Genomic DNA, 45,253 nt, shown 5'->3' with positions numbered 1-45,253 from the left:
GGGGTACGGCTCGACAGCTGACGGAATTCGCGGATATCGTCGAGCGACACGGCCGGCCGCCCGGTCTTGTTGCCGTCCGCGTCGATCTCCTCGATGCCGGCCAGGTGGATCAGCGCGTATAGCAGCATCGACGCATGGCCGACCGACAGCACGAAGCGGTCCCGATTGGGCCAGTCGGGCCTGGCGGGGTCGTAGCGCAGGAACCGGGTCCAGATCGTGTGCCCGACGGGTGCCAGCGCCATCGGCGTGCCGGGATGCCCCGAATTGGCCTTTTGCACCGCGTCCATCGCGAGCGTGCGGATCGTGTCGATCGCGAGGCGTTCGGGGGACCCGTCCCCCTGATAAGCGTCGGCGCGATACGCGTCGACGCCGTGCCGCTCGGTGGTGCTCACGTCGGTCATCTCTGCCTCATGTGGTTCGGGGGTCGAACGCGGGGCGCGCGTTAGGGTTGCCCCTTAATCCGGATCGGCAGGTCGTTCCAGCTTCGTCACGACCCCGTCCGTCGCCAGATAGGCCGCATCGACTTCCGACAGGAACAGCCCGTGGCCGAGCACGCCCGGGATCGCCTGGAGCCACGCCGCCGTCCCTTGCGGGTCGGACAGATCATGAAAGGCGCAATCGACGACCAGCATCTGCTGATCGGTCCGGTAGGGCTCGCCTCCAGCCATCCGCAGCAGCGGGTCCGACCGTTCCGTGAGCATCCGCGCCACGAAACCATGGGCGAAGGGCAACACCTCGACCGGCACCCGCGCCGCGCCGATCGCGCCCACGCGCTTGGCCCCGTCGGCGATCACCACCATCCGGTCGCTGGCGGCGGCCACGCACTTCTCGCGCAGCATCGCCCCGCCCGCGCCCTTCACCACCAGCAGCCGGTCGTCGATCTCGTCGGCGCCGTCGATCGTCAGGTCGACCCGGGCGACCCCCGCGAAATCGTGGACGCGGATGCCCAGCTCGCGCGCCAGCGTTGCCGACGCCTCGCTCGTCGCGACCGCGTCGATGGCGAGACCGCCCGCGACTATCCGTCCCAGCGCCCGAATCATGTGCGCGGCGGTGGAGCCGGTGCCCAGCCCGACCATCATCCCCGCGCGGACCTCCAGGACGGCGGCCTCGGCGGCCGCGCGTTTGTCCCCGTCGGCGCTCATGCGGCGAGCTCCGCCGCTTCGAGCGCACGACCATAGGAGGCGGCGTTCCCCGACCAGTTCTGCGTGATCCGCCCGTCGGCGCGCTTGTACCAGCTATGGCAGGCGGGGTCGGCCCATACCGTTTGCGCCAGCGCCGCCTGCTGCTCGGCGTCCTGCCGCGCCTGCGCCGCCGCCGATATCTCGACTGTGCCCGCCCGCTCGACCGCGCGCACCGCGAAGTCGACCTGCCGCTCCATCATATAGGTGATCGAATTGTGCCCCAGATTCGTCCCCGGCCCGTAAATGACGAACATGTCGGGGAAGCCGTGGACGAGCATCCCCAGATAGGCGCTCGGCGCCGCCGCCCAGGCGTCGCGGAGCGACAGCCCGTCGCAGCCCAGCACCTCGAACGACCAGTTCCAGTCGGTCGTCGCGAACCCCGTCGCGAACACCAGCGCGTCGAGCGGGTGGAACCCCGCTTCCGTCTCCACGCCGTCCGCCGTCACCCGCAGGATCGCCGCATCGTCGAGCGCGACGTTCTCGCGCATCAGCGCCGGATAGAAATCGTCGGCGAACAACACCCGCTTGCACCCGATCGGATAGTCGGGCGTCAGCCGCGCCCGCAGCGCGGCGTCGGGCACCTGCGCGGCCAGATGGTCGAGCGCGATCCGCGTGAAGGCCGCGCGACCCTCGGGCGTCCATTCGAACACCTGCCAGAAATAATGGTCCGCATTCTCGAAGATCATCTCGCGCTGCATCGCGCCCAGCTTCACCGCCATTTCGGGGCGAGTGAACATCAGTGCCAATTCCTCCGGCGTGACCGCCTTGTCGTCGCGCGGCGCGATCCAGTTGGGCGAGCGCTGGAACACGGTCAGATGGTCCGCCACCTTGGCTAGTTCCGGCACGAGCTGCACCGCGCTCGCCGCCGTACCGATCACGCCGACGCGTCTGCCAGTGAGGTCGATCCCCTCGGGCCAGCGCGCCGAGTGGAACGCGTCGCCGGCGAAGGCGTCCAGACCCGGCAGGTCGGGCACCGACGGACGGCTCAACTGCCCCACCGCGGGCACGAACAGGTCAAAGCGCTCGGCGGCACCCTTGGTCGTCTCGACGATCCAGCCGTTCCCGTCCCACGCCGCGCGCGTGACGCCCTCGTCCAGCCTCAGGCCCTCGCCCAGCCCGAACCGCTCAACCAGCCCCTCGGCATAGGCCAGGATCTCCGGCTGGCGCGCGTAATGATGCTGCCAATGCGGATTGGGCGCGAAGGACAGCTGGTACAGGATCGCGGGCACGTCGCACGCGCAGCCGGGATAGCGGTTGTGGCGCCACACGCCCCCGACCCCGTCCGCCGCCTCGAAGACGCGCACCTCGTGTCCCGCCTCGCGGAACCGGATCGCCGCCGCCAGCCCGCCCAGCCCCGCGCCGACGATGCAGACGGTCCTGCCCGTCATCAGCGCTGCATCTGCTTCATCATCTCCATGGGCATCATATTATGGTTGAGGTGCGACATGATCCAGATCGACCCCACCAGCACCAGCCCCACGATCAGAACCCCGAACGCCAGCGCGAGGACATTGTTGGTGTTGTCCGGCCCGGTCGTGATGTGGAGGAAGAACACCAGATGCACCCCCATCTGCCCGATCGCCAGCGCCACCAGGAAGACCGGAACGCCCGGCACGTAGATCACGTCCGTCTGCACCGCCCAGAAGGACGCCGCCGTCAGCGCGGCGGCGGCGATCAGCCCGACCACATAGCCGCGAATACCGCTGGCGACGTCGAAGCCGTCGGCCTCGCTCTCGTCGCCCGGCGCATTGTCGGTGTCGCTATGCTCCGTCCGCTCGCGCTCGCTCATAGGATCACCCCGAACAGATAGACCACGGTGAACAGCGCCACCCAGATGATGTCCAGCGCGTGCCAGAACAGCGCCCAGCACAGGATGCGCCGCTCGATGTCGTCGCGAAAGCCCTTGGCGAGCACCTGCGCCATCATCGTCAGCAGCCAGAGCAGCCCGGCCAGCACATGGACGCCGTGCAATCCGACCAGCGCAAAGAAGCTCGACAGGAACGCGCTGCGGTCGGGGCCGTATCCCTCGCCGATCAGATGGGCGAACTCGTACAATTCCATCGCCAGGAACCCGGCGCCGAGCAGGCCCGTCGCCGCCATCATGAGCTGGAACCAGAAGACGTCGCGCTTCGCCACCGCCAGCGTCGCCATGCCGCAGGTGAAGGAGGACAGGAGCAGCAGCGCCGTCTCGCCCAGCACGAAGGGCAGCTCGAAGATGTCGCGCCCGCGCGGTCCCCCGGCCAGCTCGCCCGCCAGCACCGCATAGGCGGCGAAGAACGCCGCGAACATGACGAAGTCGGACAGCAGGAAGATCCAGAAGCCATAGCCGACGATGATGCGCTTGGGCGCCGGCCCGCGCTCGCCGATCGGGCGCTCGTCCCCATGGCCCAGCCGGTGCGGGTCGCCATGCCCGGCACGGTGCCCACCCTGGGCGGTGGTCGCGCTCATGCCGGCACCTCGCGCGGCAGGCCGAGCAGCTTGGCCTTGGCGGCGCGGCGCTCGTCGTCGAGCCGCTCCACCTCGTCGGCGGGCACCTCGAACTCGTGATGGTCGCGCCAAGCGAACAGGGTGAAGGTCGCCCAAGCGCCGAGCACGCCCAGGACCACCAGCCACCAGATGTGCCACACCGCCGCGAAGCCCAGCACGGTCGTGAAGAAGGCGGTGATGAAGCCGGTCGGCGAGTTGCGCGGCATCTCGATCGGTTCATAACGCTCGGGGCGTTCGCTCAAGCGCTTCTCCTCGATCGCCTTGCCCTTCAGCGACCAATAGGCTTCCTCGTCCGACACGTCGGGCAGCACCGCGAAATTGTAGAGCGGCGGGGGCGAGGTAGTCATCCATTCCAGCGTCCGCCCGTCCCACGGATCGCCGGTCTCGTCGCGCCGCTGGTCGCGCGTCCTGATCGACACCCAGAGCTGGACGATCTGGCACAAGATGCCCAGCGCGATGATCGCGGAGCCGACGCTGGCGACGATCAGCCAGGGCGTCCACGCCTCTACATAATGCGCGTTCATCCGCCGCTGCATCCCCATCAGCCCCAGCACGTAGAGCGGCATGAAGGCGACGTAGAAGCCGACGATCCAGCACCAGAAGGCGCGTTTGCCCCAGACCTCGTCCAGCGTGAAGCCGAACGCCTTGGGGAACCAATAGGTATAGCCCGCGAACAGCCCGAACAGCACCGCCGGAATGACGATGTTGTGGAAATGGGCGACCAGGAACAGCGAGTTGTGGAGCACGAAATCGACCGGCGGGATGGCGAGCAGCACGCCCGACGCGCCGCCGATCACGAAGGTGACGATGAACCCGATCGAATAGAGCATGGGCGTGGTGAAGCGGATGCGTCCGCGGAACATGGTGAACAGCCAGTTGAACACCTTCACGCCCGTCGGCACCGCGATGATCATCGTCGTCACCCCGAAGAAGCCGTTCACGTCCGCGCCCGCCCCCATGGTGAAGAAATGGTGCAGCCAGACGGTGAAGCTCAGCAGGCAGATGACCATGGTCGCGACGATCATCGACCGATAGCCGAATAGCGGCTTGGACGAGAAGGTCGACACCACTTCGGAGAACACGCCGAACACCGGCAGCACCAGGATGTAGACCTCGGGATGCCCCCAGGCCCAGACCAGGTTGACGAACATCATGGCGTTGCCGCCCGCGTCGTTGGTGAAGAAATGGAAGTCGAGATAGCGGTCGAGGAGCAACATCCCCATCGTCGCGGTCAGGATCGGAAAGGCGGCGACGATCAGCAGATTGGCCGCCAGCGACGTCCAGCAGAACATCGGCATCCGCGTCAGCCCCATGCCGGGCGCGCGCATCTTGAGGATGGTGGTGACCAGGTTCACCCCCGACAGCAGCGTCCCCACCCCCGCGATCTGGAGCGCCCATAGGTAGTAATCGACACCCACGCCCGGCGAGAAGCGCAGCTCCGACAGCGGTGGATAGACGACCCAGCCCGTCTTCGCGAACTCGCCCACGACCAGGCTGATGTTGACGAGCAGCGCGCCCGACGCGGTCAGCCAGAAGCTGACATTGTTGAGCGTCGGGAACGCCACGTCGCGCACGCCCAGCTGGAGCGGGATCGCGAAGTTCATCAGCCCCGTCAGGAACGGCATCGCCACGAAGAAGATCATGATCACGCCATGCGCGGTGAACACCTGATCGTAATGCTCGGGCGGCAGGTAACCGCCGTTATTGTACATCAGGTCCTGGTGCGTGCGCATCAGGATCGCGTCGGAAAAGCCGCGCAGCAGCATGACCAGTGCGAAGATGCAGTACATGATGCCGATACGCTTATGGTCGACCGAGGTGATCCACTCGCGCCACAGATAAGGAAACCAGCCCTTGCGCCAGACATAGAACAAGGTGGCGAACAGGACGCCGCCGACCGCGGCACCCGCGAGCAGCGGGATCGGCTCCTCCCACGGGATCGAGTTGAGGCCGAGCTTGCCCGTCACCGGATTCCACTCGTTGGGCGGCTTGCTCACTCCGTGTCCTCCCGGCCGCTGCGTTGTTCTTCGCTCGCCCTGACGCCCGATTGCTTCAACGCCGCTTCGTACAGCCCCGGCGCGACCGCGCGGTAGGTATAGGGCTTGGACGTGGCCGCCTGCCGCTCGATCTTCAGATAGCCCGGCGCGTCGAGCACCGGTCCCGCCCGCCTGGTCCGCGCCACCCACGCCGCGAACTCCGCGGGGGTCACCGCGTCGGCGAAGAACGCCATCTCCGAAAATCCTTCGCCGCTATAATGCGCCGACAGGCCGCGGTAGCGCCCCGGCTTGTCGGCCTGGAGGTTCAGCTTTCCGTCCATCCCCGCCATCGCGTACATCTGGCTGCCGAGCCGGGGCACCATGAAGCTGTTCATGACGGTGCCCGACGTGATGCGGAAGGAAATGGGCGTGCCCGCCGGGATGACCAGGCGATTGACGCTCGCCAGCCCCTGTTCGGGATAGATGAACAGCCATTTCCAGTCGAGCGAGATCACCTGCACCGGCAGCGCGCGAACGGGGGAGCGCAGCGGGCGCGACGGTTCGAGTTCGTGGCTGCCGATCCAGGCGATCCCGCCCAGGAAGATGATGACCAGTGCCGGGATCGACCAGACCAGCAGTTCCAGCCGCCCGGAATAGGACCAGTCTGGCGTGTACTGGCCGCGCGGCCGTTTCGCGCTGTAGCGCCAGGCGAAGTACAAGGTCAGCACGATGATCGGCACGATGATCGCCAGCATGATGACGACCGCGTTGAAGAACATCGCGCGCTCGCCCGCCGCGACCGGCCCGGCGGGATCGAGCAGCCCCATCTCGCCGCATCCGGCGAGCGCCGCGACCGGCGCGCAGACGCCGGCGCGCGCCCATACTCCCCCTCGGATCAGTCCGGGCATTCGCGACCTCCCTGCGGTTGCGCTCGTCTAGCGGTGGGCGCAGCCGCGATCAAAGCCTTTCCGAATGGAATTGATCAAAGCGTGCCAAAGATCACGAACAGGCGATAAAATCGGCAATGCATGTTGACCCGTAAGAAAAGTCAACTACTTAGCGATCGATTAGACCATCAGGAGCATTTCATGTCCGAAGATATCGCCGATACCAATGCGCTCGAACTCGCAACCGAACTCACGATCGCTTGGCTCGGCAATCCCAATACCCGCATCTCCGCCGACGAGGTGCCCTCGTTCCTGCGCCGGATGCATGAAACCGTGTCCGAACTCACCGCCGGTGCGGCCGATGCGCCCGCGCCCGAGCCGCAGGCCGAATACACGCCCGCCGTCAGCGCCCGCAAGTCGCTCGCATCGCGCGAGCACATCATTTCGATGATCGACGGCAAGCCTTACAAGACGTTGCGTCGCCATCTCGCGACCAATGGCCTGACGCCGGAACAATATCGCGAGCGCTTCGGCCTCAAGCCCGACTATCCGATGGTCGCCGAAGCCTATTCGGAATCGCGCCGCGCCATGGCGAAGCAGATCGGCCTGGGCCGCAAGTCGACGCGCACCCCGACCGAAGACGCGCCCGCTGCCGCCAGCGATGCGGCCCCCGCCCCGCGCGGCCGCCGCAAGGCCGCCCCGGCCGAGTGACCGACCCCGAGGCGCCGTTCCCGGGACGGCGCCTCAGCTTCCGAACGCGCCCTTGCGGTACAGTAAGGTGATCGCGACGCGCCGGTTGCGCGGGTCGCCGGGCACGTCGCGGATGATCGGCTCGCGGTCGGCGACGCCCTCGATCCGCTCGAACCGCGCTTCCGGGATGCCGCCCAGCGCCAGCCGGCGGCGCGTCGCCTCCGCCCGTCCCGACGACAGCGTCCAGTTGTTCATCGCCCGCGGATCGCCGAACGGCACGCTGTCGGTATGGCCGCGGATCATCACCGGGTTGCCGGTGCCGCGGATCGCGGCGGCGATGGTGCCGATCAGCTCCGACGCCCGTCCCTCCAGCGCGGTCGTGCCCAGGTCGAACATCGAATAATCGGCGTCGTCGATCAGGTCGATCCGCATCCCCTGCTGCGTCATGACGAAGCGGATGTTCTTGGCGAGCTTGGCCATCGTCCCGCTCTCGCGGATCCGCGCCTCGACCTGTTTGCGCATCGCCTCGAAATTGCGCTGATCCTCGGCCGCGACCTTGGGATTGCGGAGCGATCCCTTGTCGCCGGTGCCCGATTTCGGGCCGCCGCCATTGGGGACGGGCTGGATCATCGCCTGCATGAAGGACTGGCCCGCTTTGGGGCCCAGCGTGTTCTGGCTCACCAGCGACTCGCCGCCCGCCGGGCCGGTGCCCCCCATGCCCTTCGATGCGGAGCTGACGAGGGTCGGCGCGAAATAGTCGGCGATGCCCTTGCGCGACTTCTCGTCGGTGGCGCCGAGCAGCCACATGAGCAGGAAGAACGCCATCATCGCGGTCACGAAATCGGCATAGGCGACCTTCCACGCGCCGCCATGATGGCCGCCATGGCCTTCGATATAGACCTTCTTGTAGATGATCCTGGGCGGCTGGTTCGAGCCGTGCGGCGCGCGCGCGGCCATCAGCGCGCGACCTCGATCGGTTCATGCGAAGCCGCCAAGGCGCGAAGGGAAGAAAGTCGGATCGCGCGGCGGCGCGGAGACACGGAGAAGAGGGCCTGCCGCGAGGCGGCCTTCATCGCCCCGACCGCCGAACGGTCGAAGCCGCTGACGCGGCGGGCATCGCCCAGCGCGCATCTCCTCCTCCGCGTCTCCGCGCCGCCGCGCGGACCCACCTTCTTCGCGCCTTCGCGCCTTCGCGTGAACACAATCACCGTCCCCTAAGCCCGTCAAACACCTCGGCGAAACCCGGCTGGTTCTTGTGCTTGATGCCCGAGCGCGCCGCCTCGATCACCAGCGGCTGCGGATGGCCGTGGAGCGAGGCGATGATGATCTGCTTGACCACGCCGTAAATGGCCGCGTCGGCGTCGATCACCTGCTTCAGTCGCGACGCCAGCGGCGACACGATGCCGTAAGCCAGGAGCACGCCCAGAAAGGTGCCGACCAGCGCCGACCCGATCATCCCGCCCAGCACGGCCGGCGGCTGGTCGATCGACCCCATGGTCTTCACCACGCCCAGCACGGCGGCGACGATGCCCAAGGCCGGGAGCGCGTCCGCCAGACTCGACAAGGTGGTGTGCGGTCCCTCGACCTCGTGGTGATGGGTCTTGATGGCGTTGTCCATCACGTCCTCGACCGCATGGACGTCGAGCGTGCCCGACGACACCACCACCAGCCGCAGCGTGTCGGCGATCAGGTTCACCAGGGTATGGTCGGCCTGGAGGCGGGGATATTCGGCGAACACGGCGGAGGATTTCGGATCCTCGACATGCGGTTCTAGCGCGATCGGACCCTCGGTGCGCAGCATCTTCATCAGCTTCGACACCAGGAAGATGACGTCCAGAAAGTCCTGCTTCTTCCAACGCGGGCCCTTGAACACCTTGCCCAGGCCGCCGCCCATGGCCTTCAGCTCGGCGCCCGAATTGCCGATGATGAGCGCGCCCGCCGCCGCCCCGCCGATGATGAGCATCTCGTGCGGGAGCGCGTGGAGCACGGGGCCCAGCGCGCCGCCGGTGATGGCGAATCCGCCGAACACCATGGCGATGAGGACGACGAGGCCGATTGCCGGAAACATGGTGCGGAACTTCCCCCAAACGCTTGTCGCTATTGGTAAGCGCGATTGGTGGAGAAGCCGTTACCGGGCGGCCCGATCCTGCCGGCGCGGACGGCCGTCAGCGCAGATAGTTGAACAGCGACAGGCTGGTCATCTTGGTGAAGCTCGCCTGCGTCGCCTGGAGCACGGTCAGCGTCTTCTGCAGCTCGGTGATCGCCGCGGTCACGTCCGTGTCCTCCAGCGCGGAGCGAAGCTCCTCGCGGTCCGTGTTGGTCTCGACGAGCACCGCCTGGCCGAGCTCGATCCGCGCCGCGCGCGCGCCCACCGACGTGCGGACCAGGTTCACCTGGTCGTCGGCGGCGTTCAGCTCGTCCAGCGCGTCCGACGCGACGCCCGCGCCGCCCGTGCCGGACTGGAGCGCGGTGGCGAGCGTGGACAGGACGGCGAGGATGTTGGTCCCCCCGAATTCGAACACGCGCGACGCGCTCTCGGTCGCCTGCACCGTCTGGCCGTCGCCGACGGGGATGTCGGACACCTTGGTCGCGACGAACGAGAAACTGCCATCGGGCGCGCGCTGCACGGCCTTGGTGCCGTCGGCGCTGCCGAACAGCGGCTCGCCCCGTATATCCTTGCTGTTGCCCAATTCCACGAGCTGGTCGACGATCGCGGCCAGTTCGGTGCCGATCACCGCGCGACTTTCGGGCGTGAGCGTGCCGTTACCCGCCTGGGTGGTCAGTACGATCGCGCGCTGGATCTGCAAGGTGATCGCGTCGAGCGTCGAGTCGGTCTGCTTCAGCAGCGCGCCGGCGACGGTCATGTTGCGGCCATAGACCCCGGCATCGGCGTCGCGGCGCTTGAATTCGGCGAGCTGCTGCGACGCGACCGCGTCGTCGGAGGGCGCCTTGAGCTTCTTGCCCGTCGCGATCTGCGTCTGCAGCTCGGTCGCGCGCGCGTTCAGCCCGCTCATCCGCTTGGACAGGCCGTCATAGAAGAGCGTGGTCGGAACCTGCATGGTGGCTTACCTGATCTCGAGGATCGAATTGAAGGTCTCGCGCGCGACCTGGATCACGCGGCTCGACGCCTGATAGGCCTGCTGGAACCGCAGCAGGTCGACCGCCTCGTTGTCCAGGTCGACGCCCGACAGGCTGGCGCGCGCCGTCACCGCGCCGTCGCGGATCGCGCCCTGCGCGTCGGCGATCGCCAGGCGCTGACGCAGCGCGGTCGCATTGTCGGTGACGAGCGCGGTCGCCGAAGCTTCGGCGCCCGTCGCGGTGCGGAGCGCCTCGAACCTGTTCAGGTTGGTGCCGTCGCGCGGTCCCCCGCCGACGCCGGCCGCGGCGATGCCGCTGGGATCGGTCATCGCGACGCCGAGTTCGGTCGGCGATCCGTTCGCGGCGAAGATCGGGCGGCCGGCGACGCCGTTCACGTCCTGGCCCGCCGCCTGGACGCCGTTCACGTCGGTGGCGAAGCGCGTGGCGACCGCGTCCAGCTGACGGCGCGTGTCGTTGATGCGTTGCGCGGCGTCGACGATGCCCGCCAATGCCCCGCCCTGGGGATCGACCACCCCGCCCTCGCCGCCAAAGGACAGCGTCAGCGCCACCGCCCCGCCCGCGCGTGCATAGCTGAGCTGGCCCGACCGCGCCGCGTCGACCATCACCGGGCCGTTCCGCCCGCCCAGCCGCACGGTCGCGCGGCCATAGGCGTCGAAATTCGCCTTCAGGTCGATCAGCGCGCTCATCTGTTCGAGCACCTGATCGCGCTGATCGGACAGCTGCGCCGCGGCGGCGGTGTCGCGCTGCGTGCGCCCCAGCCCCAGATTTATCTTGGCGAGCGTGCCCGCGAGCTGGGTCAGGTCGCGCGCCGACTGATTGGCGTTGGTGTCGAGATCGGCCGCGACCTGGTCGACCGCGCGGCCCGTGGCGGTGAACGCCGCCGCCGCCGACTCGGCCGCACCCAGCATCCCGGCGCGCAGCGCGCTCGACGCGGGTTCTGCGCCCAGCGCGCGGCTGGACGCGAAGAAACCCGTCAACCGCTCGGACAGCCGGTCGCCGGTCAGCGCGTCCTCGATGCCGTCGAGCCATTTGGCGCCAACCTCGGTGCGCGAGACGTCGGACGCGGCCGCGCGCACCGCCTCGCCGGCATAGACGTCGCTCGACCGGACGATCCCGGCCGCGCTGACGCCCAGACCGTTGGTCATCCCGCCCGATGCGAGCCCGCCGGTGACCTGCACCTCGCGCAGCGCGACCTGGCGGCGCGAATAGCCTTCGACCCCGGTATTGGCGATGTTCTCCGACACCGTCGTCAGCGCGGTCTGATAGGCGCGGACGCCCGATGCGCCGATGGACAGGAGGTCGCTCATTCCACCTTAATGGGGGACGATCCGTTAAGATCGGGTTGCGACCGGCTGAGAAATGCCGTCATCGCCTTGCCGATGCCGATCGGCGCGTGCTCGGCCATACTTTCCGCGATCCGCTGGTCCTGCATGTCGCGAAACGTGTCCAGCGCCTTGGACTCGAACAAGGTGTCGGCGAGCGACGCCTTGCGCATCGCCCCCAGCATCATCCCCGTGAACACCGATTCGAACTTGTCGCCCGCCTTTTTCAGATTGTCGGCCGAAGCGAGCCGCGTCGTGTCGCTCGAGATGCCGGTGATCGCGGTCATAGGATGATCAACTCCGCCTTGAGCGCGCCCGCCTGTTTCAGTGCTTCGAGGATCGCGACCAGATCGGCCGGGCTCGCGCCGATCGCGTTCACCGCCTTCACCACATCGGCCAGCTTGGGACCGGGGTTCAGCAGGAACATCGGCTTCTTCTCCTCCTCGACGCTGACGCTCGATCGCTGCTCGACCGCGGTCTCGCCGTTGCTCAGCGCCTCGGGCTGGACGACGCGCTGGGCCTCGTCGATGCGCACCGTCAGCTTGCCGTGACTGACCGCCGCCGGGCCGACGCGCACCGCCGAATTGATGACCACCGTGCCCGTGCGCGCATTGACGATGACCTTGGCCGAGGGTTCGGCCGCGACCACGTCGAGATTCTCGATCCGCGCCATCAGCGTGGCGCGGTTATGCGCGCCGCCGGCGGCGCGCACCTGCACCGACACCGCGTCGATCGCCTGCGCCGCGCCGGCGCCGAGCACTTGGTTGATCGCGCCCGCGACATTCTGCGCCGTCGTGAAGTCGGCGCGCTGGAGATTGAAGGTCAGCCCGGCCGACTGGTCGAACCCCGTCGCCACCGCGCGCTCCACGGTCGCGCCCTCGGGAATGCGGCCGCTGGAGGGAATGTTGACGACGATCTTGGACCCGTCCGCGCCCTCGGCGCCCAGTCCGCCGACCGCCAGATTGCCCTGCGCCATCGCATAGACCTGGTTGTCCGCGCCCAGGAGCGGCGTCAGGATCAGGCTGCCGCCGCGAAGCGACTTGGCCTTGCCCATCGACGCGACGGTGATGTCCAGCTTCTGCCCCGGCTTGGCGAAGGGCGGCAGCTCGGCGGTGATCATCACCACGGCGGCGTTCTTCATTCCCGGATTGACGCCGGGCGGCAGCTGCAAGCCGAAGCGCGACGCGACGGCTTTCAGCGACTGCACCGTATATTCCAGATTGTCGTCGCCCGTGCCGGGCAGCCCGACGACGACGCCGTAGCCGGTGAGCTGGTTCGAGCGGATGCCCTGGAACGCGCCCAGATCCTTGATCCGGTCCGCCTGCGCGGGCGCGGCGATCGTGAGGGTGGCGAAAAGGGTGAGGAAGAAGCGAAGCATGACGATCCTCAAAAGGGGCTCACGACCTGGAAGAAACGGCTCAGCCAGCCCTGGCGTCCGGCGCGCGCGACATCGCCCTTGCCGGTATAGCTGATCCGCGCATCGGCGACGCGGGTGGAGGCGACGCGGTTGTTCGCGTCCACGTCCGCCATCCGCACCACGCCCTTGATCCGCACGAACTCGTCGCCGCGGTTCAGGGTGACGCGCTTCTCGCCGCGCACCAGCATGGTGCCGTTGGGATAGACCTCGGCGACCGTCACCGAAACCTCCCCCGACAGCGAATTGGCCTGGTTGGTCTGCCCGGCGCCGTTGAAGTTGCGGTTGCCGCCGATCTTCACGTCGCTGGGATCGAACAGCGACAAGGGTCCCGTCGTCGGCGGCGCGATGCCGAACCCGCCGTCCGAGTCGAGCTTCGACCCGGCCGACTTGGTCGCCGCCGTCCGCTCCACGAGCACGATCGTCAGCGGATCGCCGACCCGCCGCGCGCGCCAGCCCTCGTGCAGCGCGGCATAGCCGTCCGCCGCCTGGAAGATCGACCCCGTCGCCGCGACCGGCACCGGCGCCATCGGCCGGGCGGCGGAATAATCCTCGGCCGGCTTCCCGCGCCCGAATAGCTGCGCCCCGGCGGTGCCCGGCGCCGTCGCCAGGCCGGCGAGCGCGACCAGCGCGACGCCGATGGGTGTCTTGGGGCCCATCACAGGTTCTGGTTCACATATTTGAGCATGTCGTCGGTCGCGGAGATCATCTTGGAATTGACCTCGTACGCGCGCTGGGTCTCGATCATGTCGACCAGCTCCTCGACGACGTTGACGTTGGAGGCTTCCAGCATCCCCTGGCGGACGCGCCCGCGCCCCTCCAGCCCGGCCACGCCCAGATTGGCCGCGCCGCTCGCCGCCGTCTCCGTCAGGTAATTGTCGCCCGCCGGTTGCAGCCCGGCGCCATTGGCGAAGCTGGCGACCTGGATCTGCCCCAGCTCCGACGCCTCGGTCTGCCCGGCCACCGTCGCCGACACGGTGCCGTCGGTGCCGATGGTGATCGCGGTCGCGCCCTCGGGCACGGTGATCCCCGGCTGCACCTGATAGCCCTCGCTCGTCACCAGCAGCCCTTCGGGGCTGCGCGAGAAGTTACCCGCCCGCGTATAGCCCAGCTGCCCGCCGGGCAGCTGCACCTGGAAATAGCCGTCGCCGTCCAGCGCCAGATCCAGGCTGTTGCCGGTCGTCTGCATCGACCCCTGGGTGTCGATCCGCGCCGTGCCCTGGACGCGGACGCCCGTCCCCAGGTTCAGCCCGGTGGCGTAGCGCGTCTCGCTGGTCGACGGGGCGCCGGGCGAGGTCACCACCTGATAGGCGAGCGTCTCGAACGCCGCGCGGTCGCGCTTGAACCCGGTGGTGTTCACGTTGGCGAGGTTGTTCGAGATCACCCGCATCCGGGTGTCCTGCGCGTCGAGCCCGGTGCGGGCGATATGCATGGCGGCGGAGGTCATGTGCTTTGGTCCTTAACCCGGCAGGCGCATCAGCGATGCGCCGCTTTCGTCCATGGTGCGGGCTTCCTTCAGGAGGTTGGCCTGCACTTCGTAGCTGCGCTGGTTCTCGATCATGTCGACCAGCGCCTGGGTCATGTTGACGTTCGATCCCTCCAGCGCGCCGGTCTGGACCTTGGCGTCCATGTCGTCGGGCAGCACGCCCCCGCCCCGCACGCGGAGCAGGTTGTCGAGCCCCTTGACGGTGTCCGACCCCTTGGTGCTCGCCAGCTTCAGCCGGTCGATCACCTGCGGCGCGTTGGGATCGCCGCCCTGGGGGACGATCGAGATCGTGCCGTCGGCGGCGATCGATATCCGGTCGGCGGGCGGCAGGGTGATCGGCCCGCTCCCCCCCATCACCGGAAAGCCGTCGCCCGTCTGCAGCACCCCCGACGCGGCGACGCTCAGGTCCCCGCGCCGCGTATACGCCTCCGACCCGTCGCCCGCCTGCACCGCCAGCCAGGCCTCGCCCGTCATCGCCACGTCGAGCGGCCGGTTGGTCTGCTGGATGGCGCCGGGCGAGCGGTCGGCATCGGTGACCTCCTCGCTGGTCGGCATCCGCGCCTCCAGCCGCGATCCGCCGCCTTTCAGTTCGATCCGGTCGAACACGACGCGGTCGGCGCGAAAGCCGGTGGTCGACACATTGGCCATGTTGTTGGCGATCGACGCCTGCGCCGCCATGTGCGCGCGCAGGCCCGTCGCCGCGGTGTAGACCAGCTTGTCCATCTTATCGGCCCCGCCCGTTCAGATCAGCCACGGATGTTGAAGATGGTCTGCGAGATCTGCGACGCGGTATCGAGCGCCTTGGCGTTCGCCTGGAAATTGCGCTGCGCCGCGATCAGCCCGACCAGTTCCTCCGTGATGTCGACGTTCGATCCCTCGATCGTGCCCGACATGAGCGACCCCAGCCCGTCGCTGCCGGCGCTCGACAGCAGCGCCATCCCCGACACGCCCGACGAGGTCCAATAGCTGTTGCCGTTCTGGCGCAGCCCTTCGGGCGTGGTGAAGCCGGCGATCGCCACCTTGCCCAGCGGCAGGGTCGTGCCGTCGGAGAAGGTGGCGGAGATCAGCCCGACCTTGTCGACCACCACGCTGGTGAACTCGCCCACCGTGGCGCCGTCCTGGCTGCGCGCCGCCACCGCAAAGGCCGATGCGCTCTGCGTGGAGCCCGCATAGTTGATCGACAGCGGCTGCGCGGCCACCGATCCCTTGGGCGTGAACGGGTCGAAGGCGGTCGCCGCGCCCGGCGCGGTCAGCGCGCCGGCCGCGTTGAACTGGAGCTGGATCGGCGTCGTCGCGCCGCCCACCTCCAGCTGCTTGTCGCCGACGAAACTGTGCACCGACCAGGTGCTCGCCCCGTCGGTGCGCGCGCTGTCGTCGTTGCGGACGTAATAGTTGGTCAGCGTCATCGCGTTGCCCGCCGCGTCGTAGATCGTCGAGGTGGTGGAGTTGTTGTACGTCGAGGTGTTGGTGCGGTTGAACGCCGTCGTCGGCACCGCCGCGGCGTCCGACAGGTTGATCCCCAGCGCCACGTTGCTGGTCGCGATCGGCACGCCGTTCACCTCGGGAATCTGGACCGCGATCAGCCCGTCCGACCCGGTCGCCGTCACGATCCCGCTCGCATCGACCGGATAGGCCTGAAGATAGGAACCCTGCGCGTCGACGATATAGCGGCTGGTATCGACCGAAAAGGCGCCGTTGCGCGTATAGGCGAGCGCGCCCGTCACCGATCCCGTCTTGACCGCGAAGAAGCCGTCGCCCGACACGGCGAGGTCGAGCGCCTTGGACGTGGAGGTCAGATTGCCCTGGCTGAACTGCTGGCGATTGGCCTTCACCACCGCGCCCGACCCGATCATCTTGCGCGGATCGGTCGACAGGTTGGACGCGATCACGTCGGCGAAATCGGTGCGCGATTTCTTGAACCCGCTGGTCGCGACGTTGGCGAGGTTGTGCGAGATGGTCGACATCTCGGTCTGCGAAGCCTGAAGGCCGGACAGCGACGTGTAGAAGGACATGGGGTTACTCCTGCGGAAAGGGAATCAGCCGACCTTGCGGACGGCGGTGACGGGAATGGGACCCAGGCCGGCCACGTCGAGGACGGGCGAGCCGGCGTTCATCGAAACGGTCTGGACGGGCGCCCAGACGAGCGTGCGCGCGGTTACCTCGCCCTTCGCGCCCGACGCCTGCGCGGTGACGGTGAACGGCCCCGCGCCGGCGTCGCCGCCCGCATCGGTCCTGCCGTCCCAGTCGAAGCTCGCGGTGCCGGCGGGCTGCTTGCCGAGCCGAAGCGTTTTCAGTACCTGGCCGTCGACGCTCGACAGGGTCACGGTCACGTCGGTGGCCGCGCCGTCCAGCTCGACCGCGCCCTCGATCCCGCCCGTGCTGCGTCCATAGGCGGTCGCGCCCTCGGTCAGCACGGTGCGTCCGACATAGCCCAGCGCCTCGGCGCTCGTCGTCCCGCCCAGCCGGTCGGCGATCGACTTCAGCGTGGTGCCCATCTCGCTGATGCCCGCCAGCGACGAGAATTGCGCCATCTGCGCGACCATCTGGGTATTGTCGACCGGCTCGAACGGGTCCTGGTTCTTGAGCTGCGCGGTCAGCAGCTTGAGGAAGTCGTTCTGCCCCAGCGACTGGCTGCCCGCCGCCTTGACGACGGGGCCGGTGGTCGGCGTGCCGATGCCCAGGTTGCGGACGGTGGCGTCGAAGGAAGTCGCCATGATCAGCGTCCCAGCTTGAGCGTGTCGATGATGAGCGACTTGGCGGTCTGCATCACCTCGACATTGTTCTGGTACGAACGCGCGGTCTCCATCATGTCGACCAGCTCGCGCGTCTCGTCGACCGCCGCGTCGAACACGTTGCCGTCCTTGTCCGCCAGCGGATTGGACGGATCATAACGCCGGGTCGGCGCCTCGCCCGCGGTCATGATGCGCTCCACGTCGACCGTCGCCAGCCCCGACGCGCCCGACGCCTTGTCGAAGCTGGTGCGGAACACCGGCTTCATGGTGCGGTACGCGGCTTCCTCGCTTCCCGCGACGCCGCCGGCATTGGCCAGGTTCGACGCGGTGGTGTTCATCCGCACGAGCTGCGCCGACATGGCGCGCCCCGCGACCTGGAATATGGATAGCGGACGGTCCACTCTATTCTCCCTTGAGCGCGCGGGTGAGCGTCGCGATGCGCCCGTTGAGAAAGGCGAGCGTCGTCTGATACTGGACCGCGTTCTCGGCGAAGGCGGTCTGTTCGGCCGACAGCTCCACCGTGTTGCCGTCCATCGAAGGCTGGGTGGGTACGCGGTATCGCACCGCGTCGGCCATGGTGGCCCCGCCCTCCATGCTGGAAAGCGCCAGCTGGAAATCGACGTCGCGCGCCTTGAAGTTCGGCGTGGACGCGTTGGCGATGTTCGACGCCAGCACGCCCATCCGTTCCGAACGAACCCGGAGCGCCGCACCATGTACCCCGAACAAACCGTCACCAGCCATTGCCGGCCTCCATCACGCCCCATTGCGCGACGGGGTTCTCGCAAGGGGTGTGCCAGTTGCGATCCCAGTGGCGATCATGGCGTGCGGGACGGGTTGCGACCGGCGGCACGCGGCAAGCGCTTGCCGGACGGACGGCAGCTTGCCGGAACACTGGCCGACGATCGCCACTTCCTTCCCTGGACAGGGAGGGGCTGGGGGTGGGTGGACGGAATGCGCGGTACCTGGTCACCGCCGATCCACGGGCGGAGGGTGGAACTTGCCGAACCCACGGTTTCACGTCCACCCACCCCCGACCCCTTCCTGTCCGGGGAAGGGAGAAGACGCGCACTCACTTGGCCCACCCCTTGCATCCGGTTCCCCGATGCCAGCGCTCGCCCAATTCCTCGACCTCACCGCGCTTGCCCTGGTCCTGGGCGGCACGGTGCTCGCATCGGTGCTGCGAACGCCGCGCGCCGCGCTGTGCCGGGCGATCGCTGCCCTGCGCACCCTCGCGCGCGCGCCCTTCGACGCCGCGCCGCTCCTCGACCAGATCGCCGCGCAGGGCCGCATCGCCCGGCGTCACGGCGTTCTCGCCCTCGACCGGTCGGTGATCGCCGACCCGGACGTGGCCGCCGCGCTCGCCGCGATCGTCGACGGCGTCGATGCGGCGAGCGTCACCCTTCTCCTCACGGAACGCCGCCGGGCGCGGGTCGAACGGCATCTCGGCGCCGCCGAATGCTGGGCCCAGGCCGCCGAGGCCGCCCCCGCCATGGGCATGATCGGTACGCTGATCGGTCTGGCGCGGATGTTCCAGGCGATGGACGATCCCGCCGCGATCAGCGGCGCGATGGCGGTGGCGCTGCTCGCCACGCTCTATGGCGCGCTCCTCGCCAATCTCGTCGCCGGCCCCGTCGCCGCCCGCCTGCGCGCCGCCGCACGGGTAGAGGCGTTCGAGCGCACCCGGCTGCAGGCCCCGCTCGCCGCGCTCGCCGCGCGCGAGGCGCCCGCGCGCACCCTGGCGAGCGTCGCGTGACCGACTTTCCCGCCTTCGTGCCGCCGCGCCCGGTCTGGCTGATGACGCTGGCCGATCTCGCCTTGCTGCTGATCGGTTTCCTGGTGCTGATCCACGCCACCGCGCCGCCGAAGCGCGACGCGCTCACGCAGGGCCTGCGCGAAGCGTTCGGCGCGCAGGCAGCGCCGCCCATCCCGCTCGCCTCGACCGCGATCGGGTTCGCTCCCGGCTCGGCCGCGCCGGGCGACCCGCGCGCGCTGGTCGGCTGGGCGACCGACGCCGCCCGCGATCCGCGGGTCGGCTTCACCGTCACCGGCGCGACCGACGGCACCGCCCGCGATGTCGACGCCGCGACCGGCAGCGCCGCCCTGCTCGCCGCCGACCGCGCGCGCGCCGCCGCGGTGCTGCTCGCGCCGCTGGTCGGCCCCGCGCGGCTGCGCATCGCCACCGATCCCCTGCCCGGCGGCCGCACCGCGACCGCGACGCTCGCCTTTGTCGGCGAGCGGCCATGATGGAGTTCCTGATGATCCGAGCCGTCCCGCTCCTGCTGCTCGCCGCGCCCTTGGCGGCGGCCGGCTTCCAGAACACCGCCACGCTCGACCGCGCGGTCGCGGGCTTCACCGGGCACGGCGCGGGCGAGGAGGGCGGTGCGCGCACCCCCGTCGATCCGCGTCTCAGACTGGCGACCTGTCCGATGGTCGCTTTGTCGTGGCGCACCCCCGCCCAGGACGCGGTGGTGGTCGCCTGTTCGGGCCCCGACTGGCGCATCTTCGTACCCGTGAAGCGATCCGTGCCGGTGACGGGAGCCGCCCGGGTCGTCGAACGACCGACGGTCGCCGGCCGCGCGGATGCCCGGCCGATGCCGGTCATCCGGCGGGGCGACCCCGTCGTGATCGAAGCGGGCTCGCCCGGCTTTTCGATCGCGCGCGAGGGCATCGCCATGGCCGACGCCGCCCCGGGGGCACGCTTCCTGGTCCGCGTCGCCGACACCCGCGCGCCCGTCCAGGCGGTCGCGGTGGAGCCCGGCCGGGCGACCCTGCCGGGCTGGGCCGATTGACCGATTTAAGTTTGGGCCGTTCCTGCCGTTTCCCCATGGGTCAGCGTCGAACCAGAGGGGGCGGACATGGTGGATTCGGTGGGCGGCAAGCCCTTCACGGTCGGGGAACGAAGCATCGGGCGCATCGAACGCGTGGGCGTGGCCCGAGCGATCGAAACGCCCAAGCGCGCCGTGCCCGATGCCGGGCTCGCGGCGCCGACGACCGGTCTGCGCCAGGTCGCCCGCGATCTGGCGAGCGCGCCGCCGGTGGATGCCGACCGCGTGTCGCGGATCCGCCAGGCGATCGCCAACGGCACCTTCCCGATTTCGCCGGCGACGGTCGCCGACCGACTGCTCGCGTTCAAGCTGAACTGGAACGGCAATGACCAGGCGTGATGCCCTGTTGCAGGTGATCGATGCGCTCCACGACGAGATCGCGGCGCTCAAGGTCAACGATGTCCACGCGCTCGAACGCGCCACCGCGACCAAGCTCGCCGGGATCGAGGCGATCGCCGCCGCCGGCACCGGCCCCGCCGGCTCCGAGCTGCGCGAACTCGCCGACGAGGCGAACCGTTTGAACGAGACGTGCCGGATCTATGTGAACCTGATGGCGGCAAATGTCCGCCGCCGCCTGCAAACGCTGACCGGCGATGCGGGCTCGGGCTACCGTCCGCTGGTCAGCGCCTACGCCTGAGCGCGGCTGTTGGCACGGCCCTTGCTGATGTTCCGTCAGCATGACCGTCAACGCCATCACCGCCAACCGCGTCCAGTCCGCCATCGCGCTTGCGAGCAGCCGGACGGGGATCGACTTCGATTATCTGCTCGGCCAGGCCAAGCTGGAATCGGGGCTCGACCCCAGCGCGCGCGCGGGTACCTCGTCCGCGACCGGCCTGTACCAGTTCATCGAACAAAGCTGGCTCGCCGTCGTCAAGAAGCATGGGAGCGAGCACGGCCTCGGCTGGGCCGCCGACAGCATAGGCCGCGGTGCCAATGGCCGGTTGGGCGTGAGCGACCCCGGCACGCGCCAGGCGATCCTGGCCTTGCGCAACGATCCCGCCGCCGCCTCGCTGATGGCCGCCGAACATGCCGGCGACAACAAGGCCTCGCTGGAGGGCAAGCTCGGCCGCGCCGCCACCGGCACCGACCTGTATATGGCCCATTTCCTGGGGCTCGGCGGCGCGTCGAAATTCCTGTCGAAGATGCAGAGCGACCCGGACGCCAACGGCGCGGCGCTGTTTCCGTCCGCCGCGCGCGCCAACCGGAACGTCTTCTACGACCGCGCGGGTAGCCCCCGCTCGCTCACCCAGATCTACGAACGCTTCGCCGCCAAGCTCGACGGCGGCGCGGCGGGCGCGAGCGGGACGCTTCCGGCCGTCGGCTATGCCGCCCAGGCGCTCGACCTGGACGGCGGCACCGTCGTGACGGGGGCGGAAAGCACGACCGACGCGCTCGCCTGGGCCGACGCGACGCTCGGCCGCTTCGGCCGGCCCCGCGCCCCCGCCGCTGCCAGCCTGATGCGCCCCACCCCCGACACCGCGCGCCTCGCCTATATGATGCTCGCGAGCATGGGAGCCTAAGCGCATGCTGGCGAAATTCCTGCCCGGCGCGCGCGGCGCGGTCCTGCCGCTCGCGATTCTGCTCCTCGTCGTCATCATGGTCGTGCCGATCCCGGCGGCTTTGCTCGACATCTTCTTCGTCACCAACATCGCGATCAGCCTCGCGGTGCTGATGGTGGCGCTGAACGCGCGCAAGCCGCTCGACTTCTCCGCCTTTCCGACGGTGCTGCTGTTCACCACGCTGTTCCGGCTCGGCCTGAACGTCGCCTCCACCCGCATCGTGCTGGTGCACGGGCATGAGGGCGAGGCGGCGGCGGGCCATGTGATCGAGGCGTTCGGAAATTTCCTGATCGGCGGCGACTATGTCGTCGGCATCTTCGTCTTCGCGATCCTGATGATCATCAACCTGATCGTCGTCACCAAGGGCGCCGGTCGCGTGTCGGAGGTTTCCGCGCGCTTCACCCTGGACGCGCTGCCCGGCAAACAGATGGCGATCGACGCCGATCTGAACGCCGGCCTCCTCACCCCCGACGAGGCCAAGGCACGCCGCGTCGAGGTGACGACCGAAGCCGATTTCTACGGATCGATGGACGGTTCGTCCAAGTTCGTGAAAGGCGACGCCGTCGCCGCGATGCTGATCCTCGCCGCCAACGTCATCGGCGGCCTGATCCTGGGTCCGGTCAGCCACGGCCTGACGATCGCCGAGGCGGCGCGCGCCTATATCCTGCTCGCGATCGGCGACGCGCTGGTCGCGCAGCTCCCCGCGCTGATGCTGTCGATCGCCGCCGCCGCGATCGTGACGCGCGTGTCGTCGGACAAGGATCTGGCCGGCCAGATCGGCAGCCAGTTCGGCTCGCCGCGCACCTGGACGCCCGTCGCCGGCATCCTGACGCTGCTCGGCGTCATGCCCGGCATGCCCCACCTGCTGCTGCTGTCGGGCGCGGCCGTCGCCGGCTTCGCCGCCTGGAAGCTGCACCAGATCGAGCGTCGCCCGCCTCCGCCGGCCCCGGTCGCGGCCGTCGAACCTGCCGACCAGTCGCGCATCGGCTATGAGGACGTGTCCGACGGGATGCTGGTGCGGCTCGATATCGGCTATGGCCTGGTGCCGCTGGTCGATGAGCGGAAAGGTGCCCCCCTGATGGGCCGCATCACCGGCGTCCGGCGTCAATTGTCCAAGGAACTCGGCTTTGTCGTGCCGCAGGTGCGCGTCGTCGACGACATCAACCTCGCCCCCTACACCTACCGCCTCGTCGTCGGCGGCGTCGTCGTCGGCGAGGACCAGGTATCCCCCGACGAGATGCTGGCGCTCGACACCGGCCAGGCGGTCGGCTCGCTCCGGGGCAAGACCGCCAAGGACCCGACCTTCGGACTCGACGCGACGTGGATCGCGCCGGGCGATGCCGACGCCGCGACCGGCGCGGGCTTTCTGGTCGTGGATCCGGGCACGGTGGTGGCGACGCACCTCAACCACGCGCTCGGCCAGAACGCCGCCGACCTGCTCGGTCCCGACGAGGTCCAGGCGCTGCTCGACGGCCTGAAGGAGCGCAACCCGCAGGTCGTGGCGTCGCTGACGCCCCAGCCACTCGCCCTCACCACGCTGACCCAGATCCTGCGCGGGCTGCTGGCCGAGGGGATCTCGCTCCGGGAATTCCGCCGCATCGCGTCGGCGATCAGCATCGCCGCGCAGAAAAGCCCGCACGCAGAGGATATCGTCGAGCTGATCCGCCCCGATCTCGGCTCGCTGATCGTCCAGAAACTGTGCGGCGTGCGCGAGCCGCTGCGCGTCATGACGCTGGAAGGTCAGCTCGAAGGGCTGCTCGGCCAGGCGGCGCGCGCCGACACGTCGGGTCGCCATGTGATCGAGCCCGATCTGGGCCGCCGCATCGTCGACGCGATCACGCGCGCGGCGCAGCCGCTGATCGCCGAGGCCAAGCCCTTCGCGCTCGTGGTCCAGCCCGCGATCCGCATCGCCATCCGCAAACTGGTCAAGACCTGTCTCCCCGACACCCCCGTCCTGTCCTTCTTCGAGGTGCCCGAGGACAAGGCGGTCGAGGTCGTCGCGGTGATCGGCGCCTCCCAACCGGCGCAAGCCGGCCACTTTCAACCCCAGGCCCTGCCCGCATGAGTTTCCACAACCCCGGTTCCTTCGCCGACGCCCAGCCCGTCACCTATCGGCCGAGCAAGGGCGGCGACGCCGCGATCCGCGAGCATCTGCCGCTCGTGCGCCGCCTCGCCTGGCACGTCCACGGCGCGATGAGCACGTCGGTCGACATCGAGGACCTGGTCCAGGTCGGCCTGCTCGCGCTGGTCGAGGCCTTGCGCGGCGCCGAGGTCCGCACCGGACCCGAGTTCAGGCAATATCTCGCCACGCGCCTGCGCGGCGCCATGATCGACGAGTTGCGCCGCCACGCCACCAACAGCCGGGGCGCGATGCGCCGCCGCCGCGACCTCGCGCGCACGATGAGCGAACTCACCGTCGAACTCGGCCGCGCGCCGAGCGAGCGCGAGACCGCCGAGCGGCTGGGCGTCACCCCGGACAAGCTGCGCACCGACTATCTGACGGCCGAGGCGGTCAGGATCGAGTCGATCGACGAGGTCTATGCCGACGACCTGCCCTGGTTCGCCAGCGGCGAACCCGACGCGTTCGAGGCGCTAGCGGACGGCCGCGAGCGCGACGCGCTGATCGCGGCGATCGCGGCCCTCCCCGAACGCGAGGCGCTGGTGATCCAGCTCTACCATGTCGAGGAATTGAACCTGGAGGAGATCGGCCAGACATTGGGCGTCGGCGCCGCGCGCGTCTGCCAGATCAAGAAGTCGGCGCACGACCGGCTCCGGGCCGCGCTCTCCACCTAACCGCGCGGGCGATTTCCGACCCGATCCCGCCGCGTTCACGGGCGGTGCGAGATCGCGCGCGCCCAGACCGGCGGCGCTTCGCCACCTGCGACGAATCTACGCCCGCGCAGTCGGTGTTCTCCTCGCCTGCCCGGGCGATCGGCGAACGATCGTGCGACGGCGGAGACCGTGTCGGTCGTGCACCCGACCCGTCCGGGCCGGCGCCTCCCGCCCCATGCGAAGAACCCCGGCGGCTCGGTACGAGCCGCCGGGGTTCTCTTGACCGTCGCCCGAAGGCTGGGCCCGCCGACCCGGCGCCGCCACCAGTTCGGGGGCGGTGCCGGCGCCTCGCGGCGTGGGATCAGCCCAGGAGCTTCAGGACGCTCTGCTGGCTCTGGTTCGCCTGGGCGAGCATCGCGGTCGAGGCCTGGCTCAGGATCTGCGACTTGGCGAGCATCGCGGTCTCCGTCGAATAATCGGTGTCCTCGATGCGGCTGCGCGCGTCGGTCAGGTTGGTCGAGTTGGAGGTCAGGTTGTTGACCACCGAGTTGAGGCGGTTCTGCGACGCGCCCAGCGTTGCGCGCGCCTTGTTCACCGCGGCCAGGCCGGCATCGACGTTGGTGAGCGTGGTGCCGGACTTGGTCGTGTCCGTCACGTCCAGGCCGGTGGCGCTCAGGTTGGTCGCGTCCACCTGGACCTTGGGGATCGTCACCGTGTTGGCGGACTGCGGCCCGACCTGAATGTCGAAATTGTCGGCCGTCACGGTCGCTACCGCCGTCTTGTTGAACAGCCCCACGCCGTTGAACTTGGTGTCGGTCAGGATCGAGTCGATCTGGCTCGTGAGCTCCGTCACCTCGAGCTGCATGTTGGTGCGGTCGGCGGCGTCATAGGTTTCGCTCTTGGACTGGATGGCCAGCTCCCGGACGCGCTGCAGCATGTTGGACACTTCGCCCAGCGCGCCTTCGGCGGTCTGCGCCAGGCTGATGCCGTCATTCGCGTTGCGGATCGCCTGACCCATGCCGCGGATCTGCGCGGTCATCGAGGACGCGATGGCGAGGCCCGCCGCATCGTCTTTGGCGGAGTTGATGCGCTTGCCGGTCGACAGACGCTCCATCGCGGTCTGCAGCCCCATATTGGCGGTGCGCGACGCGTTGGCGGCGCGGGTGGCGGCGGTGTTGGTTCCGATAACGGTCATGTGAAATCTCCATCTGCAACGGCGCTCCCCGCCCGCCCCCAATCAGCGGGGGGCCGAGCCGCCAAGTGGGAAAACGGCCGAACGCCGCGAAGCTTTAGGGGCGAAATCGGGGAATTCGCCTCGCGCGCGCGGGACACGCGCATGCGGGGGCCGCGTGCCCGGAAAATATCTGCCGCTGCCGGCCAGGATTTACCCTCCGTTTACCAGCGTCGGTGCATTCGAGGGTCGTCACAGGGGGTTTTCCACCATGCGTTCGCTGTTCCCGTCCGCCGCCATCACGGCGCGCCGCTATCCGCTCCTGTCCGCGCTGCGCACCGCCGGGTTCGCGCTGGGCAGCTTCGAGAAGGCGCAGCCCAAAGGGGGCGACCTGTTCCTGATCGCCGAGGGCGAGGTGCCGCCATTGGCCGCGCGCACGGTGATCATCGGCGAGGGCGCCCCGTCGATCCGTCCCGCGCGCGACGGTGCGCCCGCGCGCGTCACCTATTCCGCCGACGCCGCCGAGATCGGCAACGCTTTCGTCCGCGCGCTGGTCGCCGGACCCGAGACCCCGACCGCCGCCGATCCGGAAAGCCTGGCGCTGTTCGCGCTGGCCGAACGGGTCGCGGCCGCCGATATCACCGTGTTGATCAACGGCCCGACCGGCACCGGCAAGGAAGTGATGGCCCGCGCGATCCACAACGGGTCGTCGCGCCGGAACGGGCCCTTTGTCGCGATCAACTGCGCCGCGCTGCCCGAGGCGATGCTGGAGGCGATGCTGTTCGGTCACCAGAAGGGCGCGTTCACCGGCGCGAGCTCGGGCGGCGAAGGCTTTTTCCGCGCGGCGGACGGCGGCACGCTGCTGCTCGACGAGATCGCCGAGATGCCGGTCACGCTTCAGGCCAAGCTGCTGCGCGCGTTGCAGGAACGCGAGGTGGTGCCGCTCGGCGCGGTGACCCCCGTCCCCATCGACGTGCGGGTCGTCGCCTGCGCCAACCGCGACCTCCAGGCCGAAGTCGCGGCGGGGCGGTTCCGCGCCGATCTCTATTACCGGCTGTCGGTGTTCCCGCTGACGACCAAGCCGCTCGCAGAGCGTCCGGCCGACATCCCCGCGCTCGCCGCGACGATGATCCTGCGCCATGCCGGCAATCGCGATGTCGTGCCCTGGCCGACCGGCGACGCGATCGAGCTGCTGCGCGATCATGACTGGCCCGGCAATGTCCGCGAGCTGGAGAACGTCATCCAGCGCGCATTGCTCTTCGCGGGCGGCGACCGGATCGATGCGTCGCACATCCTGTTCGACCGGCCGGCCGCCGGATCGGCATCGCCGAACCAGCGGTCCGACGAATCCTCCACCCTGGGCCAGGTCGTCCAGATGAGCGAATTCGCCGCGATCCGCGACACGCTCGCCGCGTGCAACGGCAGCCGGATCGAGACCGCGCGCCGGCTGGGCATTTCGGAACGCACGCTCCGCTACCGTCTGGCCAAGGCGCGCGAACAGGGTGAAGATATCGGGTCGGGCCATGTCCGGGCGGGTGCGGCATGACCGCGATCACGGGACCCATGGGCGTCGACCGGGTGATGGCGCTCCGCGCGCAGATCCTGGAGCGCAACGCCGCCCTGTCGCGGGCGGGCGCGTCCGCCGCCGCCACACCCGCCGCGACCGAACCGACGAGCTTCGCGAGCACCTTCGACCAGGCGATCAAGGGCGTCAACGAGGGGCAGCAGCGCGCCTCCGCTCTGTCCGAATCCTATGAACGCGGCGAAACGGTCGACATCGCCAAGGTGATGCTCGCCCGCCAGGAAGCCTCGGTCGGGTTCGAGGCGACGTTGCAGGTCAGGAACAAGCTGCTGGCCGCGTACAAGGACATCATGAGCATGCCGGTCTGACATGGCGAACGCGCTCACCCCCCTTTCGCCGGCCGCCGTTCCCGAACGGTTCGCCAACCCCTTGCAACAGCTGCGTGGGCTGATGGCGCAACCCGCCGTCCGTCGCGCCGGCCCCGCCGCGCTCGCGGTCGGGCTGGTCGGCGCGGCCGCGCTCGCCTGGGCGACGCTGTCGACCCCGCCGCAAAAGACGCTGTTCCCGTCGCTGCCCGACGCCGACAAGGCCGCCGTCACCGCCGCGCTCGACCAGGCGAACATCCCCGCCGCGATCGACGACGCCACCGGCGCGCTGACCGTACCCGAGGACGATTACAGCCGCGCGCGCATTCTGCTGGCGGGCCAGGGCCTGCCCAAGGCGGCGCCCGGCGGCTATGCGATCCTCGACCAGCTGCCGATGGGCGTCAGCCGCGCGGTGGAGGGCGAACGCCTGCGCCAGGCGCGCGAGACGGAGCTCGCCCGCTCCATCCAGGAGATCGACGCCGTCGCCGAGGCGCGCGTCCACCTGGCGATGGCGGAGGCCAGCGTATTCGTGCGCGACACGGCCAAGCCGTCCGCCTCCGTCATCGTCAAGCTCCAGGCGGGCCGGGCGCTGTCGGACGCGCAGATCAATTCGATCGTCAACCTCGTCGCCTCCTCGGTGCCCGGCATGAAGCCCGATGACGTCACGGTGGTCGACCAGCTCGGCGGGCTGCTGTCCAAGTCGGGCGGCGTCAACGCCAATGCCGGCGGCGACCAGCGGATCGAGTTTCAGCGCCGCGTCGAGGACAAATATCGCCAGCAGCTCCAGCAGTTGCTGACGCCCCTGGTCGGCGCCGGCAACTTCACCGCGGAAATCCAGGCCGTCGTCGACCTCGACGAGACCCAGGCGACGCGCGAAAGCTATGAAAAGCAGGGCGCGTTGCGCGCCGAGACGGGCAACTGGACCGGCAACCAGCAGACGACGACCGCGCCCGGCGGCATTCCGGGCGCGCTGTCGAACACCCCGCCCCCCGCCAGCACGCTCCAGGCGCCCCAGCCCGCGACCGGCGTTCCCACGCCCCAGGCCGTCGCGGGCGGTCCGGCCCCCGACCCGATGAAGCAGTCCGACGCCTATCAGCGCGCCTACGACCTCGACCGCTCGGTTTCCGTCACGCGCGCCGCGCCCGGCGGGGTGAAGCGGCTGTCGGTCGCGGTGCTGCTGCGCGACCCCGAAAAGGGCCGCCGCACCGGCGCGGAGATCGCCCAGATCAGCGACCTGGTGAAGAGCGCGGTCGGCTTCGACGCCGGGCGCAACGACAATGTCACCGTGATCAGCCGCAAGTTCGCCGCCGCCAACACCATCGACGAGGCCGCGCCCTGGTATGACGCGGCCTGGTTCCCGATGGTCGCGCGCAACCTGACGGCGATCGTCATCGCGCTGCTCGTGCTCCTGCTCGGCGTCCGCCCGCTGGCCCGCGCGCTGATGAAGACACGCGCCGACGCGACCCCCGGCATCGAAGCCGCCCCGGCGATCGGCGCGGACGAGGACGGCACACCCGGCCTCTCCGTCCAGCCGCCGGTCGGGCTCGACCAGATCGACGCCAGCCGCAATTTCGACGACCGCATCGGCGCGGTGCGCGGCTTCACCCGCGACAATCCCGCCCGTGCGGCCCTGGCGGTACGCGACATGATCAAGGCGGAAGCCAAGTCGTGAGCGTTCCCGCCCCCATTCCCGCCGCCCGCACCTATACCGGCGTCGAACGCGCCGCCGTGCTGATGATGCTCGTCGGCGAGGCCGAGGCCGCCGCCATCCTCCAGAAGCTCGACCCGGACGAGGTCCGCTCGCTGGGCAGCGCGATGTTCGCGGTCGCCGATGTCTCCGAGCAGGAGGTCGACGACGTGCTCGACGATTTCGTCGGCCGCGCGCGCGACCGCAATTCGATCAGCTTCGACCCGCGCCCCAGGATCGAGGCGGTGATGAACATCGCGCTCGGCCCCGAAAAGGCGAGCAGCGTGCTGGCCCGGATCACCCCGCCCGAGGCGGCGTGCGAGCTGGAACTGCTCGACTGGCTCGACGCGCCCGAGATCGCGGCGATGGTGGAGAAGGAGCATCCGCAGATCGCCGCGGTGCTGATCGCCAATCTCGATCCCGCGGTCGGCGGCCAGGTGCTCGAACGCCTGCCCGACGCGATGCAGCCCGACATCCTCCACCGCATCGCGCGGCTGGGCCCGATCACGCCCGAAGCGGTCGAGACGCTGAAGACGATGCTCGCCAACCGCACCGGATCGGCCGGGCGTTCGGGAGGCGTGTCGCTCGGCGGCGCGCGCGAGGCCGCCAAGATCCTGTCGGGCGCGCGCAAGGCGACCGAGCAGCGCGTCATGCCCAAGCTGTTCAAGCTGGACAAGGACGTTGCCAAGCAGATCGAGGAGGCGATGTTCGTCTTCGAGAACCTGCTCGAACTCGACGACAAGAATCTGGGCACGCTGATCCGCAACGTCGATGGCGAGATACTGACGCGCGCGCTCAAGGGCGTGGACGAGGCCGTCCGTGCCCGCTTCCTGGGCTGCATGTCGGCGCGCGCCGCCGACGGTATCCGCGACGAGATGGAAGCGCGCGGGCCGATGAAGCTGGCCGAGGTGCTCGACGCGCAAAAGGCGATGATCCAGATCGCGCGCAGCCTCGCCAAGGACGGCACCATCCAGATGGGCGCGAGCGAGGACGATTATGTCTGATTTCATTGCGGGCTTCGCCGCGCGTCATGCCGCCCCGCCCGAACGGATCGCGCGGGCCATGGCGCCGGTGCCCGGCTTCGCCCCCAGCGCGCCCGGAAGGCCGGAGCCGGTGCATTTCCGACCACAAGGCGGTCCAAGGCATTTCTCGCCGGCGGACCGGACCAGCAATCCGACCGAGGGCTGGGACCCGCTCGACCCGACGATCGCGGAGGAGCCGGTCGGCATCGATCCCGTCGAGGCCGCGCGCGCCGACGGCTATGCCGAGGGTCTCGCCGCGGCGACCGCGAACGCGTCCGACCTGTTCGCGCGCGATCATGCGCTGCTCGCCGACATCGCCGCGACGCTCGGCGACGCGGGTCGGATCGACCGCGCGGCGATGGCCGACCGCTTGCGCCAGACGGTGATGCTTCTGCTGTCGCGCCTTGTCGGCGAGGTCGGCGTGTCGCCCGATCTTCTGGCCGGGCGCGTCGCCGCCGCCGCCGAACTGCTGGCGGACGCTAGCGAATCGGGGCTGCTGCGCGTCCACCCGGACGACGTCGCCCTGCTCGAGGGCAGGCTGCCCAACACGATCTTCGCGGCGGGCGATGCCGCCCTGACGCGCGGCAGCTTCGTGCTCGAATCCGCGTCGACGATCGTCGAGGATGGGCCGGAACTCTGGCTCGAACAGCTTGCCCGCGCGATCGACCGCGTTCCCGTACCCGCTTCATGCTGACCGATTTCACCGGCAACTATCTGGGAGCGCTGGGCTCCACCGACTTCTCCCCCGCGCCGGTGGTGACGGGCCGCCTCGCCTCGTTCGACGGGCTGCTGATGGAAGCGGTCGGGCTGACGCTGCCGGTCGGCACCGTCTGCCGCATCGGCGGCCCCGGCGAGACCGGGATCGATGCGGAGGTGATCGGTTTTCGGGACGGCCGCACGCTTCTGATGAACCTGGGCGGCCCGGCCGCGCTGCTGCCGCGCGCGCCGGTGCGCCCGATCGGCCCGCCGGGTGAGGCGGAGGTCGGGGCGGCCTTGCTCGGCCGTGTCGTCGACGGGGCGGGCAAGCCGATCGACGGGCTCGGCCCCATCCGCGGCGCCGGGCGCTGGCCGCTGGCGGGCCGCCTGCAATCGCCGCTCGACCGGGGCCGCGTGCTCGAGCCGATGGATGTCGGCGTCCGCGCGATAAACGGCCTGTTGACGCTGGGCCAGGGTCAGCGTGTCGGCATCATGGCGGGGTCGGGCGTCGGCAAGTCGGTGCTGCTGGGCATGATGGTGCGCGCGGCGCAGGCGGACGTGGTCGTCATCGGCCTGATCGGCGAGCGCAGCCGCGAGGTCGCCGACTTCCTGGAGACCAAGGTCGCCGGCGCGGCCCGCGCGCGGTCGGTGGTCGTCGCGGTTCCCGCCAACCATTCCCCCGTGCTCCGCATCCGCGGCGCGTTGCGCGCCACCGCCATCGCCGAAGCCTTTCGCGCGGAAGGCAGGCGCGTGCTGCTGATCATGGACTCGCTCACCCGCGTCGCCCATGCGGGGCGCGAGATCGGGCTGGCGCTGGGCGAGCCAGCCTCGGCGCGCGGCTATCCGCCCTCCGCGATCGCGATGCTCCCCAACCTCATCGAACGCGCGGGAAGCTGTCGGCTCAGCGGCGGGTCGATCACCGCCATCTACACCGTGCTGGCCGACGGTGACGACGGCAACGACCCCGTGGTCGACGCCGCGCGCTCGATCCTCGACGGCCATATCGTGCTCAGCCGCGCGATGGCGGAGCGCGGCGTCTATCCCGCCATCGACATCGGGCCCTCGGTGAGCCGCGTCATGACCGACATCGTCGACCGCCCGCATCAGATGGCGGCGCGGACGCTTCGGCGGCATCTGTCGACCTATGAGGAGAATCGCGACCTGGTGCTGATGGGTGCCTATCGGGCGGGCGCCGATCCCGCGATCGACGCCGCCATCGCCTATCACCCCGCCATCACCGAATTCATCCGCCAGGACGCCGACGAGATCGTGTCGCTGGCCGATGCCACCGCCGAGCTGACGGGCGTGTTCGGCGAGCCCGGCTGACATGGCCGCCGACGCGCGCACGCTGGCGCGCATCCACCGGGTCCGCACGCTCCAGCTGACGCTCGCCCGCGCCGAGGAGTCGCGCGCCCGGGACGCGGTCGCCACCGAGACGGCGATGTCGGCGCGCATCGCCCAGCTCGCCGAGGCCGTGGCGCCCGTGTCGGGCGGGGCGGTGACGCTCGGCGCGGCGGCCCATTACCGCGAGCGGCTGAACAGCTCCGCGCTGGCCGCCGCCGCGCGTGTCCGCGCCGCGGAGGCCGATGCGGGCCGCGCCGCCCAAGGCGCGCGCGGGGCCAGGCAGGACCAGAGCGCGGTCGAGAAACTGATCGAACGCGCCGGCCGCGACACCGTTCGCCGCGAGATGCGCGAACTCGAACAGGTCGGGCTGGGACGCAAACGGCACGGACCTTGCTGATCACTCGCTAGACCCGATCCACCGGACAGCCCATTCATGATCCCCGCCCTGTCGCCTCTCCTCACTCTGCTGGCACCCAAGGCGCCCGTCCCGGCCGGGGGCGATGCCGCCGCGTTCGGACTGGCGCTCGCCGGACTGGGCGAGGCGATGACCGGCCGGCAAGGTCCGGCCCCGGGCGGCAACCCCGTGCCGCCGACGCTCGACGCGGCGCTCCCGTCGCTCCCGGTCGAGGTGGGTGACGTCGAGGACGTATCCCCGCCGATTCCGCCGCGCGCCATGGTCGCTGCGGCCCTGCCGGCCGCCGCGCCGGCGAAAGCCACGGGTCCGGTCACCCGGCCCATCCCCTGGCCACGCCACGCCCGGCCCGACAGCGGCGCCGAGCCCGCGCCGGAGTCCGACGCGCCGATGACGACCGGGGAAATGGAGACATATCCCGCCGACCCCGCTCCGCCGCAGCCCTTCCCGGCAACCCCGATTCCCACGCCGATCCGGGAAGAGGGTCTTCCCACCCATGCGGCGTTCCCCGATCCGCTCGGCCAGCCCGAGCCCACCCGGCCGCCCGGCCCGACGCCGGTCTCGGTACGCATCGCGCCCGCCAGCTTGGCGGCGCCGGTCGCACGGCCGACCGACGACAAGCCGCATCCGTCGCCCGAGCCGATCCCGACGGCGCCGGTCGAACCGTTCCGGCAGCCCGTCGCGCTACCCGTCATTGCCCGACCCGCCCCGCCGCGGAGCTCCCCGGTCGCCCGACCGTCGACGGTCCGCCCCGCCGTCGCGCCGGCGCCCGACCTCGCCCCGCCGCAACGCGCAAGGACGGGCGAGCCTGTCATCGGACGCGCCGCGGAACCGGCCGGCGCACCGGCCCGGCCCGCGCCGCCGCTCGGCGCGGCCCCGCTAGTCCGGCCCGAAGCGATGACCGGCGCGACGCTCGATATCGGACCCGCACGCGATCCGGTGACCGAGCGGATCGTTCCACGATCCGACGCAGAAATCGGCTTGCCGGCGCAAGCTCAATTCCCCGCGCTGCCCCCTTCGGCTTCGCTCACCTGGGCATCGCGCCCGTCGCCGATCGCGACCGCGCGCGCCGACTGGCGGCCGATCCCGACCGGCGCGGCACCCCCACCGGCGGCCGCGTCGCCCCTTTCTCCGATCGGGCCCGCCGGCTCCGCGCTCGCCCCCGCGGCCGAGATCGCGTCGCCTGCTCCCCAGCCGGTCATGCCGGGTGTGGCCCAGCCCGCATCGCCGGGTCAGGCCATCACGCGATCGGACAGCGTCGCTCCTCCCACGGCGCCGATTCCGGCCGCGCCACCGGTGGAGCCGGCACCGCAGCAGACCGAGACGCGGTCGGTCCCGTCCGGACCGGTCGCGCCCGACCGGATGGCTCTTCCCACAACCACCCCGACCCTCACCCGGACGGTGATGAGCGGCGCCGCGCGGCAGGTATTCGCCGCCGATCTGCGCCGGATCGCACGCGATCCGCGCGCGCTGTCCGCCGAGATGTCGGCATCGCCGGTCGAAACCCCTCGCCTCGACGCGGCGACCGCGGTCACCGCCCCTGCGGCGGCCCCGCTGGACCTGCGCCAGGATCGCTGGCCATCGGCGATGGTGGAGCGGATCGAGCGGCTGCGCGACGCGGTCGACGCCGTCGACACCCGCATCCGTCTGATCCCCGACGCGCTGGGCGCGATCGACGTGGCGGTGAAGCGCGACGGCGACACCGTCCATGTCCATTTCACCGCCGAACAGGCCGCCACCCGCACGCTCCTCCAGGACGCCGCGCCGCGCCTCGCCGAGGCGGCCGAGGCGCGCGGGCTCAAGCTCGGCCAGACCGGGGTGGGCGATGGCGGCTCGGCCCCGAACGGTCGTCAGCCCCAACCGAATGCCGCCCCCGTCCCCGCCCGCCCGCGCGCCGCGGCGGCGGCCGACGAGGACTCCCCCGACACCCGCATCGCCTGATCGAGAAGGACCCGTAGATGAGTGACAAGACCGAGGACGCGCCCAAGAAGAAGGGCAAATTGGGCAAGCTGCTCGTGCTGGGCGTCGGGCTGATCGTGCTGGTCGGCGGCGGCGTCGGCGCGGGGTTATACGCCGCGAGCACCGGGCTTGTCGGCGGCGGCGGACACGCGGAAGCCGAGAACGAGACCAAGCCCAAGCTGGTGCTGAAAAGCGAGCAGAAGCGCGGCGAGGAAGGCGACGCCAAGGGCGGCGACGCACCCGAATCGACCCATGAGGGCAAGCCCACCCCCGAGGTCGCGGGCGGCGAGAAATATGCGTCCAACTATTACGCGATGGAGAAGGAGTTCACCTCCAACCTCCAGAATTCGGTGCATTTCATCCAGGTCGGAGTGGCCGTGTCGACGCCCTATGACGACACGGTGATCGAGCGGCTGAAGACCAACGACATCGCCGTCCGCTCCGCGATCCTGATGGCGCTGAGCGACACCAGCGAGGAACAGGTGTTCACCGGCGAGGGCAAGAAGCAGCTTCAGCGCAAGCTAGCCAAGGCGATCAACGAAACATTGGAGCAAAAGGAGGGATTCGGCGGCGTTAGTAACGTCTACTTTACCAATTTCGTTGTTCAGTGAGGCATGGTTAACAGCCGCTTCACCCCCGATACGCCCACAGCTGGCCCCGGCGACCGCCGCGAGCGCGCGCGTCCGGGCATGAGCGCGGTCGGGGCCGGGCTGCTGGGCCAGACCAAGCTCAATCCGTTCGGCGATCTCCACACCGTCCAGCATCTCTCGGCGCGGCTCGCGCGCGCGCTGCGCGGCGTGTTCGAGCCCTTGCTGCGGCGCGAGCTGCGCTGCTGGGCCGAGCCGCTCGCCGTCCAGCATTTCGGCGATTACCGCGCCGAACGCGCGCAAGGGCTGACCGCCTGGCTGCCCCTGCCGATGACGACGCTCGACGGGCAGGCGCTTTGCGTGCTCGACGGGCGGTTCGTGCTCGAACTGCTCGATCTGTTCTTCGGGGGATCGGGGTCGACCCCGCCTACCCTGCCGACCGAATTCTCGCCCGCGGCCGAGGCGATGATCGCGCGACTGGGTGCGACGATCGTCGGACCGCTCGCCGCCGCCTGGGAGCCGCTCGCGCGGATCGACTTCGCGGTCGGGCGGGTCGAGGCCAATCCGGCGATGCTCGGCATCGGCCCGGAGGACGCGCTGATCGTCACCCGTTTCGGCCTGGCCACGGAGGGCGGCGAGCCCGTCCATCTCGACCTGCTCTATCCGGTCGCGGCGATGAAGCCGCACGGCGCCAGCCTAGCCGGCCGCGTCCTCGACAAGGTGGAACCCGATCCGGCCTGGCGCACCGCGCTGACCCGCGCCGCGATGAACGTCCGCTTCCCCGTCCGCTCGGTCCTGGCCGAGCCGGTCGTGCCCCTCTCGCTACTCATGAACCTCAAGGCCGGCGACGTGATCCCGATCAGCTTCGGCGCCAACGTCCCCGTCATGGTCGGTGGCGACCGGCTGGGCGTCGGCACCGTCGGCGTGTCGAACGGCCTGGCCGCGGTGCGCCTCACCTCGCTTTCTAACGATGCCCATCCCGCTGAAGGACCGTGCGATGAATGACATGACCGGCGGCTTTCCCGTCGACCAATCCGTGGGGGCCAATTTCCGGCTGCTTCAGGACGTCGACGTCAAGCTCACCGTGGAGATCGGCTCCACCAACCTGACGCTGCGCGAACTCCTGGCGCTCGGCGAGTCGAGCGTGATCGAGCTCGACCGTCAGGCGAACGAGCTGCTCGACGTGTTCGTCAACGGCACGCTGATCGGCCGGGGCGAGGTGGTGACGGTGGGCGACCGCTTCGGCGTGCGGATGACCGAGCTCGTCTCGCCCGACAAGCGGAACTGACCGCCATGATGTGGTCCTATATCCTGAAGCTCGTCGTGCTCCTGCCGCTGGTGTGCGGGCTGATGATCGGCTCGCTCTACCTTTGGCGGCGGCTCGAATCGCGGATGCCGGGCAAGCCGACGACGCGCACCATCGCCATCCGCGAGACGATGATGATCTCGCCCGGCCTGAAGCTGGCGGTGCTCGATTTCGAGGGCAGGCGCCTGCTCGTGTCGGTCGGGCGCGGCGGCGTCACCCTGGTCGACAAGGTGGAGGCATGATCACCGTCACGCGGCTGGGCTCCGGCCCCGCGCTCGTCCGCACCGTCCGTGCCCAGGCGACCGCGCGCCGGTCGCGCGGCGGCTTCGGCGCGCTGTTCGCGGTCGTCGCCTTGTTCCTCGCCATGCTGGTCGCCATGCCCGCCTTCGCGCAGGGCGTACCGGCCGTGCCCGCCCCTCCGGGCGTCGGCGACGCCGTCGACCGCGCGCTGGGGCAGCTCGGCGGCGGCGCGCAGGGGACGACCGGCTCCCTGAGCCTGTCGCTCCAGGTCCTGATCATCATGGGCCTGCTGACGATCCTGCCGGGCATCCTGCTGATGATGACCAGCTTCACCCGCATCATCATCGTGCTGGCGGTGCTTCGCCAGGCGCTGGGGCTCCAGCAGACTCCGCCCAACCAGGTGCTGATCGGGCTGTCGATGTTCCTCAGCCTGTTCGTGATGGCGCCCACGATCAACCAGATCAACGCCAACGCGATCGAGCCCTATGCGGCCGGGCGGATGCAGGGCACCCAGATGATCCAGGCGGCGGGCGCCCCGCTCCACGCGTTCATGTCCAAGCAGACGCGGGTCAAGGACCTGACCATGTTCGCGGAGATGGCGAAGTCTGGCCCTTATCGCTCGGCCGACGACATCCCCTATGCCGTGCTCCTCCCGGCCTTTGTGACGAGCGAGCTCAAGACCGCCTTCCAGATCGGCTTTCTCATCTTCCTGCCCTTCATCGTCATCGATCTGGTGGTCGCGACCGTCCTCATGTCGCTGGGCATGATGATGCTGTCGCCCCAGATCATCTCGCTCCCGTTCAAGCTCCTGCTGTTCGTCCTCGTCGACGGCTGGGCGCTGACGATGGGCAGCCTCGCCAACAGTTTCGCGTGAGGACGTAGATGGCCGACGCCGAATATTTCCTGACGGTCGCCAACCAGACCATGTGGGTGCTGGCGCTCGCCGCCGCGCCGATCCTGATCCCGGCGCTGCTGGCGGGCCTGATCCTGGGCATGGTCCAGGCCGCGACCTCGATCAACGAGCAGACATTGTCCTTTGTCCCCAAATTGCTGGTGGTGGCGATGTCGATCCTGATCTTCGGCGGCCTGATCCTGGGGCTGCTCAGCGACTTCACCGTGGGTATCTTCGAACGCATTCCGGACCTGGTGCGCTAAGGCCGATGCTCGGCTTCGGCCTGTCGATCGAGCCCCAGCTCTGGGCGCTGCTGTTCGTGATGATCCGCGTCGGCGCGGCGTTCGTCGCGGCGCCGGTGTTCGGCGCCATCGGCGTGCCGCTGCCCGTGCGCGTCGCGCTGTCGGGCGCGGTCGGGGTACTGGTGCTGGGCGTTCATCCGGTGACGCCGCCCGCCGCCCTGTTCGGCGTCGCGACGATCATGGCCGTCGCCGCCGAGGCGCTGGTCGGGCTGGCCATCGGCTTCGTCCTCCAGATCGCCTTCGCCGCGCCGCTGATCGCCAGCGAGCTGATCGGCGGGTCGATGGGGCTCGGCTTCTCGTCGTCGGTCGACCCGCAGAACGGCCGCTCCAGCCCCGCGCTGGGCCAGTTCTTCTCGATCATGCTGACCCTGTTGTTCCTGTCGATGGACGGGCATCTCGTGCTCGTCGAGATGATCGTGCGCTCCTATGACGCGCTTCCGCCGGGTCAGGCCTGGATGGGCGCGGCGCGGTTCAAGGCGATCGCGATCTTCGGCGGCTATGCCTTCGTCGCGGGGCTGTTGCTGGCGCTGCCGGTCGGGTTCCTGCTGCTCTGCCTCAACCTCGTCGTCGGCATGATCTCGCGCTCGGCGCCGTCCTTGAACCTGTTCGCGGTCGGCCTGCCGATGAGCCTGGCGGTCGGCGTGGTCGCGCTCGCCGTGTCGTTCCCGGCGATGGGCGACTATATGCTCGTCATCGTGCGCGAGAGCCTCCAGGCCGCCGACCGACTGGTGCTCGGCTGATGTCAGAGAGCGCCTCATGTCGGAGGTAGGCGGCGAACGCACCGAAGCCGCGACCCCCAAACGCGTCCGCGACGCGGTCGAGAAGGGCGACGTCCTCAAGTCCCGCGAGTTCGCGACCGCGCTGGCGATGCTGGCGGGCGTCGCGTGGATCGTCTGGTTCGGGCCCTCGCTCCTGGCCGCGTGCAAGGGGGTGATGACCGCCTCGCTCCAGTTCGGCCGCGCCGATGTCGAGGATTTCTCCCCCTGGCGCCCGATCATGGAGGCCGGCTGGCGGCTGCTGCCCTCGCTCGCCAGCCTGTTCGCGGTCAGCATGGTCGCGGCCGTGCTCAGTCAGGCGGGGCTCGGCTCGCTCGGCTGGAACGCCAAGCTGATGGCGCCCAAGGCCAGCCGCGTGAACCCGGCCGCCGGGCTCAAGCGGATGCTGGGCGCGCAGGGCTGGATCGAACTCGGCAAGTCGTTGCTCAAGGTCGTGCTGCTCGGCGCCATCGGCTGGTGGATGATGAAAAAGGTTAGCGCCGCCAGCATGGGGCTGTCCTCGGTCAATCTGGGCCAGGCCGTGGCGATGCTCGGCGATCTGTTCGCCGACACGCTGATCGCGATGGCGGGCGGGCTGGTCGTGATCGCGGGGATCGACGTGCCCGTCCAGGCGATCCGCCGCATGATGAAGCTGCGCATGACCAAGCAGGAGGTCAAGGACGAGCACAAGCAGACCGAGGGCTCGCCCGAAGCCAAGGCGCACCAACGCCAGCGACGGCGCGAGGTGCTGCAGGGCGGCGCGCGCCGGGCGGTGTCGGAGGCGCATGTGGTGCTGACCAACCCCACCCATTTCGCGGTCGCTTTGCGCTATGATCGCGGGCGCGACCAGGTGCCGGTCGTCGTCGCCAAGGGGCGCGGGGCGACCGCGCTGGCGATCCGCGACTTCGCGGGCGAGATCGCGCTGCCCGTGCTCGAATATCCCCAGCTGGCGCGCGCGGTCTATTACACCAGCCGCGAGGGGCAGGAGGTGCGCGACGACCTGTACGTCGCCATCGCCACCGTGCTCGCCTTCGTGTTCCAGCTGAACGCCGCGGCCGGCGGCTCCGCGCCGCCGCTGCCCCCGGTCGACGTGCCGCCGGGCGCGCGCTTCGACGAGAATGGCGAGATTCGCTAAAGGTCGCGGCTTTCCGGCCGTTTAGCCTTTGGACGCGCGGGGAGAGAAGTTGATGGCCATCGAATCGATCGCGAAGACGCTGGGGTCGGGCTCCGGCATCGACATCGGCGCGCTGGTCACCTCGCTGGTGGAGGCGCAGTTCGCCGCCAAGAACGCCGAGCTGACCAAGCGCGAGGAAAAGCTGACCGCCCAGGTTTCGGGCGTGTCCAAGCTGAAAAGCGCGGTCACCGGGCTCGACGCCGCGCTGAAATCGCTGGTGGCCGGCGGGTCGCTGCGCAGCAAGCTGACCAGTTCCAACGAGGCCGCGATCAAGGTTTCGCGGCCCACCGGCGCGACCGCCGACGTGTCGGCGCGCGTGACGGTGACCTCGCTGGCGGCGCGGCAGGTGTCGACCACCAACACGCCGCTGCCGGCCGGCACCGCCTTCCAAACGGGCACGCTGACGCTGCGATTGGGCCGCGACGTGCTGGACGAGGCGGGAACGACCACGGGCTTCGCGGCGAGCGGATCGCCGATCGCCATCGAGATCACCGACGCGGACGCGACGCTGTCGGGCATCGCCGCCAGGATCAACGCCGCCAATGCCGGCGTCACCGCCAGGATCGTCATGGACGGCGCGAACGAGCGGCTGTCGATCAGCGGGCCGTCGGGAGCCGCGCAGGCGTTCGAGATCGCGGGCGCCGATACGGGCGGCACCGGCCAGTCGCTCGCGACGCTGGCGGTCGATCGGAATTCCACCGCGACCACCTCGGCGTCGCGCGCGCGCGACGCGGTGCTGACGGTCGACGGGATCAACTTCACCCGCACCACCAACAGCATCACCGACCTGGTGCCCGGCGCGACGCTGAACCTGGTGGGGTTGTCGACGACCCCGGTCACGATCGGCACCGACAAGCCCGGGGTCGCGATCACGGCGGCGGCGACCGACTTCGTCGCCGCCTATAACGAGATGCTCGCGGTCGTCCGCGAACAGAACGACCCCAAATCCGGGGTGCTGGGCAGCGACAATGCGGTGCGGATGCTCACGCGGGGGCTGACGCGACTGACCACGACCGTGCTGATCCCGGCCGGCGCGGCGGGGGCTCCGCGCACGCTGGCGGACCTCGGGGTCGCGACCGCGCGCGACGGCACGCTGTCCGTCGACACCCTGCGCCTGACCAAGGTGGTCACCGATTTTCCCGAAGCCGTCGAACGCATGTTCGCGGCGGGCACGGGCGCGAGCGAGGGCGGGCTGTCCGCGGCGCTGGCGGCGATCGTGAAGCAGGGCACCGACCGCAATGTCGGGCTGGACGCGTCGACCGCGACCTATACCAAGGCGAGATCGTCGCTCGCCGAGGCCAAGTTGAAGGTCGCCGAGCAGACCAGCGCGGTGCGCGATCGGCTGCAGCGCCAGTTCGCGACGATGGACGCGCGCACCGCCGCCTATAAATCGACGCAGAGCTTTCTCGACAACCAGATCAAGGCCTGGAACCGGAGCGACGCATGACGAGCTATGCCAGCCCGCTCCAGAGTGCCGAGCGCACCTATCGCCGCATCGACGTGGCCGGCCGCGCGGCATCGGCCGGCAGCGGCGCCGGTCTGGTGCAGATGCTGTACGGCGAAGTCGTCGGCGCGTTGCGCGCGGCCGCCCATGCCGTGGAGAACCGCAACCATGCGCAAAAGAGCGAGCGGGTGACCCGCGCGACCGCCGTGCTGTTCGCGCTGGAGGCGGGGCTGGACTTCGATGCGGGCGGCGAGGTTTCACGCACCCTGGCCTCGCTTTATGCCGGCGCCCGCAAGCAGATCGTCCAGGCCAGCCTGGGCCACGACCCCGCCCCGTTCCGCGCGGTGGCCGACGAACTGGACGGCATCGCCCAGGCCTGGGCCAGCATCCGCGGCGCTTGAGCGCTCCGGCGACGGCCCCGCGGGCATCACGCGGCTGGCTTTTCGCGCGCTTCGCCCTATATAGGGGGTTCGATGTCGCGCGCGGCCGTACCGGGTCGCCCCGGCGGCCTGTTCCCCCGAGAGTCCGGCCCTGTTGGCGCGGGCTCGCTTTTTGTGGAACAAGGTTGGTCGCTTGGCCGATATTCGACCGGTCGGGCCATCACGTCAGCCAGACCGGCCATCGCCGTCCACCAGGAGCCGCCATGTCCAGAGCGATCAACGTCAACGCCCCCCAGGATCATGTCGTCGCGACCTGCGCCAAGAAGAAGCTGGGGATCAGCGCGATCGAGACGCTGCATTCCGGCGGCACGCGCGTGGTGATGAACAATGCCGACGACGCCGCGGTGATCGTCAAGGCGTACGGCACCAAGGTCATCGCGGGTCCCGTGCAGCGCACGCCGACCCGGCTTACCCGCTTCTAACTTCGTACAGGATCACGGCAGGAACACATGGCAGCATTCAAGGACCCGAGTTTCACGGATCGGCAGGAGGCCGCCGCGCGCGCCAAGCAGGCCGCGCTCGACAAGCTGCGCGCCAAGCCGCCGGTCGACGAGGCGGTGATGGCCGCGCGCGCCGCCGCCGCCGCCGCGCGTGAGGCCGCCGCCGCCGAGAAGCGCCGGGCCGCCCGCCAGGCGCGCGAGGACGAGGCCGCCGCCAAGCGCGAACGGATCGCCCAGGCTGCGGCCGAGGCCGCCGCCGCCGAGGAAGCGGCCGCCGCCGCCAAGGCCGCCGCCACGGCGCCCAAGATGACCGACGAGGAACGCAAGGCGCTGCGCGACGCCCGCTACGCCGCGCGCAAGAACCGCAAGAAATAGGCGTCAGCCCCCGACAGGAGTTTGGTCATGGCCAAGAGTCAGAAAAAGTCGAACAAGGAAGTGCGCAAGCCCAAGGCGACCAAGCCGCCCAAGCTCGACCAGTCCAACCCGTCTTCCAAGGGCAAGCCGGTCGAGATGACCACGCTGAAAAGCTGATGGCCGACCCTTGTCGGTGAAGGTCCGCCGCGCGTGATCCCGCGCGAACTGGTCGCCGTGGCGGCGGTGCCGGGCGGGGACGAGCTCAGGCTGTTCCGGCGCGGCGCCGACCACATGATCGTGCTCGACCGCAACGAGCTGATGAACAGCCGCATGAGCGGATCGGAAGAGGCGCTCGCCACCATGACGTGCGAGCGTTTGGCGGACGCGCGCGCCCCGCATCTGCTGATCGGCGGCTACGGCATGGGGTTCACCCTGCGCGCGGCGCTGGGCGCGCTCGGCCCCGACGCGCGGGTGACGGTGGCCGAGCTGGTGCCCGAGATCATCGACTGGGCGCGCGGGCCGATGGCGGCGCTGACCGCCGGTTGTCTCGACGATCGGCGCGTGACCCTGGTCGCGGACGATGTCGCGGCGGTGATCGGCGCGGCGCGGGGCGGCTATGACGCGATCCTGCTCGATGTCGACAACGGCCCCGACGGGCTGACCCGCGCGGGCAACGACCGGCTTTATTCGGCGGCCGGGCTGGCGGCGGCGCGCGGCGCGCTTCGTCCCGGTGGGATATTGGCGGTGTGGTCGGCGGCGCCCGACCCGCGCTTCGCGCGGCGGCTGGGCGAGGCAGGGTTCGCGGTCGAGGAGGTCGTCGTGCGCGCCCGCTCCAACGGCAAGGGGCCCCGGCACGTCATCTGGTTCGGGGTGCGCCGCTAATTGGAGACCCATTTGCGGATGGTGAAATAGGCGGTCACCACCACTGCGATCGCCAGGCAGGCGGCCGAGATCGCCTCGAACGCCCAGCTCCGGTCGGCATAGGGAAGCCCTTCGACGTTCATCCCGTACAGCCCGGTGATGAAGGTCAGCGGCAGGAAGATCATGGCCGCGATCGACAGCACCAGCCCGCGCTGATCGAGCTGTTCGGCGCGCATTTCCGACAATTCGTCCTGCACCAGCGCGGCGCGTTCGCGGATCGCCTCCAGCTCCTCCGCCATGCGCGCGGCGCGGTCGGCGGCGGCGGACAGGTGGATGCGGTCCTCGTCGGCGAGCCAGTCGCCCGGCAGATGCGCCAGCTTCTCCAACGCGTCGCGCTGCGGGCCCAGGAATCGGCGATAACCGATCGCGGTGCCGCGCACCCGGTTCACCTGGCGGCGCAATTCGACGATTTTCGCGCCCTCCAGCGCCTCCTCGCACAGGTCGAGCTGGTCGCCGAGATCGGCGACATGCGGATCGAGATCGGCTGTGATCGCGGAGGCGAACTCGGCGATCAGGTCGCCCGGATCCTCGACCCTGCCCGCGTCCACACAGGCCTCGATCGCCGCCAGCGCGGACAGGTGCTTGCGCGTGACCGAAAACACCCGCCCGCGCGTCGCCCATAGGCGCAACGAGGCGAGCGGCTCCTTGCTCGTCTCCTCCTCCGACCGCCCGCGCAGGTTGACGAGCGCGCCCGTCTCCCACTGGTCGCAGCGCGGGCGTGTCTCGGCGGCGGTGAGCGCGTCGACGATTTGCGGGGTCAGTTCCGCATGGTCGGACAGCCAGGCCCGGGCATCCTCGTCGATCGAGAACAGGTGCACCCAGACGAGCTCGGCCGCCGGGTTCAGCGCTTCGGCGATGTCGGCGCGCACCGCGCGGCCCGGATCGATGCGATAGGCGAAACCCTTCACCGGACCATCTCCAGATACACGCCGCTCGCGGGCGGCCGGTCGCAGGCGATACGATCGGCATCGGCGCGCGCGCGCGCCAGGATCGCGGGGGGAACGTCCCGGGCGTGGTGCACCGCCGTCGCATTGGCGAGCGCGCGCGCCTCGCGCAACGTCAGATCGTCGGGGTCGGCGCTGCGCAGGCGGATATGCAGGCTCGGCTCCGGCGTGCCGCGCGGATCGGCGAGCCAGGCGGCGGCGTCCCCTTCCCCTATCGGGTCGAGCGGACCGCCAGGCGCCATCGCCGCGCCCAGCGCGCGGCGGCGCGCGGCGGGGTCGGGGAAACGCGCCTTCAGCAGATCGCGCGCGTCGAACAGCGCGCGGGCGCGGACGCCCAGATCGGCGGGGATCAGCCCTTCCAGCCGCTGGCGGAGCGCGGCGGCCAGCCCGGCGGACACGCCCCCGGTGCCGATCGCGACGAGCAGCGGGTCGCGGTCGACGATCGCGGGAAGCGTCCAGTCGCACAGGGCCGGGCGGTCGACGGCGTTGACGAGCACCCCGCGCGCCTTGAGCCGCGCTACCGCCACCTGCGCCTCATCCTCATCCTCGATCGCGACGACCGCGAGCCGGGCCTCCGCGTCCTCGCCGACGATCACGGCCCCCGCGCGCTCCAGCAGGCGCTGCTTCGCGTCGGCCGCCTCACCCTCGCCCAGCAGCATGACCGGGCGCCCCGCCACGCGCATTAGCAGCGGCAGCGAATGCCAACTCATTTCAGCCAGTCGGGCACGCGTTCGGCCGCCAGGATCGTCTCGGGGGTGATGCGGTCGGCGACGACCGCGAAGCGCGCGCCGTCGACCAGCACCTCGGGCACCAGCGCGCGGCTGTTATAGGTCGACGCCATCGTCG

The 45,253-nt window shown here is 70.0% G+C and carries 53 protein-coding genes and 2 pseudogenes; 31 read left to right on the top strand and 24 right to left on the bottom strand.

Going from position 1 to position 45,253, the window contains the following annotated elements; translation table 11 throughout:
- The 7 genes and pseudogenes from VF592_RS02905 to cyoA all read right to left on the bottom strand — a co-directional run.
- A pseudogene (locus VF592_RS02905) lies at positions 1–401 on the bottom strand (transketolase); the annotation flags it as partial.
- A gap of 54 nt (positions 402–455) precedes the next feature.
- Positions 456–1,142, bottom strand: a complete 687-nt coding sequence (gene rpiA / locus VF592_RS02900) for a ribose-5-phosphate isomerase RpiA (RefSeq protein WP_331004101.1) — start codon at positions 1,140–1,142, stop codon at positions 456–458.
- The gene (locus VF592_RS02895; protein WP_331004100.1) at positions 1,139–2,569 is read right to left on the bottom strand and encodes an NAD(P)/FAD-dependent oxidoreductase; all 1,431 of its coding nucleotides are present in this window, start codon (positions 2,567–2,569) and stop codon (positions 1,139–1,141) included. Before VF592_RS02895 ends, rpiA begins: the two co-directional genes overlap by 4 nt.
- Positions 2,569–2,970: a cytochrome o ubiquinol oxidase subunit IV gene (gene cyoD, locus VF592_RS02890; RefSeq protein WP_331004099.1), complete on the bottom strand. Its 402-nt coding sequence runs from the start codon at positions 2,968–2,970 to the stop codon at positions 2,569–2,571. The genes VF592_RS02895 and cyoD overlap by 1 nt, the downstream gene beginning before the upstream one ends.
- On the bottom strand, positions 2,967–3,629 hold the full coding sequence (gene cyoC, locus VF592_RS02885) for a cytochrome o ubiquinol oxidase subunit III (protein WP_331004098.1): 663 nt from the start codon (positions 3,627–3,629) through the stop codon (positions 2,967–2,969). Before cyoC ends, cyoD begins: the two co-directional genes overlap by 4 nt.
- Positions 3,626–5,665 (bottom strand): cytochrome o ubiquinol oxidase subunit I, encoded by a 2,040-nt coding sequence (cyoB, locus tag VF592_RS02880; protein WP_331004097.1) that lies wholly within the window; start codon positions 5,663–5,665, stop codon positions 3,626–3,628. The genes cyoC and cyoB overlap by 4 nt, the downstream gene beginning before the upstream one ends.
- Positions 5,662–6,552 (bottom strand): ubiquinol oxidase subunit II, encoded by an 891-nt coding sequence (gene cyoA / locus VF592_RS02875; protein WP_331004096.1) that lies wholly within the window; start codon positions 6,550–6,552, stop codon positions 5,662–5,664. The genes cyoB and cyoA overlap by 4 nt, the downstream gene beginning before the upstream one ends.
- A 180-nt stretch (positions 6,553–6,732) precedes the next feature.
- Here cyoA and VF592_RS02870 point away from each other — a divergent pair, with 180 nt between their 5' ends.
- Positions 6,733–7,242, top strand: a complete 510-nt coding sequence (locus VF592_RS02870) for a MucR family transcriptional regulator (RefSeq protein ID WP_331004095.1) — start codon at positions 6,733–6,735, stop codon at positions 7,240–7,242.
- 33 nt (positions 7,243–7,275) lie between these two features.
- On the opposite strand, the gene VF592_RS02865 is transcribed toward VF592_RS02870, so the two are convergent.
- The 13 genes from VF592_RS02865 to VF592_RS02805 all read right to left on the bottom strand — a co-directional run bounded on the left by VF592_RS02865 (position 7,276) and on the right by VF592_RS02805 (position 18,015).
- Positions 7,276–8,178 carry a flagellar motor protein MotB gene (locus VF592_RS02865; protein ID WP_331004094.1) on the bottom strand — a complete coding sequence of 301 codons (903 nt, stop codon included), beginning with the start codon at positions 8,176–8,178 and terminating at the stop codon, positions 7,276–7,278.
- A gap of 247 nt (positions 8,179–8,425) precedes the next feature.
- Entirely contained in the window at positions 8,426–9,289 is an 864-nt protein-coding gene (gene motA / locus VF592_RS02860) for a flagellar motor stator protein MotA (RefSeq protein ID WP_331004093.1), read from the bottom strand.
- A gap of 97 nt (positions 9,290–9,386) precedes the next feature.
- Positions 9,387–10,280, bottom strand: a complete 894-nt coding sequence (locus VF592_RS02855) for a flagellin (protein ID WP_331004092.1) — start codon at positions 10,278–10,280, stop codon at positions 9,387–9,389.
- A gap of 6 nt (positions 10,281–10,286) precedes the next feature.
- On the bottom strand, positions 10,287–11,627 hold the full coding sequence (gene flgK / locus VF592_RS02850) for a flagellar hook-associated protein FlgK (RefSeq protein ID WP_331004091.1): 1,341 nt from the start codon (positions 11,625–11,627) through the stop codon (positions 10,287–10,289).
- The gene (locus VF592_RS02845) at positions 11,624–11,929 is read right to left on the bottom strand and encodes a rod-binding protein (RefSeq protein ID WP_331004090.1); all 306 of its coding nucleotides are present in this window, start codon (positions 11,927–11,929) and stop codon (positions 11,624–11,626) included. The genes flgK and VF592_RS02845 overlap by 4 nt, the downstream gene beginning before the upstream one ends.
- Positions 11,926–13,020, bottom strand: coding sequence for a flagellar basal body P-ring protein FlgI (locus VF592_RS02840; protein WP_331004089.1), 1,095 nt, complete (start codon positions 13,018–13,020; stop codon positions 11,926–11,928). Before VF592_RS02840 ends, VF592_RS02845 begins: the two co-directional genes overlap by 4 nt.
- An 8-nt stretch (positions 13,021–13,028) precedes the next feature.
- Positions 13,029–13,715 carry a flagellar basal body L-ring protein FlgH gene (locus VF592_RS02835; RefSeq protein WP_331004088.1) on the bottom strand — a complete coding sequence of 229 codons (687 nt, stop codon included), beginning with the start codon at positions 13,713–13,715 and terminating at the stop codon, positions 13,029–13,031.
- Positions 13,715–14,503 (bottom strand): flagellar basal-body rod protein FlgG, encoded by a 789-nt coding sequence (flgG, locus tag VF592_RS02830; protein ID WP_331004087.1) that lies wholly within the window; start codon positions 14,501–14,503, stop codon positions 13,715–13,717. The genes VF592_RS02835 and flgG overlap by 1 nt, the downstream gene beginning before the upstream one ends.
- Positions 14,504–14,515: 12 nt before the next feature.
- Positions 14,516–15,265, bottom strand: coding sequence for a flagellar basal-body rod protein FlgF (gene flgF / locus VF592_RS02825; RefSeq protein ID WP_331004086.1), 750 nt, complete (start codon positions 15,263–15,265; stop codon positions 14,516–14,518).
- A 23-nt stretch (positions 15,266–15,288) separates the two neighbouring features.
- Positions 15,289–16,554 carry a flagellar hook protein FlgE gene (locus VF592_RS02820; RefSeq protein ID WP_331004085.1) on the bottom strand — a complete coding sequence of 422 codons (1,266 nt, stop codon included), beginning with the start codon at positions 16,552–16,554 and terminating at the stop codon, positions 15,289–15,291.
- A gap of 24 nt (positions 16,555–16,578) precedes the next feature.
- Positions 16,579–17,256, bottom strand: a complete 678-nt coding sequence (locus VF592_RS02815) for a flagellar hook assembly protein FlgD (protein WP_331004084.1) — start codon at positions 17,254–17,256, stop codon at positions 16,579–16,581.
- A 2-nt stretch (positions 17,257–17,258) separates the two neighbouring features.
- Positions 17,259–17,675 carry a flagellar basal body rod protein FlgC gene (flgC, locus tag VF592_RS02810; protein WP_331004083.1) on the bottom strand — a complete coding sequence of 139 codons (417 nt, stop codon included), beginning with the start codon at positions 17,673–17,675 and terminating at the stop codon, positions 17,259–17,261.
- A 1-nt stretch (position 17,676) separates the two neighbouring features.
- Complete coding sequence (locus VF592_RS02805; protein ID WP_331004082.1) at positions 17,677–18,015, bottom strand: flagellar basal body rod protein FlgB; 339 nt, start codon at positions 18,013–18,015, stop codon at positions 17,677–17,679.
- A 361-nt stretch (positions 18,016–18,376) separates the two neighbouring features.
- Between VF592_RS02805 and VF592_RS02800 the strand changes: the two genes are divergently transcribed.
- The 8 genes from VF592_RS02800 (at position 18,377) to VF592_RS02765 (ending at position 24,451) form a co-directional block, all read left to right on the top strand.
- Positions 18,377–19,027 carry a motility protein A gene (locus VF592_RS02800; RefSeq protein WP_331004081.1) on the top strand — a complete coding sequence of 217 codons (651 nt, stop codon included), beginning with the start codon at positions 18,377–18,379 and terminating at the stop codon, positions 19,025–19,027.
- Entirely contained in the window at positions 19,024–19,518 is a 495-nt protein-coding gene (locus tag VF592_RS02795) for a hypothetical protein (RefSeq protein ID WP_331004080.1), read from the top strand. The genes VF592_RS02800 and VF592_RS02795 overlap by 4 nt, the downstream gene beginning before the upstream one ends.
- An 11-nt stretch (positions 19,519–19,529) precedes the next feature.
- Positions 19,530–20,063, top strand: coding sequence for a flagella basal body P-ring formation protein FlgA (locus tag VF592_RS02790; protein WP_331004079.1), 534 nt, complete (start codon positions 19,530–19,532; stop codon positions 20,061–20,063).
- Positions 20,064–20,129: 66 nt separating this feature from the next.
- Positions 20,130–20,438, top strand: coding sequence for a flagellar biosynthesis anti-sigma factor FlgM (gene flgM, locus VF592_RS02785; RefSeq protein WP_331004078.1), 309 nt, complete (start codon positions 20,130–20,132; stop codon positions 20,436–20,438).
- The gene (locus tag VF592_RS02780; RefSeq protein ID WP_331004077.1) at positions 20,425–20,736 is read left to right on the top strand and encodes a flagellar protein FlgN; all 312 of its coding nucleotides are present in this window, start codon (positions 20,425–20,427) and stop codon (positions 20,734–20,736) included. Before flgM ends, VF592_RS02780 begins: the two co-directional genes overlap by 14 nt.
- Before the next feature lie 40 nt (positions 20,737–20,776).
- Entirely contained in the window at positions 20,777–21,619 is an 843-nt protein-coding gene (locus tag VF592_RS02775; protein ID WP_331004076.1) for a lytic transglycosylase domain-containing protein, read from the top strand.
- 4 nt (positions 21,620–21,623) lie between these two features.
- Positions 21,624–23,723 (top strand): flagellar biosynthesis protein FlhA, encoded by a 2,100-nt coding sequence (gene flhA, locus VF592_RS02770; protein ID WP_331004075.1) that lies wholly within the window; start codon positions 21,624–21,626, stop codon positions 23,721–23,723.
- Positions 23,720–24,451 carry a sigma-70 family RNA polymerase sigma factor gene (locus tag VF592_RS02765; protein ID WP_331004074.1) on the top strand — a complete coding sequence of 244 codons (732 nt, stop codon included), beginning with the start codon at positions 23,720–23,722 and terminating at the stop codon, positions 24,449–24,451. Before flhA ends, VF592_RS02765 begins: the two co-directional genes overlap by 4 nt.
- A gap of 340 nt (positions 24,452–24,791) precedes the next feature.
- Here VF592_RS02765 and VF592_RS02760 read toward each other — a convergent pair whose 3' ends face one another.
- A complete protein-coding gene (locus tag VF592_RS02760) occupies positions 24,792–25,625 on the bottom strand; it encodes a flagellin (RefSeq protein ID WP_331004073.1) in 834 nt (277 codons plus the stop codon).
- A 247-nt stretch (positions 25,626–25,872) separates the two neighbouring features.
- On the opposite strand from VF592_RS02760, the gene VF592_RS02755 reads away from it, so the two are divergent.
- The 22 genes from VF592_RS02755 (at position 25,873) to VF592_RS02650 (ending at position 43,424) form a co-directional block, all read left to right on the top strand.
- Complete coding sequence (locus VF592_RS02755) at positions 25,873–27,147, top strand: sigma-54 interaction domain-containing protein (RefSeq protein ID WP_331004072.1); 1,275 nt, start codon at positions 25,873–25,875, stop codon at positions 27,145–27,147.
- Positions 27,144–27,491, top strand: a complete 348-nt coding sequence (gene fliE / locus VF592_RS02750; RefSeq protein ID WP_331004071.1) for a flagellar hook-basal body complex protein FliE — start codon at positions 27,144–27,146, stop codon at positions 27,489–27,491. Before VF592_RS02755 ends, fliE begins: the two co-directional genes overlap by 4 nt.
- Before the next feature lies 1 nt (position 27,492).
- A complete protein-coding gene (gene fliF / locus VF592_RS02745; RefSeq protein ID WP_331004070.1) occupies positions 27,493–29,160 on the top strand; it encodes a flagellar basal-body MS-ring/collar protein FliF in 1,668 nt (555 codons plus the stop codon).
- Positions 29,157–30,179, top strand: coding sequence for a flagellar motor switch protein FliG (gene fliG / locus VF592_RS02740; RefSeq protein WP_331004069.1), 1,023 nt, complete (start codon positions 29,157–29,159; stop codon positions 30,177–30,179). The genes fliF and fliG overlap by 4 nt, the downstream gene beginning before the upstream one ends.
- Positions 30,172–30,891 (top strand): FliH/SctL family protein, encoded by a 720-nt coding sequence (locus VF592_RS02735; protein ID WP_331004068.1) that lies wholly within the window; start codon positions 30,172–30,174, stop codon positions 30,889–30,891. The genes fliG and VF592_RS02735 overlap by 8 nt, the downstream gene beginning before the upstream one ends.
- Positions 30,885–32,219 (top strand): FliI/YscN family ATPase, encoded by a 1,335-nt coding sequence (locus VF592_RS02730; protein WP_331004067.1) that lies wholly within the window; start codon positions 30,885–30,887, stop codon positions 32,217–32,219. Before VF592_RS02735 ends, VF592_RS02730 begins: the two co-directional genes overlap by 7 nt.
- A 1-nt stretch (position 32,220) precedes the next feature.
- Positions 32,221–32,634 carry a hypothetical protein gene (locus VF592_RS02725; RefSeq protein WP_331004066.1) on the top strand — a complete coding sequence of 138 codons (414 nt, stop codon included), beginning with the start codon at positions 32,221–32,223 and terminating at the stop codon, positions 32,632–32,634.
- 36 nt (positions 32,635–32,670) lie between these two features.
- Positions 32,671–34,590: a flagellar hook-length control protein FliK gene (locus VF592_RS02720; RefSeq protein WP_331004065.1), complete on the top strand. Its 1,920-nt coding sequence runs from the start codon at positions 32,671–32,673 to the stop codon at positions 34,588–34,590.
- 17 nt (positions 34,591–34,607) lie between these two features.
- Positions 34,608–35,219: a flagellar basal body-associated FliL family protein gene (locus VF592_RS02715; RefSeq protein WP_331004064.1), complete on the top strand. Its 612-nt coding sequence runs from the start codon at positions 34,608–34,610 to the stop codon at positions 35,217–35,219.
- A gap of 3 nt (positions 35,220–35,222) precedes the next feature.
- The gene (locus VF592_RS02710) at positions 35,223–36,200 is read left to right on the top strand and encodes a flagellar motor switch protein FliM (protein ID WP_414714140.1); all 978 of its coding nucleotides are present in this window, start codon (positions 35,223–35,225) and stop codon (positions 36,198–36,200) included.
- The gene (gene fliN, locus VF592_RS02705; protein ID WP_331004063.1) at positions 36,193–36,483 is read left to right on the top strand and encodes a flagellar motor switch protein FliN; all 291 of its coding nucleotides are present in this window, start codon (positions 36,193–36,195) and stop codon (positions 36,481–36,483) included. The genes VF592_RS02710 and fliN overlap by 8 nt, the downstream gene beginning before the upstream one ends.
- Positions 36,484–36,488: 5 nt before the next feature.
- Positions 36,489–36,743: a flagellar biosynthetic protein FliO gene (locus VF592_RS02700; RefSeq protein WP_331004062.1), complete on the top strand. Its 255-nt coding sequence runs from the start codon at positions 36,489–36,491 to the stop codon at positions 36,741–36,743.
- On the top strand, positions 36,740–37,615 hold the full coding sequence (gene fliP, locus VF592_RS02695) for a flagellar type III secretion system pore protein FliP (protein WP_331004061.1): 876 nt from the start codon (positions 36,740–36,742) through the stop codon (positions 37,613–37,615). Before VF592_RS02700 ends, fliP begins: the two co-directional genes overlap by 4 nt.
- An 8-nt stretch (positions 37,616–37,623) precedes the next feature.
- Positions 37,624–37,896 carry a flagellar biosynthetic protein FliQ gene (locus VF592_RS02690; RefSeq protein ID WP_331004060.1) on the top strand — a complete coding sequence of 91 codons (273 nt, stop codon included), beginning with the start codon at positions 37,624–37,626 and terminating at the stop codon, positions 37,894–37,896.
- 5 nt (positions 37,897–37,901) lie between these two features.
- On the top strand, positions 37,902–38,675 hold the full coding sequence (gene fliR, locus VF592_RS02685) for a flagellar biosynthetic protein FliR (RefSeq protein WP_331004059.1): 774 nt from the start codon (positions 37,902–37,904) through the stop codon (positions 38,673–38,675).
- 16 nt (positions 38,676–38,691) lie between these two features.
- Positions 38,692–39,825, top strand: coding sequence for a flagellar type III secretion system protein FlhB (locus tag VF592_RS02680; protein ID WP_331004058.1), 1,134 nt, complete (start codon positions 38,692–38,694; stop codon positions 39,823–39,825).
- A gap of 52 nt (positions 39,826–39,877) precedes the next feature.
- Positions 39,878–41,311 (top strand): flagellar filament capping protein FliD, encoded by a 1,434-nt coding sequence (gene fliD / locus VF592_RS02675; RefSeq protein ID WP_331004057.1) that lies wholly within the window; start codon positions 39,878–39,880, stop codon positions 41,309–41,311.
- Complete coding sequence (gene fliS / locus VF592_RS02670; protein ID WP_331004056.1) at positions 41,308–41,709, top strand: flagellar export chaperone FliS; 402 nt, start codon at positions 41,308–41,310, stop codon at positions 41,707–41,709. Before fliD ends, fliS begins: the two co-directional genes overlap by 4 nt.
- A 242-nt stretch (positions 41,710–41,951) precedes the next feature.
- Positions 41,952–42,170 carry a hypothetical protein gene (locus tag VF592_RS02665; RefSeq protein ID WP_331004055.1) on the top strand — a complete coding sequence of 73 codons (219 nt, stop codon included), beginning with the start codon at positions 41,952–41,954 and terminating at the stop codon, positions 42,168–42,170.
- Positions 42,171–42,197: 27 nt separating this feature from the next.
- The gene (locus tag VF592_RS02660) at positions 42,198–42,563 is read left to right on the top strand and encodes a DUF6481 family protein (RefSeq protein WP_331004054.1); all 366 of its coding nucleotides are present in this window, start codon (positions 42,198–42,200) and stop codon (positions 42,561–42,563) included.
- A gap of 27 nt (positions 42,564–42,590) precedes the next feature.
- Positions 42,591–42,719 (top strand): hypothetical protein, encoded by a 129-nt coding sequence (locus tag VF592_RS02655; RefSeq protein ID WP_331004053.1) that lies wholly within the window; start codon positions 42,591–42,593, stop codon positions 42,717–42,719.
- A gap of 33 nt (positions 42,720–42,752) precedes the next feature.
- Positions 42,753–43,424, top strand: coding sequence for a spermidine synthase (locus VF592_RS02650; protein WP_331004052.1), 672 nt, complete (start codon positions 42,753–42,755; stop codon positions 43,422–43,424).
- Here VF592_RS02650 and VF592_RS02645 read toward each other — a convergent pair.
- The 3 genes and pseudogenes from VF592_RS02645 to VF592_RS02635 all read right to left on the bottom strand — a co-directional run.
- Entirely contained in the window at positions 43,421–44,371 is a 951-nt protein-coding gene (locus VF592_RS02645; protein WP_331004051.1) for a CorA family divalent cation transporter, read from the bottom strand. The genes VF592_RS02650 and VF592_RS02645 overlap by 4 nt on opposite strands.
- Positions 44,368–45,117: a precorrin-2 dehydrogenase/sirohydrochlorin ferrochelatase family protein gene (locus VF592_RS02640; RefSeq protein ID WP_331004050.1), complete on the bottom strand. Its 750-nt coding sequence runs from the start codon at positions 45,115–45,117 to the stop codon at positions 44,368–44,370. The genes VF592_RS02645 and VF592_RS02640 overlap by 4 nt, the downstream gene beginning before the upstream one ends.
- Positions 45,114–45,253, bottom strand: a pseudogene (locus tag VF592_RS02635) (diaminopimelate decarboxylase); the annotation flags it as partial. The pseudogene VF592_RS02635 and the gene VF592_RS02640, both read right to left, overlap by 4 nt.

Origin of the sequence: Sphingomonas sp. (assembly GCF_036388435.1) — a bacterium.
Classification (GTDB): domain Bacteria; phylum Pseudomonadota; class Alphaproteobacteria; order Sphingomonadales; family Sphingomonadaceae; genus Sphingomonas.
This window is presented reverse-complemented; position numbering and strand designations above follow the sequence as displayed.

Coding starts and splice junctions, on each gene's coding strand:
- rpiA (WP_331004101.1), bottom strand. CDS start 1,142: ATGAGCGCCGACGGGGACAAACGCGCGGCCGCCGAGGCCGCCGTCCTG.
- VF592_RS02895 (WP_331004100.1), bottom strand. CDS start 2,569: ATGACGGGCAGGACCGTCTGCATCGTCGGCGCGGGGCTGGGCGGGCTG.
- cyoD (WP_331004099.1), bottom strand. CDS start 2,970: ATGAGCGAGCGCGAGCGGACGGAGCATAGCGACACCGACAATGCGCCG.
- cyoC (WP_331004098.1), bottom strand. CDS start 3,629: ATGAGCGCGACCACCGCCCAGGGTGGGCACCGTGCCGGGCATGGCGAC.
- cyoA (WP_331004096.1), bottom strand. CDS start 6,552: ATGCCCGGACTGATCCGAGGGGGAGTATGGGCGCGCGCCGGCGTCTGC.
- VF592_RS02870 (WP_331004095.1), top strand. CDS start 6,733: ATGTCCGAAGATATCGCCGATACCAATGCGCTCGAACTCGCAACCGAA.
- VF592_RS02865 (WP_331004094.1), bottom strand. CDS start 8,178: ATGGCCGCGCGCGCGCCGCACGGCTCGAACCAGCCGCCCAGGATCATC.
- motA (WP_331004093.1), bottom strand. CDS start 9,289: ATGTTTCCGGCAATCGGCCTCGTCGTCCTCATCGCCATGGTGTTCGGC.
- VF592_RS02855 (WP_331004092.1), bottom strand. CDS start 10,280: ATGCAGGTTCCGACCACGCTCTTCTATGACGGCCTGTCCAAGCGGATG.
- flgK (WP_331004091.1), bottom strand. CDS start 11,627: ATGAGCGACCTCCTGTCCATCGGCGCATCGGGCGTCCGCGCCTATCAG.
- VF592_RS02845 (WP_331004090.1), bottom strand. CDS start 11,929: ATGACCGCGATCACCGGCATCTCGAGCGACACGACGCGGCTCGCTTCG.
- VF592_RS02840 (WP_331004089.1), bottom strand. CDS start 13,020: ATGCTTCGCTTCTTCCTCACCCTTTTCGCCACCCTCACGATCGCCGCG.
- VF592_RS02835 (WP_331004088.1), bottom strand. CDS start 13,715: ATGGGCCCCAAGACACCCATCGGCGTCGCGCTGGTCGCGCTCGCCGGC.
- flgG (WP_331004087.1), bottom strand. CDS start 14,503: ATGACCTCCGCCGCCATGCATATCGCCCGCACCGGGCTCGACGCGCAG.
- flgF (WP_331004086.1), bottom strand. CDS start 15,265: ATGGACAAGCTGGTCTACACCGCGGCGACGGGCCTGCGCGCGCACATG.
- VF592_RS02820 (WP_331004085.1), bottom strand. CDS start 16,554: ATGTCCTTCTACACGTCGCTGTCCGGCCTTCAGGCTTCGCAGACCGAG.
- VF592_RS02815 (WP_331004084.1), bottom strand. CDS start 17,256: ATGGCGACTTCCTTCGACGCCACCGTCCGCAACCTGGGCATCGGCACG.
- VF592_RS02805 (WP_331004082.1), bottom strand. CDS start 18,015: ATGGCTGGTGACGGTTTGTTCGGGGTACATGGTGCGGCGCTCCGGGTT.
- VF592_RS02800 (WP_331004081.1), top strand. CDS start 18,377: ATGCCAGCGCTCGCCCAATTCCTCGACCTCACCGCGCTTGCCCTGGTC.
- VF592_RS02790 (WP_331004079.1), top strand. CDS start 19,530: ATGATCCGAGCCGTCCCGCTCCTGCTGCTCGCCGCGCCCTTGGCGGCG.
- flgM (WP_331004078.1), top strand. CDS start 20,130: ATGGTGGATTCGGTGGGCGGCAAGCCCTTCACGGTCGGGGAACGAAGC.
- VF592_RS02780 (WP_331004077.1), top strand. CDS start 20,425: ATGACCAGGCGTGATGCCCTGTTGCAGGTGATCGATGCGCTCCACGAC.
- VF592_RS02775 (WP_331004076.1), top strand. CDS start 20,777: ATGACCGTCAACGCCATCACCGCCAACCGCGTCCAGTCCGCCATCGCG.
- flhA (WP_331004075.1), top strand. CDS start 21,624: ATGCTGGCGAAATTCCTGCCCGGCGCGCGCGGCGCGGTCCTGCCGCTC.
- VF592_RS02765 (WP_331004074.1), top strand. CDS start 23,720: ATGAGTTTCCACAACCCCGGTTCCTTCGCCGACGCCCAGCCCGTCACC.
- VF592_RS02760 (WP_331004073.1), bottom strand. CDS start 25,625: ATGACCGTTATCGGAACCAACACCGCCGCCACCCGCGCCGCCAACGCG.
- VF592_RS02755 (WP_331004072.1), top strand. CDS start 25,873: ATGCGTTCGCTGTTCCCGTCCGCCGCCATCACGGCGCGCCGCTATCCG.
- fliE (WP_331004071.1), top strand. CDS start 27,144: ATGACCGCGATCACGGGACCCATGGGCGTCGACCGGGTGATGGCGCTC.
- fliF (WP_331004070.1), top strand. CDS start 27,493: ATGGCGAACGCGCTCACCCCCCTTTCGCCGGCCGCCGTTCCCGAACGG.
- VF592_RS02735 (WP_331004068.1), top strand. CDS start 30,172: ATGTCTGATTTCATTGCGGGCTTCGCCGCGCGTCATGCCGCCCCGCCC.
- VF592_RS02730 (WP_331004067.1), top strand. CDS start 30,885: ATGCTGACCGATTTCACCGGCAACTATCTGGGAGCGCTGGGCTCCACC.
- VF592_RS02725 (WP_331004066.1), top strand. CDS start 32,221: ATGGCCGCCGACGCGCGCACGCTGGCGCGCATCCACCGGGTCCGCACG.
- VF592_RS02720 (WP_331004065.1), top strand. CDS start 32,671: ATGATCCCCGCCCTGTCGCCTCTCCTCACTCTGCTGGCACCCAAGGCG.
- VF592_RS02715 (WP_331004064.1), top strand. CDS start 34,608: ATGAGTGACAAGACCGAGGACGCGCCCAAGAAGAAGGGCAAATTGGGC.
- VF592_RS02710 (WP_414714140.1), top strand. CDS start 35,223: ATGGTTAACAGCCGCTTCACCCCCGATACGCCCACAGCTGGCCCCGGC.
- fliN (WP_331004063.1), top strand. CDS start 36,193: ATGAATGACATGACCGGCGGCTTTCCCGTCGACCAATCCGTGGGGGCC.
- VF592_RS02700 (WP_331004062.1), top strand. CDS start 36,489: ATGATGTGGTCCTATATCCTGAAGCTCGTCGTGCTCCTGCCGCTGGTG.
- fliP (WP_331004061.1), top strand. CDS start 36,740: ATGATCACCGTCACGCGGCTGGGCTCCGGCCCCGCGCTCGTCCGCACC.
- VF592_RS02690 (WP_331004060.1), top strand. CDS start 37,624: ATGGCCGACGCCGAATATTTCCTGACGGTCGCCAACCAGACCATGTGG.
- fliR (WP_331004059.1), top strand. CDS start 37,902: ATGCTCGGCTTCGGCCTGTCGATCGAGCCCCAGCTCTGGGCGCTGCTG.
- VF592_RS02680 (WP_331004058.1), top strand. CDS start 38,692: ATGTCGGAGGTAGGCGGCGAACGCACCGAAGCCGCGACCCCCAAACGC.
- fliD (WP_331004057.1), top strand. CDS start 39,878: ATGGCCATCGAATCGATCGCGAAGACGCTGGGGTCGGGCTCCGGCATC.
- fliS (WP_331004056.1), top strand. CDS start 41,308: ATGACGAGCTATGCCAGCCCGCTCCAGAGTGCCGAGCGCACCTATCGC.
- VF592_RS02665 (WP_331004055.1), top strand. CDS start 41,952: ATGTCCAGAGCGATCAACGTCAACGCCCCCCAGGATCATGTCGTCGCG.
- VF592_RS02660 (WP_331004054.1), top strand. CDS start 42,198: ATGGCAGCATTCAAGGACCCGAGTTTCACGGATCGGCAGGAGGCCGCC.
- VF592_RS02655 (WP_331004053.1), top strand. CDS start 42,591: ATGGCCAAGAGTCAGAAAAAGTCGAACAAGGAAGTGCGCAAGCCCAAG.
- VF592_RS02640 (WP_331004050.1), bottom strand. CDS start 45,117: ATGAGTTGGCATTCGCTGCCGCTGCTAATGCGCGTGGCGGGGCGCCCG.